We start from the raw sequence: 57,671 nt of genomic DNA, 5'->3' as shown, positions 1-57,671 counted from the left end.
TCATCTTTTGCTTTAATTTGCATTTGAACTTTTTTGCTCATTGGCGTATTAACTTCTGCACGGATGTTACGAACAGAACGAATGATATCAACTAGAAGGTGCATTTCTGCTGCCGCTTCCGTATCTTGTAAATCTTCGCGAACTGTTGGCCACGCAGCTACTGTAATAGATTCGCCTTCATGCGGTAAATGTTGCCAAATTTTCTCTGTTACGAATGGCATGAATGGGTGTAATAGACGCATTGTTTGATCTAATACGTAAGCTAAAATAGAACGAGTTGTTTTCTTAGCTGCTTCATCTTCACCGTATAGTGGAAGTTTCGCCATTTCAATGTACCAGTCACAGAAATCGTCCCAAATGAAGTTGTATAATGAACGACCAGCTTCACCGAACTCATATTTATCCATGTTACGTGTTACACTCTCGATCGTTTCGTTTAAGCGAGTTAAGATCCACTTATCTGCAACTGATTTTTCACCAGTTAAATCGATTTCTTCATACTTCATGTCATCCATGTTCATTAATACGAAACGTGATGCGTTCCAAATTTTATTAATGAAGTTCCAAGTAGATTCTACTTTTTCCATGCTGAAACGTAAATCTTGACCTGGTGCACTTCCTGTTGATAAGAAATAGCGCATTGCATCTGCACCGTACTTCTCGATAACATCCATTGGGTCAATACCGTTACCAAGAGATTTACTCATCTTACGACCTTGCTCATCACGAACTAAACCGTGAATTAATACATCTTTAAATGGACGCTCGCCTGTAAACTCTAAACCTTGGAAAATCATACGAGATACCCAGAAGAAGATGATGTCATAACCAGTTACTAGTGCATCTGTTGAATAGTAACGTTTGAAGTCTGCTGAATCTTCATTTGGCCAACCAAGTGTTGAGAATGGCCATAACGCTGAACTGAACCATGTATCAAGTACGTCGTTATCTTGATTCCAGTTTTCAATATCTGCTGGTGCTTCTGTACCTACGTATACTTCACCAGTTTCTTTATGATACCAAGCTGGGATGCGGTGTCCCCACCATAATTGACGAGAAATACACCAGTCATGAATGTTTTCCATCCAGCGTAAATATGTGTTTTCAAAACGCTCTGGTACGAACGTTACTTTTTCTTCTTCTTTTTGTTGAAGTGCTACTGCTTTTTCTGCAAGTGGAGCCATTTTTACGAACCATTGTGTTGATAAGTAAGGCTCAACTACTGCACCGCTACGCTCACTATGACCTACTGAATGCATATGAGGCTCGATTTCTACTAATACGCCAGCTTCTTGTAAGTCTTTCACTAATTCTTTACGGCATTCGAAACGATCCATACCGTTATACTTACCAGCTTTTTCGTTCATCGATCCATCTTCGTTCATTACTAAGATGCGTGGTAAGTCATGACGGTTACCCACTTCAAAGTCGTTCGGGTCATGAGCTGGTGTAATTTTTACAACGCCTGTTCCGAAGTCTTTTTCTACGTACTCATCAGCAATAATCGGAATCTCACGGCCTACGATTGGAAGTGTAACTGTTTTTCCGATTAAATGTTTGTAACGATCATCTTCTGGATGAACTGCTACCGCTGTATCACCAAGCATCGTTTCTGGACGAGTAGTAGCAAGGCGAATGTGACCTGAACCGTCTGTTAACGGATAGTTCATATGGTAGAATGCACCTTGAACTTCTTTATGAATTACTTCAATATCAGAAAGAGCTGTGCGTGTTGCTGGATCCCAGTTGATAATATATTCACCGCGGTAAATTAAGCCTTTTTCGTATAATTGAACGAATACTTTATTAACCGCATCAGATAAACCTTCGTCTAATGTGAAACGTTCGCGAGAATAGTCTAGTCCTAAACCAACTTTCCCCCATTGTTGACGAATGTGAGAAGCGTACTCTTCTTTCCACTCCCAAGCTTTTTCAAGGAATTTCTCACGGCCAAGATCGTAACGTGAAATACCTTCTTCACGAAGTTTTCCTTCTACTTTCGCTTGTGTTGCGATACCAGCATGGTCCATTCCTGGAAGCCATAACACATCGTATCCTTGCATACGCTTCGTACGAGTTAAAATATCTTGAAGAGTTGTATCCCAAGCATGACCTAAGTGTAACTTACCAGTTACGTTCGGAGGTGGAATTACAATTGTATACGGTTGTTTCTTCTCGTCTCCTGTTGCTTCAAAATACTTGCCTTCAAGCCACCATTGATAAAGGCCTTCTTCAACGGACATATGATCATATTTAGTTGGTAAATTCTTTTCCGTGTTTGACATTATTTTCCCTCCTTAAAATAAAAAATGTCCCTCATCCAAAAAGGACGAGGGACATCGCGGTACCACCTTTATTTACAAACAAATTCATAATTTGCTTATACTCTTAATTTGATAACGGACAAATCCGTCTTTTCCTAATGAGAACTATTCCGTTCAGAAAAGATGCTCCAGGGCTACCTTCTAACATAACTATCTAGAGAATCTCCCAGCTAATGATTCTCCTCTCTGAAGACGTTTCATGTTATACTCTTCCCCTTCAAGGCATTTATATGATTGTTAATTATTATATACAATAGTGTAAAAAACGAAACCTTATTCGTCAAGATAAATTTAAAACTATGGCTTTTCGGGTGAATACAAAAAAGATAAGTAGCATTCTCTACTTATCTTCTTTATCCCGCTATTTGCGGGCAGTAAGACCCCCACCTCAAAATTCAACTGAAGCAAAGAAGTTAGATGGGAGCCACCCACTGATTAAAGTTTCACTTTACCCGTTCCCTTGCTGGGCAGCTTGTAATTGTGACAGGAAATATTCTATATTGCTAACGAGCCAATGCGATTGTTGCAAACTCTTTACTTCGCGCAGTTCATTTTCCTCGCTGCGATTATCTTTTCTTTTCCTATAAGACCCGATTTGTCGAATAAATTGTGATGGATACGTCATATAAGCAAACATGAGAAGTTGCTCTTCTTTCGTAAATGGAAAATTTTTTTGATACATTTGATACCATTCAAACCGATCACTTCTTGCGATTGGATATGTGTTTAAAGACCGCGAATAAAAACCTACTATATCTTGCACAGGCGTTGCAAACTTCGATTTTTCCAAACTAATAAAATAGCCATTCCGCTCATAGTCAAATAAAAAATGATTAAGCGACACGTTACCGTGCACAAAAGTAATACGTGTTTTCTCTTTTTCTTTCATCGCATCGTTCCACTCATTTAATTGCTTCGTTGCAAATTCACGCGCTCTCATTACATGATGATAGTACGTACAATATTGTAATTCAAACGGAGACATATACCATTTCGATTCAGATTCTACGAGAAACTCTTCTAACATCTCACCATCATTTTCCCAGCGATCGGATATAGTTGTATAATGTTTTTCTAAATCTTCTTCCGTATATGTTTCTTCCTTCACAGTTTTTTGATGCAACGTTCCGAGTGTCTGAAACATTTTATGGTATTGATCATTGTCTTCGCCGTTTCCTTCTGCACGTTCTAACCAAGGCATTAAATAATAATTATACGTCCCGTCACTTAAAATATAATTTCCATCCGTCGCATGGTATATAGGTACATAATTTGAAAAACCTTTCTCCTTCAAATATTGAATATGATGCAGAAAATTATTCCGCTCTAACTTTCTGCCTTCTATTTTCTTGAGTGCATATGGACCTTGATTCGTATAAATTTTCATTACACTTCCGTGCTCTTCCATATGCTGCGTATCCAATCTATATTGCCTCACGATAGGTTCATAGTGATTTCGTAATTCAATATCCATACGAATAACCCTTTCTATTCAAAACATAGCCTCTAAGAAAAGAAGCGAGTGAAAACACTCACTTCCTTATTTCGCCTTTACCCTTGAAACGGGAATATAAATAATTTGCCCCGTATTTAAAAATATATCTTCTGTTTGATTGACACGGTACACATTTTGTACAGACGTTTCATAACGTTCTGCAATAGATTCAATTGTATCCCCTTCTTGCACGAAATACATTCTTAACTTTGTAAATTCTTCTTCCGGTTCTTTCGTAAATAGTTTTGTTAAATAAAGCGCATTTTCATCTCGCTGTGAGTACTCTTCTTCTTGTTCTTCCTGCTTTTTCGCTTTTTCTTTCTTGAAATCTTTTCGCCCAAACAATTCAAATTGCGGCGTTGTTTCTTGCTCCGCTTCACGCTCCACAAATTCATGTTCTTCTATTTTCTCTTCTTCTAATTCCTGTTCTTTTCTTTCCTCTAACTGGAACGGTTCAAATGCGTAATCTTCCCACTCATCTGATTCCTTATATGTTGGTTCTTCTACATGCGGCGCCGGTCTATTTTCATCCTCTTGCGCTGAATCTTCTTCTAACTCCGCATACACCGTCTCTTCCTCTTCAGCTTCATCCTCGCTTCTCTCTTCATCACATAAACCGGTAATAGATATATCCGCTAATAATTGTAAGCAACCATTTTCCTTTAATTCATAATCAAATTCCTCAATTGATACATATAGTTCTTCAATTACTTTCACTCGATTTCTCGGAATTGATATTTCAAGCGGAAAGGAATGAACAAGTTCATTAACCCCATCTTCCCTTGTTTCTACATAATCAATTGACTTTGCTGGCGATAGTTCTCTTAATGAATACGCCGAATCATCTTTTCGTGCAACATACTCTCCCGTTAAATCTAATTGCCCTCTCACAATTACTTCATGATCAAGCTCTTCTATCTCAACGTCTGGATCTAACGAAATTGACAAAAGTTCATCGACTTCCTGTCCCTTTTGGAACCAAACAGATTCTTTTAATGAAAATCGTAACGAATGATCTGCAGCCACTTCTTTTCCCCCTCCCAAACTATATGTCATTACAGATTTATGTAGGGAAAGCTTACTTTATGAATAAAAAAAATCGCTCCCCTTATGGAGAGCGATTTTTCTCTAATACATTATTTTAATTTTGACATTGCAATTTCAGCTGCTGCAATCGTCGCCTCAATATCTGCGTCACTATGTGCTGTCGATAAGAATAAACCTTCGAATTGAGATGGCGGTAAGAATACACCTTGTTCTACCATTTCACGATAGTAAGCCGCAAAGAATTCTAAGTTTGAAGATTTTGCTGCATCGTAATTAATAACGGGCTCATCTGTAAAGAAAATACCAATCATAGAACCTGCACGGTTAATATGATGCGGAATGCCATGTTTTTCAGCTGCTTTACGTAATCCAGCTTCTAACATTTCAGCTTTACGCTCAAATTCTACATATGATTCTGGCGTTAACTGTACTAACGTTTCATAACCTGCTGCCATTGCAAGTGGGTTACCTGATAAAGTACCAGCTTGGTAAATCGGTCCGCTTGGCGCAACTTGGCGCATAATTTCTGCTTTACCACCGTACGCTCCTACTGGTAAGCCACCACCGATTACTTTACCTAAACAAGTTAAATCAGGTGTTACACCGTAGTAACCTTGTCCACAGTTATAAGCAACACGGAACCCTGTCATTACTTCATCAAAAATAAGCAGTGCACCGTTTTGTTCTGTTACTTCACGAAGCCCCTCTAAAAATCCTGGTTGCGGAGGAACTACACCCATATTCCCTGCCACTGGTTCTACAATTACACAAGCAATATCATCACCGAATTGTTCAAAAGCGTATTTCACACTTTCTAAATCATTATAAGCTACTGTAATCGTATTTTTCGCTACACCTTCTGGTACACCAGGGCTATCTGGTAAACCTAAAGTCGCCACACCAGAACCAGCTTTAATTAATAACGAATCACCATGACCGTGGTAACAACCGATAAATTTCAAGATTTTATTACGACCTGTATAACCACGAGCTAGACGTAGTGCACTCATTGTCGCTTCCGTTCCAGAGTTAACCATACGCACAATCTCAATTGATGGTACGCGCTCAATAACAAGTTTCGCTAATTTATTTTCAATTTCTGTTGGTGCACCGAAGCTTGTACCTCTTTCAGCAACTGATTTTAACGCTTCTACCACACGATCATTTGCATGACCATGAATTAAAGGCCCCCATGATAATACGTAGTCGATGTATTCATTCCCATCAATATCATATACTTTAGAGCCTTTTCCACGCTCCATAAACAACGGATTCATCCCAACAGATTTAAAAGCACGAACCGGGCTATTTACGCCACCAGGCATTAAGTCTTGTGCCTCTTCAAACGCCGCAATCGACTTATCAAACTTTTTCATTATTTAGCGCCTCCTTCTTGTAACCATTTTGCTGCATCTTTCGCATGATACGTAATAATTAAGTCTGCTCCTGCACGTTTCATACTAATTAATTTTTCAAGAACAACTTCTTTTTCATTAATCCAGCCATTTTGCGCTGCCGCTTTAATCATCGAATATTCACCACTTACGTTGTAAGCAACGATTGGTAAATTGAAGTTATTTTTCACATCACGAATGATATCTAAGTAAGAAAGAGCTGGCTTTACAATTAAGAAATCAGCACCTTCCATTACATCTGATTCTGCTTCACGGAATGCTTCCATACGGTTCGCTGGGTCCATTTGATATGTTTTACGGTCACCAAATTGCGGTGCACCGTGCGCAGCATCACGGAATGGCCCATAAAATGCTGATGAATATTTCACAGCGTACGACATAACTGGCACGTGTCCAAAACCATTTTCATCTAATGCATGGCGAATTGCTGTTACGAAGCCGTCCATCATGTTTGATGGCGCAATAATGTCCGCTCCTGCTTTCGCTTGACTTACAGCTGTTTTCGCAAGAACTGCAAGAGACTCGTCATTTAAAATAATACCATCTTCAATTACACCGCAATGACCATGGCTTGTAAATTGACATAAACATGTATCCGCAACTACTACTAGCTCAGGGAAATCACCTTTAATTTGTTGAATAGCACGTTGTACAATTCCATGATCACAATATGCTGATGATCCAACTTCATCCTTTTCAGCAGGTAAACCAAATACAATAACAGAACGAATACCTAAATCAACAACTTCTTGCATTTCAGCTTGCAATAAATCTAAAGACATTTGATATACGCCTGGCATAGAAGGAACTTCATTACGAACATTTTCACCTTCTAATACAAAAATAGGGTAAATAAAATCTTCCGTATGTAAAAACGTTTCACGTACAAGCGCACGCATGCCCCCGCTTTGTCTTAAACGACGATGACGATTAAATTGTAAAGAGTTCATAGATTTCTGTCCCCATTCTTTCATTTTATAGATTCACAAACACATTGTAGCAATGCTTCTACAGTGTACTCTTTCGGCACAATAACAGACGGAAAATAACGAATTGCCTCTTTTTCCGTAATAGGTCCTATACAAGCAATTGTACATTTTTTTGTCCATTCTCTCCAGTTTGTACCCTCAAGTAAACGAACAAAACTAGTAACAGTTGAAGGGCTCGTAAATGTAATAATGTCTACTTCTCCTAACTTCAACGCTGCTATAAGCTCTTGCTTTTTTTCTATATTCACTTTCGTACCGTATACGATTAACTCATCTAGAGAAACACCAATTTCCCGAAGTTTAACTGGTATTACATCTCTTGCTAAATTTCCTTTTGGAAATAAAATACGTTCATTTCCACTTAATTCTTTTAGAAACTCTTCTGCAAATGCTTCTGCAACAAATGAAGTTGGAACAAAATGAACTTGATAGCCCCTTTTTTCTAACTCTAATTTTGTTTTCACACCTACCGCAGCGATTTTAATGGTTAGTGGTAGTTTCTTTTTCAAACTATCTAGAAAAAAAGCTACACCATTTCTGCTCGTAAAAATAACCCAGTCATACGAATGTAGCTGCCCTTCAATATGTTGAATTTGCCTATGAGACATACCTTCCATACGCAAAAGCGGAATTTCCAATGGAATTCCGCTCTTTTCTTTCACTGCTACACTCATTTGTTTCGCTTGATGCTGGGCACGTGTAATCAATACCGTTTTTCCAGCGAGAGCGTTCATATTTATTGTTGCTCCTTATTTGCAGCAAGAATGAGTTCTTTGGCGCCTTGTTTAATTAAACGGTCCGCGGCCTCTAACCCTACTTCTTCAGGATTAGTACCCACTACTGTTTCTTTTAATAAAACAGAACCATCCATAGAGCCGACAAGAGCTGTTAATTCGATTGCATCGTTTTCTGTAAGGGTTGCATATCCAGCGATTGGAACTTGGCATCCACCTTCAAGTTTATGAAGAAATACTCGCTCCGCTGCCACTGTTCTTTCTGTTATCGCATCATTAATATGCGCTAACAACTGCAATAAATCCTTATCATCCTCACGACATTCAATCGCTAATGCACCTTGTCCTACAGCAGGTACACATAGCGTTTCATCTAGATGTTCTGTAATAACTTCATCATCCCAGCCCATTCTTTGTAATCCAGCTGTCGCTAAAATAATCGCATCGTAATCCTCTTCTTTTAATTTACGTAAACGTGTATCGATATTTCCGCGAATCCACTTCACTTGTAAATCTGGTCTCGCAGCGAGTAGCTGTGCACTACGTCTTAAACTACTCGTACCTAAAATAGCACCTTCCGCTAACTCTTTAAACGATGCTCCATTTTTTGAGATAAAAGCATCACGAGGGTCAACACGCTTTGGTGTACAGCCAATCATTAACCCTTCTGGAAGTACGGCTGGCATATCTTTCATACTATGTACAGCCATATCGATTTCTTTCGTAAGTAACGCATGCTCAATTTCTTTAACGAACAAACCTTTTCCGCCTACTTTTGAAAGAGTAACATCTAAAATCACATCACCTTTAGTGACAATTTCTTTCACTTCAAATTCATATGGTAAGCCAAGTGCTTTTAACTGATCAATAAACCAGTTTGTTTGCGTTAATGCTAGCTTACTCTTTCGTGAACCTACAATAATTTTGCGCATAATTCTCTCTCCTCATTATAAATACCAAAAGTGGAAATTAGATAAACTACTTAATAGAAAAATGTTAACTAACATTACGAGAAAGGCCCCTACATTCCACAGTACTATTTTCTTCCCTTGCAACACATCAGCCGCTCTTAAATACAAGCCCGCACAATATACAAATAGAACGACAAACGAACCAATTACTTTCGTATCATACCAATGAAAATTATCCAATTTTGTATATCCCCATATGCACCCTAATAAAATTGCTAGTAAGAAAAATGGAACAGAAAATAAATTTAATCCGTAAGACGTAGATTCAAGCTTCGGTAAATTCCCTAACCTTCTTAATCTCGCATTCCACTTTTTCTTTTTTAATAGGCGATATTGCAGTAAATACATAATAGAAAAAATAAACGATACCGTAAACGTTGCATAAGAAATAATCGCCATTCCAACATGCACGTATACAAGTTCTGAAACTAATTGCTCTGCAAGTACTGGCGACATCTTTCCGAGCGGTGTAAAAATAGAAAAAGCGCTTACGCCAAATGCAACAACATTTGTAAAGAAGACTAAAAAGTCAACGCGCATAAATCGATTTATGACTAACGACATCGTAATCAATAACCAAACATAAAAATAAATCCCTGATAATAAAGTTAAAATGGGATTCGTTTCTGAATCTGTCGCCCTAAGCAACATAAAAATAGACTGCAATACCCACACAATCGAAAGTAACCAAAAAGCAAATCGGTTCGCCTTTCGGTTACTTTGGAAATAATCTATAAAATATAAACTAATGCTACAAGCATATAAAATAATTGCAATATGATAAATAATACTGTTATTTAAAAAACTCATCCGATCATCCTTCCAAATTATAAAGATGGAACGGATGGTGTCCACACTCTTTTATGTTCTACTTCTTCCGCACGACTCTCTACTTCTTCCGTTTCTAAATCGAAAATCTTCGCAAATAACGCTAGTTTTTCGCTCGCTCCCTCTTCAGCAGCTATTTCTTTTGCTACTAAAATTGGGTCTTTTAATAATTGATTAATAATACTTTTCGTATGCTTACTAATAACTTTTTTCTCACGATCACTAAGGTTTGGTATTTTTCGCTCTAGGCTTACCATCGTTTCACTTTGGATTGCAAGTGCCTTATCACGAAGAGCTGATATTAATGGAACAACACCAAGTGTACTTAACCACGTTTTAAATAGAACAATTTCCTCTTCAATCATAAATTGAATTTTCTCTGCTTCTTTCAAACGCTCAGCACGGTTTGCCTCCACTACTCCTTGCAGATCATCAATGTCATACAAGAAAGAACCTTCTAGCTCATCAATCGCTGGATCAATATCACGTGGCACTGCAATGTCAACCATAAACAAAGGACGACCAGAGCGCATTTTCTCCACCTTTGTCATCATCTCTTTCGTAATGACATACTCAGATGCACCAGTTGAACTAATTAAAATATCTGCTTCTAATAATGCACATTGTAATTCGCTTAATGATTTTGCATGTCCCATATATTTCTCAGCCATTACTTCTGCTTTCGAAAGCGTCCTATTCATAACTGTTACTTTACGAGCACCACTTCCATATAAGTTTTGTAGTGCAAGTTCGCCCATTTTACCAGCACCAAGAATAAGCACGTGACAATCCGTTAACTCGCCAAATATTTTCTTTCCAAGCTCAACAGCAGCATAACTAACAGACATCGCACTTTCACCAATTGTTGTTTCTGAGTGGGCACGTTTTGCTAATGTAATGACTTGCTTAAACAATTCATTAAAAATTGTGCCTGTTGCTTTAACTTGTTGTGCTTCTAAAAAGCTATCTTTTATTTGGCCTAAAATCTGTGTTTCTCCAACTACCATAGAATCTAAACCGCACGTTACGCGGAATAAATGGTCTATTGCACCATCTTGTTCAAAAATAGTTAAATATGGTGCGACTTCTTCTATTTCAAGCTGAAACCAATCAGCTAAAAATTTCTTAATATAATACCGTCCCGTGTGTAATTGATCGACAACAGCATAAATCTCAGTGCGATTACAAGTTGATACAATGACATTCTCTAACACGCTCTTTTGATTTTGTAATGTAGTCATCGCTCGCTCTAGCTCTGCTGCCTGAAATGTGAGTTTCTCACGAAATTCTACAGGGGCTGTTCGATAATTTACACTAACAACAAGAATATGCACGCAGCATGTCCCCCTTCACCCGTTTTATCACTTTATCTACTATCATAATACAACTTTCCTCTTATGAATCTGACAATCGTGTGAACAACCGATTATTTTTTAATTATTCTCCGTATGTAATAAAGGAGATTCAGCAAACTAATAAAAAAAATCCTACTTTATAATGATTATAAATTAATAACTCTATTTGTACGTTACCAAAAAAAGTCCTCATAATCAAGTGATGGAAACTATTCCATATAAATTATAACATCATCTTTCCTATCTTCTTTCATCATGAAGGAAAATATGTATGATTGTTCCAAAATGTAGCAAACACTTTCTCAATACAATGTATTTGACATTTTATTTCTTTTTCGTTATATTGATTTTACAAAATTAAGTTGTGCACAACTTAATCAGAAGGGAGTTATGTATGACAGAGGACTCTTTGCATCTAGATAACCAACTTTGTTTTTCTATTTATGCCTGTTCTAGAGAGGTTACTCGTTTTTATCGACCTTATTTAGAAGAGATGGGTATTACGTATCCCCAGTACATTACTTTACTCGTACTATGGGAGCAAGATGGACTAACAGTAAAAGAAATTGGAGAACGTCTATTTTTAGATTCCGGTACGTTAACACCTATGTTAAAACGAATGGAATCATTAACACTTGTAAAACGTGTTCGTTCCAAAGAAGACGAGCGAAAAGTTTGTATTGAATTAACAGAACAAGGTAAAAATTTAAAGGAAAAGGCTTGTTCATTACCGACAACAATGGCTACAAACTTAGGAATTACAGAGCAAGAATATCGCTCTTTATTAATTCAACTAAATAAACTAATTGAAACAATGAAAACAATTAATGATGGAAAAGGGGAATAAATATGGATAAATTATATACTGCTTCAGTAACAGCAACAGGTGGAAGAAATGGGAAAGTAGTTTCAGATGATGGCATATTAAATCTTGATGTGAAAATGCCGAAAGCACTAGGTGGTGCAGGTGGAGAAGCAACAAATCCAGAACAACTATTTGCAGCTGGTTATGCAGCTTGTTTCGATAGTGCATTACAACTTGTCATTCGTACAAAACGTATGAAAGTAGAAAGTACAGAAGTAACCGCTCACGTTTCTATCGGAAAAGATACAGATGGTGGTTTTGGCCTATCTGCCGTGCTTGATGTACATGTCGCTGGCGTTTCACATAGCGAAGCACAAGAACTTGTAGAAGCGGCTCACGGTGTATGTCCTTACTCTAAAGCAACACGAGGTAATATTGAAGTTACATTAAACGTACGTTAACAGCTTATATAAAGAAAAAAACGCGCGACATTCGTCACGCGTTTTTTGTTTTTGTCATTTTATGAATTGCCTTCCACGCTTCTTCTTTTCCAAGTCCTGTTTCAGAAGAGAATAGAACGATTTCATCGCCAATTTCAACAGCAAGCGTTTCTTTTACAACTTTTAAATGCTTTTGCCATTTCCCTTTCGGGATTTTATCAGCTTTCGTCGCAATAATAATTGTTGGGATTTCATAATGCTTTAAGAAATCATACATCATCACGTCATCACTTGTTGGTTGGTGACGTAAATCAACTACTAATACAGCTGCGTCTAATTGCTTACGCGTTGTAAAGTACGTTTCAATCATTTTCCCCCATGCCGCGCGCTCCGACTTAGACACTTTCGCATATCCATAACCTGGAACGTCAACAAAATGCATCATCTCATTGATTAAGAAAAAGTTCAGCGTTTGCGTTTTTCCTGGTTTAGAAGAAATACGCACTAACTTTTTACGATTTAAAATTTTATTAATAAAGGAAGACTTCCCGACATTTGAACGACCTGCTAATGCAATTTCTGGTAAATCACTGTCTGGATATTGTTCTGGTTTAACAGCACTAATTACAATATCTGCTTTTGTTACTTTCATTGTTTCACTCCTACTAATGCGTGCTCCAATACTTCATCTAAATGAGATGCAAGCACAAACGTAAGGTTTTCTTTTACGCTCTCTGGAATATCATCTAAATCTTTCTCGTTTTCTGCTGGCAAAATAATTTTTGTTAAGCCTGCGCGGTGAGCACTTAATGTTTTTTCTTTTAAGCCACCAATTGGTAATACACGACCACGAAGTGTAATTTCACCTGTCATACCTACTTCTTTACTTACAGGAATACCTGTTAGTGCAGAAATAAGTGCCGTTGCCATCGTAATACCTGCTGACGGTCCATCTTTCGGAACTGCTCCTTCTGGAACATGAATATGAATATCATTTTTCTCATGGAAATTCGGATCAATCTGAAGCTCTTCTGCACGAGAACGTATATAACTAAACGCAGCTTGTGCTGATTCTTTCATAACATCCCCAAGTTTCCCTGTTAAAATTAGTTTCCCTTTTCCTGGCGCTACAGAAACTTCAATTGCAAGTGTATCGCCGCCTGCTGCTGTGTAAGCTAGACCTGTTGCCATACCAACTTGGTCTGTTTTTTCAGCTTGCCCATAACGGAATATGTGTTTACCAAGTAAATCAACAATCTTTTTCTCTGTCACAACGATACGTTTACGTTCTGCTGTAACGATAATTTTCGCTACTTTACGGCAAACTTTTGCAATTTGGCGTTCTAGCGTACGAACACCAGCCTCACGTGTATAATAACGAATAATTTCAAGAAGTGCTTCATCGCGCACTTGTAAATTACCTTTTCGTAAGCCATGCTCTTTTAATTGTTTCGGCAGTAAATGCTCGCGAGCAATGTGTACTTTTTCAAGTTCTGTATAGCCAGCAATCGAAATGATTTCCATACGGTCAAGTAATGGACCTGGAATACTTGAAAGTGTATTAGCAGTTGCTACAAACATAACTTTCGATAGATCATATGGTTCTTCAATGTAATGATCACTGAAGTTATGGTTTTGTTCTGGATCTAATACTTCAAGTAATGCTGCTGATGGATCTCCACGGAAATCGTTAGACATTTTATCAATCTCATCTAATAAGAAGACTGGATTAACTGTTTTCGCCTTTTTCATACCTTGAATAATGCGTCCTGGCATTGCTCCAACATATGTACGGCGGTGACCACGAACTTCAGATTCATCACGCACACCACCAAGAGATACACGGACAAAGTTACGATTCAATGATGTTGCAATTGAACGTGCTAACGAAGTTTTTCCGACCCCAGGAGGGCCTACTAAACAAAGGATAGGTCCTTTTAATGAATTCGTTAACTTCTGTACAGCTAAATATTCAAGTACACGCTCTTTCACTTTTTCAAGACCGTAATGATCGTTATTTAAAATCTCTTCCGAATGAGCAAGATCAATTATATCTTCTGTTGCCTCTGTCCACGGAAGCGCTAATAACCAATCGATATAATTGCGAATAACACCACTCTCCGCAGAACTTGCTGGTAACTTTTCATAACGATCTAATTCTTTCAGCGCAGCCTTCATTGTTTCTTCAGGCATTCCTGACTGTTCAATTTTTTCACGAAGTTCTTCTACTTCTCCGCCCTTACCTTCTTTGTCGCCAAGTTCAGTTTGAATCGCCTTCATTTGCTCACGTAAGAAATATTCTTTTTGCGTGCGCTCCATTGAACGTTTCACTTGTTGCCCAATTTTCTTTTCTAGGCTAAGTAACTCTTGTTCATCTTGAATAATTGAAATAAGTGTATGTAATCGTTCTTTTACAGATACAATCTCTAGAATCTCTTGTTTCTGCTTCGTTTTAATCGGCAAGTGAGAAGCAATTAAATCAGCTAATCTCCCTGGTTCCTCTACATCAGCTACCGTTGCAAATGTTTCATTTGAAACTTTTTTCGAAACTTTAATATATTGTTCGAAATGCTCCAGTAACGTACGCATAAGAGCTTTCTCTTCTAAATCATCTTCTACTTCTTCAGTTACCGTTTTAATAGACACTTGTACTACATTTTCTTCTTCGATAAACTCTATTACTTCTGCTCTATGTAAACCTTCCACAAGGACACGAAGCGTACCGTTCGGCAATTTTAGCATTTGCTTTACTTTCGCCACTGTACCTACACTATATATGTCATCTTCTTTCGGATCATCGATATTCATTTCTTTTTGCATTGCTAAAAAGATGATATTTTCATCCATTGCCGCCTGCTCTAGTGCTTGTATCGATTTATCACGTCCTACATCAAGATGCAAAACCATCGTTGGATATACGAGAACGCCTCTTAATGGTAGGAGGGGCACGATTCTTTTGTTCGTATTCATACTAGACATAGCACCTCCATAATAAATTAAACTCCTGTTCAACTATTTTATATTACAATACACCTAGATGCAATTGCTGAGATTCCTCGCAATTGTAAATAGCTTGTTTTTCTATCTCACGAAAAGAAAAAAGACTCCGATTAAGCATACAAACTTAAACGAAGTCTGGCAAATTTTATTATTGTTTATTTTTACATAGATTGTGCATCTGTTTCGTCTACGTTAGTATGTACATCTAGCTCTCTATGCATATTTTCTTGCATAAACGTTAACTCAAATACTTCTTTTAACTTACGGACAGGAATAATTTCAATTCCCTTTATCGTATACAAAAATGGTTGCATATTTTCAGCAGGAATAATGACTTTCTTAGCTCCCGCTTTTTTCGCAGCTTTTATTTTTGCGTACACGCCACCAATAGGCTTTACTTCTCCGTGTATACTTATTTCACCTGTCATCGCTACTTCATTATTTACATATGTGCGATGCACCGCAGAATATACACCTGTTGCCATAGCGATTCCTGCAGAAGGTCCATCAATTGGGATACCACCTGGAAAATTAATATGTATATCGTATCCTTCTGGCAACACATCTAAAGAACGAAGTACTGTTAATACATTATCAACAGAGCCTTTTGCCATACTTTTACGGCGAATCGATTTCGTTTGACTACCAATACTTTCTTCTTCTACAATTCCGGTAACATTTACCGATCCTTTATCTTTCGCCGGAATTGCTGTTACTTCAATTTCTAATAACGCACCTGTATTTGGTCCGTATACAGCAAGACCATTTACAAGACCAATCCTTGGAATCGGATAAATGTGCTTTTCGTATTTTGGTGTAAGCTGACTTGAGTGAACAACCCACTCTATATCTTCATCTTTAATGAAAGAACGTTCTTCATTTATCGCCATACCAGCAGAGATTTGCACAAGATTAATCGCTTCTCGTCCATTTCTTGCATACATCCCAATCATTTCAATACCATTTTCACCTATTTGCATTTCTACTTTTTCCGCGGCATTTTTCGCTACTTTTTGAATTTCTTCCGTATCTAATTCACGGAAAAATACTTCTAAGCAACGTGACCGAATAGCAGGAGGAATTTCCTCTGGCGAACGTGTCGTTGCTCCAACTAAGCGAAAATCTGCCGGTAAGCCTTTTTGAAAAATATCATGTATATATGTTGGGATCATCGTATTTTCTTCACTATAGTACGCACTTTCTAAAAATACTTTTCTATCTTCTAACACCTTTAACATTTTGTTCATTTGAATCGGATGGAGTTCACCAATCTCATCAATAAACAAAATACCACCATGCGCATCTGTTACAGCACCTTTTTTCGGTTGCGGAATACCTGCTTGCCCCATCGCCCCAGCACCTTGATAAATCGGATCATGCACCGAACCAATTAAAGGGTCTGCGATACCACGTTCATCAAACCGAGCTGTCGTCGCATCAAGTTCAATAAATGTTGCATTCGTACGAAATGGAGATTTAGGATTTCGTTTCGCTTCTTCTAATACAAGACGTGCTGCCGCTGTTTTCCCAACACCTGGCGGGCCATATATGATTACATGTTGCGGATTCGGACCACAAAGAGCCGCTTTTAACGACTTAATCCCGTCCTCTTGCCCTACAATATCTAAAAAGGATGTAGGACGCACCTTTTCTGCTAGCGGCTCTGTTAAAGAAATCTCACGCATTTTACGAAGCTGTTCTAATTCTTTTTTCGATTCTCGATCAATTGAAACTTTTTGTGTTCGTTGATTTCGAAGTAAATGCCAGAAATACAATCCGACAATTACACCAAAAACAAGTTGAACAACTAAAAATATATTTGTCCAGCTCATTATTTATTTCCTCCCGCAATATTTTATCTCTTAGTATTTCCGCGGAGGAACATAGCTAAACATAAAGAAAAACAGCAATTATAAAAATTGCTGTTTCCCTTTCGCATTATGCAGATGTTTTTGTATCAAGTACAGTACCGTCTTGTAACACCAATTTTGGCGGCTCATTATCAGCTACTGTTTCTTTTGTAAGAATACACTTCTCGATATCTTTACGAGATGGAAGTTCGAACATTACATCAAGCATTAAGCCTTCAATAATAGAACGAAGTCCACGAGCACCCGTTTTACGTTCAATTGCTTTTTTTGCAATTTCGATTAGTGCACCTTCTTCAAACTCTAACTCAACATCGTCAAGCTCCAATAGTTTTTGGAATTGCTTAACAAGTGCATTTTTCGGTTTCGTTAAAATATCAACAAGAGCATCTTCATCAAGTGGCTCTAGGTTCGCAATAACTGGAAGACGACCGATAAACTCTGGAATTAAACCAAATCTTAAAAGATCTTCTGGTAATACGTGAGATAAAACATGCTTCTCATTTACATCAGCATTTTTCTTCTCAGAACCAAATCCAATTACTTTTTCACCAAGACGACGTTTAATAATCGGCTCAATGCCATCAAACGCTCCACCACAAATGAATAAGATGTTCGTTGTATCAATTTGAATAAACTCTTGGTGCGGATGCTTACGACCACCTTGAGGTGGAACGCTTGCTACAGTACCCTCTAAAATTTTCAGAAGTGCCTGCTGCACACCTTCACCAGATACATCACGTGTAATTGATGGATTTTCGGACTTACGTGCCACTTTATCAATCTCATCAATATAAATGATTCCTTTTTCCGCTTTCTCTACATCATAATCAGCTGCTTGAATTAATTTTAGTAAGATATTTTCTACATCTTCCCCAACATATCCAGCTTCTGTTAAAGATGTTGCGTCCGCGATTGCAAATGGAACATTTAAAATACGCGCTAACGTTTGTGCCAGTAATGTTTTACCACTACCTGTTGGCCCGATAAGTGCGATATTACTCTTCGCTAATTCTACATCATCAATTTTGCTGTTAGAATTAATGCGTTTGTAATGGTTATATACCGCTACCGCTAGTGCTTTTTTCGCGCTATCTTGCCCGATGACATACTCATCTAAGATTTCACGAATTTCTACCGGTTTCGGTACATCTTTGAATTCTACTTCTTCGTCCTTCGCAAGCTCCTCTTGTACAATTTCAGTACAAAGTTCGATACACTCGTCACAAATGTAAACACCTGGACCTGCCACTAACTTTCGAACTTGCGTTTGTGTTTTACCACAGAAAGAACATTTTAATTGCCCTTTTTCATCATTAAATTTAAACATATTTTCACACCCCTTACAAAGTGCTAACCTCTTGCCTTCGTATGTACACGATAAATGTATCGTATGTAAATACATATTATGTCACTACGTGGCGAGAAATACAAATAATATGACTAGTTATGTACAAATAAAAAAATTTAAAACTTTTGAAATATGTATATTCGACTTGTAAAGGAACTTTTCCTTCTCCATCGAAAAGTTTTATAAATATATTTCTATATTTATAAAACAAGGCACGATTAAAATCGTGCCTTGTTATTTTATTATGCAGCGTTTTCTACTAAGAAGTCTACAGCTTTACGTACTTTAAGATCTTCAGCTAAAGCGTCTACGCTTCCAAGAGCTTGCTTGATAGCGTCTACTGGCATACCATACATTTCAGCCATTTTTTCAACTTCTGCAGTTACTTCTTCTTCAGTAACTTCGATGTTTTCAGCTTCAATGATAGCTTCAAGAACAAGATTGATTCTTACACGTTTTTGTGCATCTTCTTTCATTTGCTCTTTTAATTTGTCAGCGTCAGTACCTGTGAATTGGTAGTAAAGCTCAAGGTTCATACCTTGTTGGCTTAAACGTTGCTCGAATTCACGAACCATACGATCTAACTCAGTGTTGATCATAGCTTCTGGAATTTCGATTTCAGCGTTAGCAGCAGCTAATTCTACTACTTCGTCACGTACTTTGTGCTCAGCTTCGTGCTTTTTGCCTTCTTCTAAGTTTGTGCGAAGTTTTGCTTTTAATTCATCAAGAGTTGCAACTTCTTCGTCAGCTTCTTTAGCGAACTCGTCGTTTAACTCAGGAAGTTCTTTTGTTTTGATTTCGTGAATTGTTACTTTGAATGTTGCTGGTTTGCCAGCTAATTCAGCAGCATGGTACTCTTCTGGGAATGATACTTCAACGTCTTTAGACTCACCAGATTTAAGACCGATTACTTGCTCTTCGAAACCTGGGATGAATGTACCAGAACCGATTGCTAGAGAGTAGTTTTCGCCTTTTCCGCCTTCAAATGCTTCGCCATCAACGAAACCTTCGAAGTCGATTACAGCTGTATCACCGTTTCCAACAGTTCCTTCTTCTTTAACAACTAGTTCAGCTTGACGCTCTTGTAAAGATTTTAATTCGTTCTCTACATCTTCGTCAGTTACAGTTGTTTCAACTTTTTCTACTGCTAAACCTTTGTACTCACCTAATTTAACTTCAGGTTTCACTGTAACTTTTGCAGTGAAGATAAGGTTAGTATTTTTTTCGAACTTCTCGATGTCGATTTCAGGATGATCAACTGGGAAGATACCAGCTTCTTCAATCGCTTCACCGTATGCTTTTGGTAAAATGATATCTAAAGCATCTTGGTATAAAGATTCAATACCAAAGCGTTGTTCGAATAATGGACGAGGCATTTTTCCTTTACGGAAACCTGGTACGTTAATTGTTTTTACTACTTTTTTGAACGCAGCGTCGATAGAGTTGTTTACTTCTTTAGCATCAACTTCGATTGTTAAAACGCCAACGTTACCTTCTAATTTTTCCCATTTTGTAGACATTTATTCTTTCCCTCCAACTATAATAATGTATGCACATACCTCTATAGATTAAGATCTTCATTATCTCTTTTTTGAAATAACAAATACACAAATAATCCTCTAGCAAAAGCTTTCAGATATAATGTTCCAATCTACTAATTGCCCAGAAGACAACTACGGTATATTTTGTTCGAGAATAATATGAAACATATTAAGTAAGAGAATTACACTTCTCTTCTCTTACAAACAGGCAGATTTCTGCCTTTTGCAACCCTTACATTATAACATAGAATATGCTCGTTTCAAGAACTGAACGATTCTTTTTCATAATTATACGGGCAAATATCCTTCTCTTTCAACACGTAATAACCATTGATAGGCAATATGAAACTCTTCCAATTCGATATTATATGCTGCCATAAGCTCTTCTTCATCTATAGCCAATCCGAAACGCTTTCTTCCAATTCTCTCTAAAACAGCTGACCAAATCTCTTCTTTATCCATTAATAGAGCGAATGGGAAAATGCTAATTTGCAACTCTTTCCAATATGTAACCATTGCTTCAAATATATCGGGATAATTTTGCTCTAATCGGCTTGATAATTTATGTATAATGTTATTGGATTGCTCCTCATTATGACCTGTAAATGCTGGAATCACCTTAATCGTATTTCCAAACTTTTCTACCTCTATTTCTTCTTCTACCTGACTTTCTATCATTTTATACAAAATAGAAGTTTTCAAATAGGGGTGCTGCTCTTCGTCTATTAAAAATTTCTTTAAAACAGGTAATGCAAGATCTAAGTCTTTTAACGAAAGTCGCTGAATCGCTCTTAGCTTCTGTCCAAAGTTTTCTCCAAAAATTTCATTAGTAAACTCTTCCAATTCAAAATTTGAATCCACTAGCGATGCGTCTCCCTCATTTAGCATACCTTCTGCAAATAAAGCAAGCTGCGCTAATTTTTCCTTTTGATCAGGCATTATATCTTTCGTTTGTAAAACCTTTTCAACAGTTTCAATAACACCTTCATAATCATTTGTTTGAACTAAAATAGTTACGTACGTTTCAAGAATATCACCAAATAAGACAACTCCTGTTTTAAGCAACTGTTCACATTTGTCTTTCGCTTCTTCCATACGTTTTAATTCGAGTAAACAAATAACTGAAGCTAATTCCGTTTGTTCCGTTTCCGCATTATACTGACGTAATATTTCAAAGCAACGCAATGCATCTTCGAATTCCCGCTCTTTCAGCGCTAAAAAACCTTCATCAATATAGCGCTCTGATAGTTGCGGAAACAATACGACCGTATTTTCTTTTTTATCCATACGTCCGCCTCTTTTTCTTGATTTTAATTATGTTCAAAGTAAATATATCAAATGCGTAATGAGAACACAACATCCCTAAACTATTTGTTTGAAATATGGAAATATTTAATTTTTACATTCCAATACGAATAAATTTCTACTAAAAATTAAAATTGTACAAATAAAAATCCCCAGCAACAAGCGCAGAGGATTCATCATTAATGGAAAGCTTTTATAATTGTGGGGTATATTACAAGGGTAATAATTTGGAGAACAATAATTGCCATAACAATCATGCTAAAATAGAAGATTGGTTTACTTCGCTTCATTAAAAACATAATAATAAGCATCGTACAAGCAAACAAACTTAAGAAGAACAAACTTGTTGTCGAACTAAGTATACCACTTGGGACAAAGAACAATAACACTACACTACAAGTACCTATAATTCCAAATAACCATTCCATTCATTCACTCATTCCCTTTCCCTCTCATAGCTGTTTTCTCTAAGCGATCAAATGTTTCACAACATCAACTACATACGTTAATTTCTCATACGCTACAAATCCAAAAGCAACCGTTAAGCCCGTTACAACTAATCCTTTCATCATTTCTTCCTCCTCGTTTTATCGTTGTTATCTTCATTATAAAAGATTAGCAGTTTCTTACCATCGAACTACCTTACAGTTACCTTACAGAATTGTAAGATTTCAAAAAGAGATTTAAAAACACCTCATATCGCTTGAGGTGCTTTCACGGAATTCCTCTATAATCACTTGTAAAATTAACTTTTTTCTCTTAGTTATTTTTCGGCGAATCGATTCTTAAACTAATAGATTTACTAAATAATTTAGGATCAAAATAATTATTCATTACTTTTCTTAACTTACCTTCAGATATTTTCGTATTACAAGAAAACAAAGGATGAAAATCATGTTAATATATTTTTGTACAATTAAGAATTTAATTTACAAGGGGGATTATATATGTTTAAAAAAATGGCGGCAGATGTATTAGGACTAAGCGATGTAGGTTCTGTCATTACACCTAAAGACTATGATAAGGTCGATGCTGATGATTATGTGATGCATGAAGATGGGGAGAAAATTTATTTTCTAATTAAATCGAAATCAGATGAATATTGCTTTACAAACAAAGGGTTAATTCACTTAGACGGTACAAGCGCAACAAGCAAAAAACGTACACTGCGCCGCTATAGCTATAGTAAATATCAAATTAAAAACGTAGCACTTGAAACTGCAGGAACGATTGATTTAGATGTAGAAATTAAGTTTCAAATGGGCGATGAGCATTACTCAATTGATGTTCATAAAAAACATATTGAAGAATTAAAAGATTTATATAAAGCTTTACTTAAAATCGAAGAAATTTCATACGACAACGACATTACATTACAATATGCACATAAAAGTTTAGATATGGCATCTAATGCTTTTAGCCGTATTTCAAATGCACAAGTAAACTTAGCAGAACAATTTAAAGAGATGAACGAGATCGCCTTTAACTGGCTTGTTGATACGAAGAAACAATATAATGTGAAAGATTATGGTTTTGTATTTGAGAAGTTTATTAATAACTAAACAAAAAACCTTGTTATCAACAAGATAACAAGGTTTTCTTACCGTCCCAGGAGAGATTCGAACTCCCGCTCCGCCCATTTCCGTACTATTTTATATATTTTGATCGCAGTCTTAATATATCTTCTCCTTCGCGAATGCCTGCTGATCCCTTCCTCACATTTTTTACAACAGTCCAATTCGGGTTAGTTTCATCACCGATGTTCTGTACTGTAAAGTTGCCGTCACCATATTTCCGTTGACCTTCTGCCAATTTCTCCGTTAAATTATTCTCGTTTGATCTCGCCATCTTTGCGCCATCTCCCTTTTTATACAACCTTCTTAAACTGTCCAATCAATCACACGTCCAGTCAATTGGAGATCCTCGCTTTCCACTTCGGTTAATTGTAACACACCGTCGGAGATAAGTTCCGATAACTGCTGTTCAATCGTACTAGAATGGTAAAAACTTTTATAACATTGTAAGTGAACAATTAGGAGAATCTAGATGTTGATTTGAGTTCCACCATAAGCCTATTGATTCTTTAAATTAAATATGAGGAACAGGGCGCATAAAGTGAAACTTTAATCAGCCCTCACCAATCGGGCTGCCCGCTAATGCGGGATAAACAGCGCTCTTTTTATTTAAGAAAAAGAAGTACATATGCAACTGCTTAATATCGAAAGAAAGGTCGCAGATATTAAGAATGAACTACACTTATAACCCAAACATCAATTTTTAGACAAACAAAAAACCTTGTTATCAAAAGATAACAAGGTTTTGTTAGCGTCCCAGGAGAGATTCGAACTCCCGACCGTACGCTTAGAAGGCGTATGCTCTATCCGGCTGAGCTACTGGGACATGGAGCGGGTGAAGAGAATCGAACTCTCGACCAGAGCTTGGAAGGCTCTTGTTTTACCACTAAACTACACCCGCATATGTTATTTTATTTTCTCTTCGTTAGCGCCGTTGCCCTATCGACAATATTTATTATATGTATAACCACACATAAAGTCAACACCTTTTTTAAAAGAGGATAATTTTTCTTATCCTCTTTTAAAAACTGCTTGTTCAACTAGCTGTCCGTCTAGTGTTTCAAAACGAACTTCCATTTGATTTTCATCCATTTCTAATAAAGCAAATGTCTTCTCTACACGCTGACGTGGTAATAAAATACTGCCTGGATTAATAAATAAAACGCCGTCGATTAATTCCGCACCTAATACGTGAGAATGTCCGAAGCATGCAACTTGCGCTCCCACTTCTTCAGCATGGTACGCTAGCGTTTGTAATGTCATTTTCACATTATGACGATGTCCATGCGCAACTAAGAAGCGAATTCCATCTACATCAGTTACAATTTCATCTTGAAAGTTAGTATAATCACAGTTTCCTTTTACAACATGGAAACCTTGCAGTTCTTCATGAGCAGGCGTTAGCTCTGAATCACCGCAATGAATCATGATGTCTACTTCCCCTTCATATTTCTCTTTCAACTGCTGTAATTCCTTCACAGAGCTATGACTATCGCTTACGATTAAAGCTTTCATCATTCTCTCTCCCTTATTCTCCTAAAAACCATTCCGGGATTTTTTCTTCTAACTTACGAAGAGCGCGGCCACGGTGGCTAATAGCATTTTTCTCATCTGAACTTAATTCCGCCATTGCTTTTTTGTATTCTTCCACATAAAAGATCGGATCGTATCCAAAACCATTTTCTCCTCGGCGTTGTTCTAAAATAAATCCTTCACATGTCCCATTTACAATGACAGGCTTTTTATCACCTTCAGGGAAAGCAACTGCTAATGCACAATAGAAACGCGCTTTACGCTTTTCAAAGTCCACACCATTTAATTCTTGTAACACTTTATCGATATTTGCTTGATCATTTTTCGGTTCACCAGCAAAACGCGCTGAATACACTCCTGGTTTTCCATTTAAAGCATCTACAATAAGACCCGAATCATCCGCAATTACGATAGAATTCAACTGTCTACTCAAACTATCCGCTTTTAAGATCGCATTTTCTTCAAATGTTTCACCAGTTTCTTCGACTTCTTCAATATGAGGAAAATCGTGTAATGATTTCACTTCTAAATCAAATCGCTCAAATAACTCAGCAAACTCACGTACTTTCCCCATATTTTTTGTCGCTACAACAACTTGTTTCATACTTTCCACCTCTACTCTATATGAGATACGATGTTACCTAAAGCTTCTTTTTGCATATCAATCAGTTGGAAAATACCTTTTTCCGCAGCATCAAGTAGTTCATTTAACTGCGCTCTACTAAACGTCGCTTCTTCTCCAGTTCCTTGCACTTCAACAAATTGGCCTTTTCCAGTCATAATTACGTTCATATCAACGTCTGCTTTAGAATCTTCTGCATAGTTTAAATCTAAAACAACACCTTGCTCTTCAACAATTCCTACTGACGTTGCTGCTAAATAATCTTTTACTGGAATTTTAGATACTTTTTCTGCTTGTAATAATTTCTCGAAAGCTAATACCATCGCTACATATGCACCTGTAATAGACGCTGTTCTCGTTCCACCATCTGCTTGGATAACATCACAGTCAATCCAAACTGTTCTCTCGCCAAGCGCTTCTAAATCAACTACCGCACGTAATGCTCGTCCAATTAGACGTTGAATTTCCATTGTACGTCCTGTTACTTTCCCTTTGCTTGACTCCCTAATTGTACGTTGTTCTGTTGCACGCGGAATCATCGCGTATTCAGCTGTTACCCATCCTTTTCCTTCTCCACGCATAAACGGTGGTACACGCTCTTCAATTGTTGCTGAGCAAATCACCTTTGTATCCCCAACTTCAATTAATACAGATCCCTCTGGATGTTTTAAATAATTCGTATGAATATGTATATGGCGTAATTCTGTTTTCTCTCTACCATCTACTCGCATAAAAATAACCTCCTCTTAATTACTACTCGTTAGTATAGCCAAATTTAAATGTATGATATGTATACAATAAAAGAAGGAGAACCCAAAAAGCAATTCTCCTTTCTTACTTAAGTATATCAAATTATTCAAGATTAAAAACTACCTGTATTCACGTTTTCTGGACGATCTACAGGTTTTATTAACTTTCCGCCCTTTTCATCTATAAGATTTGCTTTTCCATTCACTTCAATAGAAACATTTTTCACACCTTTCTTTTCTGTTAAAGATAAAACTAACGACTTCAATACGTAATTTGAAATCATATTTTTATCTGGGTTTACAAATATATTTTCATTAAAGTTTAATGTAAGATTTCCGTCTTGTAATTTCGGATTCGTAATAAGCTTAACGCCTGGATTAAAATCATTCAGGAGCGATTGATGAATCGGACCTTTTACAAGTTCATCTATAATTGCTGCATAATCATTTTCTTTTCCTTCCGCAACGCGGCGTGTGACTGGTACGTAGTATTGCTGTTTATTATTATTTTGCGCCATGAAATATAGTGTGACTGGTTTTGTATTCGTTACATCTGCTACTTGTTCATCATCGAAGTTAATACCATTTGCACGGCTCACTCCTTCACCAAGCGGTGTACCAGCAACCGGCATCTTCGCCAATTTCTCACCATTTATTTGGAACTGCACTTGTTTTATCTCTGTAAATTGCGTCAACGTCCACGCTATAGATTCAATGATTTGACGCTCTTCTTCTTTCGCATAGTTTTTCATTTCTTTAGAGAAATCAATAACTGCCGTCCCGTCCTTTTTCAAATCTAAAGTCATCGTTGTATTCGCCGGAATGACTGCACGAAACCCATTCGGTAATAAATTCGTTACCGGTCCATCTTTCACAAGGTATTCTAACGTTTGCTTCACAGTCTCATTTGCTTTCGGAGTAGGTATAGCTAACGTTTGTGGTACAACATAACCATTTTTATCAACAAGGTATAGTTCTCTATTTACCATTTGCCCTTGCTTATCTTTTTTAGCTACTTCTTTCTTCCCACCCTCTGTATACGTAACTTGTTTTGGCGGATCAATTTGTTCAGTTGCTTTCTCCTGATTTATAAAGCCACACCCTGTTAGTAAAACAGCGCTCACAGTAGCACCAACAACCCATTTAAAAGTGGATTTAGGCATGCCATTCCCCCCTAAAATCTAAGTTTGTACTATTATGTATACGAGCCGTTTCACATTTTAGAACAAGCTGTGCCTCTTATAAAGTGAAACTTTAATCAGTGGAGGTTCTAACTGCCCAGCAAATAGCAAGATAAAACAAAAAAACTCCTGATTTCTCAGGAGCTCACTTATATGAATTCTACTATTATTCTTTTTCTAAATGAATATGCTTCACATTTTCAATCGGTTGACCGAACCATTTTGATGCAATTTCTTTAAACAAGCCTATTTTTCCTGTTGTTAAGAAGAGATGATCGCTTTGTTCTTCTCCTTCATTCAACATTTTACTATGATATAAGATTGTACTTACTTCACGTGCTGTTTCATCACCAGAACTAATTAGTTGTACTTTATCTCCCATTACTTTTTTAATAACAGGTCCTAAAATTGGATAGTGTGTACACCCTAATATAAGTGTATCAATATCGGTACTTTTCAGTGGTTGCAGCGTTTCTCTTACAACTTCATACGCCATTTCACTTTCGAAATTCCCACTCTCTACAAGTTCAACGAAAGGTGGACAAGCTAAACTTTCTACCATAACACGGTTATTAATAGACTTTAACGCCTCTTCGTATGCACCACTTTTCACAGTTCCAATCGTTCCAATAATCCCAACATGATACGTGTTTGTCACTTTTAAAGCTGTACGTGATCCTGGGTGAATAACTCCCACTACTGGAATTGGTAATTGTTTTTGCATCTCTTCTAATACAACCGCAGTTGCTGTATTACACGCAATAACTAACATTTTGATATTTAAATCTAGTAAATGCTCCGTCATTTCCCACGTAAATTGACGCACTTCTTCTCGAGAACGCGGACCATAAGGACAACGTGCTGTATCTCCTAAATATATGATACGTTCTTTCGGCAACTGACGAATTAATTCCTTCGCTACTGTTAAACCGCCAACTCCTGAATCGATAACACCGATTGCTCTATTCAACTTCATCACCCGTTTTCTCATTCATCATCTTTTATGTTTATCATTATATTTTACACACTTTAAGTTCGCTCACTTCAAATGCTTCTGTATGAAAATTTTCATTTGCCCATGTATAGACTAGGACCTTTTTTATTTTGCTCCTTTTTTTCATAATTTGCAAGATAGAAAAATAACCGACCTTCTATAAGAAAGTCGGTTTCTTCTATATAAAGTGCATATTCATTGCTCCATCTTTTTTTGAAAAGAAGACATTCCCATTAATAAGACGAAATGAACAGAAATTAAAATGACGATCAAAATAAAATTCAATCGATAACTATTTGTAGATTCCATAATTTTGCTCGCTACAGCTGGCCCGAATGCCATACCGAAAAAGTTAATTAAATTATATAAACCAAGGCCGACTCCAACTTTAGCTGGATTTAATGTTTTCGGAATAAATGTGTTTAATGATACTTGAATTGCCGAATAACTCATAAATGTTAAAATAACCGCAAATAAAATAAAGAGTAAGTTCCCGTCTGGAATAATCCCTAAAATCAAAAAGCCAATGATCATAACTACAGACGCTACATACATCATCCTCACATTCCCAAACGCAGGAATAATCTTTCCGGTAATAAAACTAGATACAATACCAAAGAGAGATGCAACAAACAATACAATTCCAATAACGAACGGAGACACTCCGTGCCCTCTTCCTAACAGTAATGGTAATAATAATAAACTAGCACATAACGCCACATTAATGATAAGTCCGACCGCTATTAAACGCAGTAATGGTTTATTTGTAAACAACTCAATATCAATAAACGGCGACTCTGCTCTCTTCATATGAGCCTTGAATAAAAATAGGAAAGCAACAGATAACACAAAAAGCCAACTATTAATATTCACTCCTAATAAAACGGTCGTAATCAATACAAATAATAAAAATGCTCCAATGAAATCAAAGTGGAACACTTCATCGGTATGTTGCACCTCTTCTGGCATAAATTTTACGAGCAAGAAAATACCAACCATTGAAATAACCATAAATAAAAATAAATACGGCCACCCTAACGTATTTGTAATTGCCCCACCAACTAAAGGTCCAATACCAACCGCTAATGCAATAGAAGAACTAATCATTGCTAACGCACCCGGTTTTTTAGCTGGAGCAACTAATTTAGCCACCGCAATCATACTAAGCGCAATAAACGCTGCTCCTCCGCTCGCCTGCACTAGCCTTGCGAAAATGATAATCTCATAAGATTGATTCACAAACCCAACAATAGAACCAGCTACAAATATGATAATAGAAATAATTAATAGCCTTTTTACACTGTAACGATCAGCCAGTTTTCCATATATCATCGAACCAATACCGACGACTAAAGAATACCCTACTACAACCCAACTTACTTTCGATTGACTAATTGATAAATCATTAGCAATATCCTCTAGCGCTACATTAAATAACACAGCGTTCATCGGTCCTAACAAAACAATAAAACATAATGTAAAAACAAACCATTTCGAATGGTTACTTATATCTTTCCCCATGTGTAACACTCTCCTGATTACAATTTTAAAACTGTCAAACTATTGATAAAAAAATGAAGTTATTTAAATGTTGTATCACCACTAAACAACTTCATTAAATGTATAAATGGTGCTAATTTATCGTGCGATAAATTGAATTCGAAACGAAACACGTATGTTGTTCGATATTCATGGAACTATCATAGTTTCAGCATTACAGTTTGTCAACGAAAAACATACAAAGTAAACTAATTTAGTCTTTTTAGTTTACTTTGTTCAAAAGTTATTATACACTAATTTCGAAGCTGATATAAGGAGGACTGGCATGATTATTCAAATTTGCATTTTTTAACTTAATAAAATGAAACGAATACAGAACTTTTATATAGAAGAGACATTATAGGAGGATTATGATGAAGAAAAAAATGTTAGTTATATTAACAAGCGTAGAAAAATATCCAAATTTAAATAGGGCTACCGGACTTTGGCTCGGTGAAGCTGTACATTTCGTAAAAAAAGTAGAAGAAGCGGGTTACGAAGTTGATTACGTCAGTCCACAAGGCGGTTATACACCAATTGATCCACATAGTTTAGCAATGGCGGAGAGCATCGATTGGGAATGGTACCAAAAGAAAGAGTTTATGAATCGCCTCGGTTCTACAATGAAACCAAGTGAAGTGAATCCAGAAGACTACGCTGTTATTTATTACGCAGGTGGTCACGGGGTTATTTGGGACTTCCCAGAAAATAAAGAACTTCAAAATATTAGCCGCAATATTTATGAAAACGGCGGTATTGTTTCTTCCGTTTGTCATGGAGCTGCTGGTTTATTTCATATTACATTAAGTAATGGGGATCGTTTAATTAGCGGTAAGAAGGTAACAGGCTTTTCAAATGAAGAAGAAAAATTAGCTGAATTAGATCAATTCGTTCCATTTTTAACAGAAGATGAACTCATTAAAAATGGAGGACTTTACGAAAAAGCTGCACAGCCTTGGGAAGCTTTTGCTCTAGAAGATAATCGTATTATCACTGGTCAAAACCCAGCTTCAGGTGGTCCAGTAGCGGAATTAGTATTAAAACAGTTGCAAAAATAATATGTACTAAAAAAAGCAGATTTCCCTCTATTAAGGGAGATCTGCTTTTTTACGAAATCATTTGCAAAATAGCAATAACTTCTTTTTCAATTTCAGAATCATCAATTGCTTCTATATACTCTGGTTTAAAAAGTTGATACTTCTTTAATTGATAAAAATCAAGTATCGCTTTCTTTAAAGTAATATCGTACTGAATACAAAAAGAATGATCTATAATACGTCGTAACATCACATCATCTTGTACCATAAATAATTGTGCATTCATTTTATTAAAATAACCTTGTTCCATACCCGCTTCAAAAAACATTTGCAAATTATGATTACGATTTTGTTGTGCAGCGACTAATTGATCTGACAAATGCGGATATGCTTCTTTCAAATCTTGCAAAAAAACATCCGAAATATATGTCACACATTTTAAAGAGTGGATAAACGTCTTTTGGAAACGTTCTGCAAAAGACATGCTTTCATCTTGATTATCCACATCACCTTCGAGTAGATAATTCATGAAATCCTCTACTACCGCCTCAATAATTTCATCTTTCGAAGAAAAACGTTTATATAAAGTAGCTTTACTAATATCCATATATTTCGCAATTTCATCTATTTTCAATTGGCTAAAACTCGTCTTTCTAATAACGGGCTTTATTTTATTAATATAAGTATTTGCACATGCGACTTTTCTCATTTAAAAGAGCCTCCCCTTTTGTCCATACAAAATAGTATAGCAAATTCACGAATGATTATAAATGAAGTTATTATACTTATTACGCCTTTTTAGTTTATTACATTTTCATATACTATACATAAAAAACTATAATCCATTATCACCAACTGGACGGTTACAAACCAATTTTGAGGGGGGGAATTTTAGGATAAAGTGAAACTTTAATCAACCCTCACCAATTGGGCTTTTACGGGCTGCTCGGCAAATAGCGGGATAAAAATACCCACTACCTTTGTTAGTAGCGGGTACTTTTTCTATAATTTATTTACAGCCCTTTTTATAGCCTTACCTATTTCCACGCTAGACTGTGGATTTTGTCCTGTAATTAAATGCCCATCTACTACCACATGCGGCGTAAAATTGGGAGCTACATAAAACAAAGCTCCTTCTTCTTTCAACTTACTTTCTAACAAAAACGGAACGCGCTTTTCTAAATGCACAGCTTTTTCTTCATCGTTTGTATAACCTGTTATACGCTTACCGGCAACAAAAAACGAGCCATCCTTATTTTTCACACCGACTAAGGAGCTTACTCCGTGACAAACAGCCGCTACAATCCGGTTATTGTTATACATATTCTCAATTAAATTTGCTACATATGGATTACCTGGAAAATCTACAATCGCCCCGTGCCCACCACCAAATAAAACCGCATCATAATCCGAAAAATGAACATTCGAAATCGGCCTCGTATTTTGCAATAAAGAAGCTACGTGCTTGAATTCGCGAGGTATACCATTCGGAATAGACACTCTATCTATAGGTACTCTCCCACCTTTTATTGACACAATATCAACATCAAACTTAGACTTTTTAAATAAATGATAAGGAGCTGCGAGCTCTTCAAGCCACAAACCAGTCGGGTGTCCATTCATATCATGAGCACTTGTTGAAACTAACAGTATCCTTTTCAACATATCCCCTCCTTATTACCTATTTATGTATGGAGTGTTCTTATCATTCATATAGCAAGTGAAGCAAACAGAAAAATAGCCGACTCTTTGTATAAAAGTCGGCTGCTTTCTTATAGTTCGAGCTCTCCCATACGAAGAAGCTCCACAACTGCTTGTGAACGTCCTTTAACCCCTAGCTTTTGCATTGCGTTTGAGATGTGGTTGCGAACTGTCTTTTCACTTATAAAAAGTTCACCTGCAATTTCCTTCGTTGTTTTATCTTGAACCAGTAATTCAAATACTTCTCTTTCTCTCTTTGTGAGTAAAGGTTTAGATTGATACGCTTTTTCCTTCAACTGGTATAACCCTCCTTGCTTAAGCCAGAGCTGTGTATGTGTAAGTTGGGTGTTTATTTAGTCAAGATATTGTATGAACGAAATGTGCAGGTGGTGAATGAAAATGGGCTTTATTTCCTATGTTATTTTAGACTTTTATACAGTGCGTACACTCTTTTTATCCACTTACTTTCCAGCGCGCCATATTTGTTCTAGCAATATACTTACAACTGTACCTACAAATAAACCATTACCGAATATATATTGCATAACAGACGGCAAGGATTGGAGTGCTCCAGACGGTAAAAACATAACGCCGCTGCCAAATAATACTGCAACGCCTAAAATCGTTACATTCCTTTCACTCATCGGCACTTGTTTTATATTATTAAATCCAATTCCAATTAACTGTACGAACGAAGCCATTAAAACAGCCGATGCGACAGCAGATGGTAAAGATGCTAAGTAACGAATAATACTTGGAAAAAGAGACATTACGACTAGTAACGCACATGCCATTAAGAACGATCGTATATACTTTTGTTTTGTTAAACGTATAAATCCTGCCGTTGCTGGTAACGGAACGACACCTACAGTTGAAAATACGGAAGAGATGATATGTGAAATCCCCCCAACCCACGTCCCATCCTTCAACTGTTTTTGTTCAATAGTCGCTTTATGAATAGTTGCTTGATTAATTGCTATAATAGCTGCCACCGTATTCGAAACTAAAATACATACCATAACGAAACTGGATACTGCCATACCTGTATTCCATTTTGGAAGTCCCCAAGCAAATATATGTGGAAGTTGCACAAAATGAGTTACTTGAGATGGGATTGTCACTTTCCCTGCAATGAGAAAAATAATCCATCCACTAATTAATCCTATTAAAACTGCATAACTTTTGACAAAGCCTTTTCCAAAATTAGATAGTATAATAACGAACAGAAATATACTAAACGCGATTATTGCTGTAAATCCGTCGATTTGAGAAATAGTAGCTGTAATTCCTAGCATTCCTTTTAAAAACACACCACTTAATTGTAAACATAATAAAAGTAAAAACGTCCCTGTCACAAGCGGCGTAAATAAAAATAAAATACGCCCTATAAAACCAGTTACTCCTAATCCTATTAAAATAACACCGGAGATTATCATTCCTAATTCTAAAATTTGCAGTGTACTATGTAATTGATCCTGTCCGGCCGTTGCATAAGCAAGTACGGTAAATACACCAACCCAAGATCCAGCCGGCCCATCCGCAATTGGCAGTCTATGCCCAAGCCATCCTTGTAAAAAAGAAGATATACCAACTACAAAAAACGTACGCTGCATTAAATAAAATATTTCTTCCGTCGTAAGATGAAATAATCCGCCAACGACAATTGGTAATGCGATTGAATTTGCTAATAAAAATATAAACCATTGCAAAGTTCCCATAATATGATTTTGGTTATGTTGATTGTCCAAAATTTTCATCCCTTCTAGCTTTCCTATAAAAAATATATTGTAAGAATAAAAAAGAAGAGTTCTAGACTTACCATTAGAACCCTCCTCAAAATATTTAAACGATTCTTCTACACAAGATTATTTAATTCCACCTCATTTAAACTTCCAATAACAATATTTCCTTTATACACGACTAAACGTTTTTCTGTTTGACGCGCTACTGCTTCAGCAGCGCATGTCGCATTTGTCAAAACAAAACTCGCTTCATCCCCTACATTCGGCCATACTCGCTTCCCTTCATTATTTAACGTTTCTTTTCCTCCTGTAATAAAGCGAAGTGCTTTTCCTAAAGACCTTTCGTCACTCCACCCAAAACGCTCTGCTAATCGATTCGCCTTTTGAAGCATATCACCTGTTCCAAACGGTGACCAATGATCTGTAATACTATCATTTCCTAATGAAACCTTAACACCTTTTTTATCTAATAACGGAATTGGGATTACTTGTTTACCAATTGGCACCGTAGAAGTAATATCAATATTTACATTTGCGAGTGTTTCTGCCACTTCTTCAGCCTCTTTCTCAGTAACACCACCAAGTCCAAGTGCATGACTAATAGTTACACGGCCTTGCCATCCTGCTTCTTCTGTTAAACTTGCCAATCTCTTCATCGTAAACGTTCCAAGATTATTCGCATCGTGCAAATGAATATCAACATCCGCATTAAATTCGACTGCGATATCCATAATTGTATGTAATGATTTTTCAATGTCATTATCCACTGTAGCTGGATCCACTCCTCCGACTAGATGCGCACCCATACGCATCGCATCTTTCACGAGTTGCACAGAATTACTGCGTAATAATCCATGTTGCGGAAACGCAACAATTCTACTAGACACTCGATTTTTATATGTTTCTAATGCCGCTAACGTCGCCTCCAAATTACCAAGCCCAATAATTGGATCAACATTACAATGCGTTCTAATATTCGTTGCACCATTTTGCAGTAGTAACTCTAGCATATTTTCCGCTCTATTTTGGGCAGTTGCTAATTGCTTTGGTAAAATTTTTTCTTCTTCATTAAAACGTGTAAAAATACTTTCTGCTGGCATACAAGCTTTCCATGGGCCACTATAATATGTTTTATCAATGTGAATGTGCATCTCTTTGAAAGATGGCAACATTAATAAGTGCTTAGCATCAAAAGTTACTATATCTTCCTCTTGAACAATCCCTTTTATAATTTTTTTAATTCGACCATCTTCAATAAGTAAACTGCATAATTCTGTTTCTGTTTGTGAAATTCTCCCCTCTTCATATGTATACCCCTATTCAAGCGTTACATTAGTCAACCAATATACCGTCATCTCTATTTCCCCACCCTTTATTAAAAGTTACCTCTTACTATAATTTTAATATCAACTGAAAATTAAGACAATTAATATGACTGTTCCCTAAAAAAATGTCATACAACCTCATAGTCTCCTCATAGATTTCCATATAGAATAGAAGTATAGAGTTTGCTATAAAAAGGAGTGTATTGGAAGATGTCAAAAAGATTATGTAAATCCGAAACTGATAAAATGCTATTTGGTATATGCGGTGGTTTAGGAGAATATTTTGATATTAGCTCTACTCTCATTCGCATACTTTGGGTCATTGCAGTTTTATGTTTTGGGACGGGGTTTTTAGTTTATTTTATTTGTTTATTACTTATGCCACGCTCTTACTAATAACATTCTTTCATATATTTGAGCATAGTGTATACAAAATCCCCTATAGATTTTTCTATAGGGGATTTTTTCATGAAGAATATTTCATCGTTAAATGTAATACCGCCACTTCTTCTTCTTCATTTTTATAAATATGCTTCTTATTCGCTTCAAATTGAATGGAATCAAACTCATTTAATTCATATACATCATTCTCCACTTGAATAGACACTTTCCCTTTCATTACCGTTACAAGCTCAATCGCACCTTCATGATGAGCTTCTGGTTCATATATACTATTTGATCGTAAACAAGCACGATGCATTTCCATCCCTGTTTCTTTCGTATAACGGAACATCGTTTCTAAATGCCATGCTTGTCCTACATCTACTGCAAATCCTTCTCCACAGCGCGCAACGGCTACAGGTTCTCCGACAACCATTAATCTGGATAAAGGAATTGATAACCCTTTCGTTATTTTCCAAATGACAGCTAGCGTCGGATTTGTTTCTCCTCTTTCGATCTTTCCTAATGTTAATTTACTAACTCCTGTTTTATGAGCTAATTCTTCTAAACTTAATTTCTGCTCATTTCGAATTTGTCTCAATAACTGTCCAACTTGTTGAATGACTTCTTTCGTTTGCATATCTTCATTTTCTTTCATATATAAAACCACCTCAAAGTATAAAATAGTTTACTTTTATTCGATTAAAGTATATCATACTATACATAATTATTTATTTTCGAAAGGAGTGCTATACTTCATGCGCGCAATTTTATTAGGTCTTTTATCATCGGCCTTTTTTTCTGCAACCTTTATTATTAATAGAGCAATGAATGTATCTGGAACAAGCTGGGCTTGGACAGCTTCCTTCCGTTTTTTATTTGCTCTCCCTATTTTATTCCTTATCGTTTTATTTCGCAAAAACTTTAGGGGATTATGGAAAGAGTTAAAAAAACATCCATTGGCGTGGATCGGATGGGGTTCTGTTGCCGGTATTGGTTTTTATTCTTTATTAAGTTTCGCAGCTGTCTTTTCTCCAGCTTGGCTCGTTGCTGGAACTTGGCAAGTTACGATTTTAGCTGGTTTACTACTATCACCACTATTTTTTGTGAAAATAGAAACAAAATCAGGTACGAAACTTGTACGTGGAAAAATTCCACTTCGTAGCTTATATGTTGCTTTATTTATTTTACTTGGTGTAATTTGTATGCAAGCAACTGCCGCAGGCCATATTACAATGACTCAGTTCATTTCAGGTTTTTTACCTGTCGTATTAGCCGCTTTCTTATATCCGTTCGGTAACCGAAAAATGATGGAGCTTGTTGGCGGACGCCTTGATACGTTCCAACGTGTATTAGGAATGGCAATTGGAAGTCTTCCTATAACAATTTTGCTTGGTGTATACGGATTTTCTACTACGGGTATTCCAACATCTAGCCAAATGCTTCAAGGATTTTTGTTAGCATTATGTTCCGGCGTTATTGCAACGATGACATTTTTCTTTGCTACTGACTTAGCAAAAGATAACCTGGCTTTACTTGGAGCTGTTGAAGCAACACAAGCTGGAACGATGGTCTTTACCGTACTTGGAGAAATTGTTTTCTTGAATGGTTCGTTTCCTGGCGGGCTTTCCCTACTTGGAATGATTATTATTATGTTAGGAATGGTTGCAAATAGTATTTTAAACCGATCTATTCCAGCCGTTAAACAGAAAAAATCAGCATAAAAAAAGAGTATGGTTCTATAGAGATGAACCATACTCTTTTTTATTGTCCCCCTATTTCGCCTTATCAGAATAGTATTTCATTGGCTGTTTATACTAAAACGTATGTTATAATACGTTTCATGCGCATTAATAGGAGGTAAATTATGTTAAAAAAAGCAATCGCTGAATTTATTGGTACATTTGTACTTGTATTATTCGGAACTGGAGTAGCTGTCACTGGCGGCGGAATCGAAGGAATTGGAACATTAGGAATCGCTATGGCTTTCGGCTTATCTATTGTAGCTATGGCATATAGCATCGGAACAATTTCTGGATGTCACATTAACCCAGCAGTATCAGTAGCTATGTTCATCAACAAACGAATGAACGCTATGGAACTTTGTTATTATGTATTAGCTCAAATTTTAGGTGGTTTATTAGGAACTGCAACGTTAGTAACAATTTTAAAATCTGCTAAAACACCTTTAGATAATTTAGGACAAAATGGTTTCGGAACTCTTGGTTTATCTGGAGCATTTTTAGTTGAGTTCATTTTAACTTTCGTATTTATTTTAGTTATCGTCGCTGTAACAGGTAAAAAAGGAAGTTCTTCTTTAGCTGGACTAGTAATTGGTTTCACATTAGTTTTAATCCACTTATTAGGAATTCCGTTAACTGGAACATCTGTTAACCCAGCTCGTAGTATCGCACCAGCTTTATTTGTTGGTGGAGAAGCACTTTCTCAACTATGGGTATTCATCGTAGCACCAATTCTTGGTGGTATCTTCGCAGCTATCGTAGGTAAATTCATTTTAAATACTGAAAAATAGAATTTTCAATATTTCTGAATAAAAAAAAGCGAGCCCTCATTATGAGGAAGCTCGCTTTTTTATTCTTTCATTTTAGACTTTAAATTTGTAACTAATTGATCTACCGTTACATTTGCAAGCACGTTTTCCATCGCTTCTTGCGCTTGCATTAAAATAATTTCTAATACTGATTGAATATTAGCTCCTACTGGACATTCAATGTTGGGATTTTCATGGAAGGAAAATAGCTGTCCTTCTTCTACAACTTCCACTGCTTTATATACATCAAGTAATGTAATTTCTTCTAAATCTCGAGCAAGTGTCGTACCACCTTTACCAGCTTGTACATCAACAAGCCCTGCTCTCTTCAACATTCCTGTAATGCGACGAATCACAACTGGATTTGTATTCACACTACCGGCAATCCATTCAGAGGTACAGCGAGAGTTTCGATCTATCGCAAGTAATGTCAGCATATGAACACCTACTGTAAAACGACTACTAATCCCCATCTGCACACCCTCCTTTTTATTCATTCTATTAAAAGACGACTCTTATTATTATATACTATTTTTAATTTATACATAAAGAAAAAGCATGATTTCAATAGGAAATCATGCTTTTCTCTCATTATTGACGCTTTATAAATTTCGCTAAATCTTTAAATTTCACTTTGTCGGAGTAATTCATTACACCATTTACGTAAATGCGGCTTGTAACAGCATTTAATATCGCAATTGTCGCCAATAAGACTGCTAATGTTATCGTAATTTCTAGCATACCTGCTTCACCAGCTACAATACGTGAGAAGGTAACCATCGGTGTAAAAAATGGAACGTAAGAACTTACAACAACGATAGTACTATTCGGATCACTTAATGATTTAATACTAATGAAGAATGCAGCCATAATTAAAATCATTACCGGGAAAGATACAGCTTGTAAATCCTCCGTCTTAGACACGACAGCTCCAGCAGCAGCATACATCATTGCATAAAGTAAATATCCCGTAATGAAATAAACAAGAAACATGCTTATAACCTTTGCATCTAATTTCGTAAAGTCAATTGGAATACCAAATAGTGAGGCACTTTCTAAATCGACCCAACCTAACAAATATGGAATAAGATAACCACACGCCAATATGACAAGTTGCAATAAAGCCGTTGAAACAACCGCTAAAATTTTCGCATACATCATCGTAAGAGGCTTCACTTTCGGAAGCATTACTTCCATTACACGTGACGCCTTTTCAGATGCAATATTCATTGCGATTGTATTTCCGAACGCTACAATAAACATATATAAAGCAAATGTAAAGAAATAGGCAATTCCGAAAGAAGATGTACGATCTTTTATCGCTTCTTGCTTTACTTGAATTTCTGTTTGTAATTGCTGTGCAATTTCTGGTGAAACATTATTTTTGGCAATCGTCACCATCGTATATTGTTGCTTTAAATATCCTGCCATAATTGCAGAAGTTGCTTGGCTTGGAAATCCATTATACATATATGTAATCGATGGAGCCCCACCCTTTTCTGTCACATGGAATAGACCATCTAAATCGCCTTCTTCTACTTGCTTATGCAGTTTATCAAAATCATCCTTTGAACCAAGTGTTATTTTTGCTGATGGCAATAGCTTATTTAGCTCATCTTTTTGTACTTTATATGTGGAACTCTCTACTACAACTGCAATTTTATCTTTATCCTTATTTTTATCATCGCCTGAAGTAAAATGATTAAATGCAAAAATCCCAAACACAACTAAAAATAAAATCGCACTCGTAATTAATGATTTTTTAGATAAAAACGCTTCCCTAAAATAAAATGAAAATACGTGAGAAAATTTACGCATCGTTATTTCGCCCTCTCTACAAAGATTTCATTTAACGTCGGCTCTAACATTTTGAATTGTCGTAAGCTAACACCTTGCTCTTGCAACTGTTGCAAAATCTTGAGAGCTTCCGCATCGTCTTGTACTTTCACATAAAGAAGGCCTTGTTGTTTTTCATACGATACATGTATAGCTTCTAATCCTTTTTCATTCTCTACTGTATCTTCAATCGTTAAATTACGGAAACCGTATTCTTTCTTAATATCACTTAGCTGTCCTTTTACGACTGCTTCACCTTTTTTCAAAATACATACATGTTGGCAAAAAGCCTCTACTTGTTCCATACGATGACTTGATAAAATAATCGTCTTTCCGATCTGTACTTGTTCTTCAATAATACTAGCTAACATCCCGGCATTAACTGGATCAAGGCCGCTGAATGGTTCATCCAAAATGAGAAGTTCCGGATTATGAAGAAGAGCAGCAATTAATTGGATTTTTTGCTGATTCCCTTTTGAAAGCTCTCCAGCCGTTTTAAATTTATATTCTGGTATCGCTAAACGCTCTAACCAATGATCAATAGCTTGATCTACTTCTTTCTTCGACATTCCTTCTAATCTACCAAAATATCGTAACTGATCTATTACTCTACTTTTTGTATATAAACCTCTTTCTTCTGGTAAATACCCAATTGTTACGCCACTACCCCCAAATGTTTTTCCATCCCACGTAATCGAACCTTCATTAGGCGTTAATAATCCGAGAAGCATTTTGATTGTTGTTGTTTTCCCTGCACCATTTCGTCCAAGTAATCCTAGTACTTCACCTTTTGGTAACGAAATTTGTAAACCGTTAACTGCTTTTGATTCCCCAAATTGTTTCGTTAAGTTTTGAATTTGTAAACTCAAAGTATAAAGCCTCCCCTTTAGTATCATTCGTATTCTCTTTCAAAGACTATGTTTATTCAAGACAAAATATAGCACTACACTTCATCCCCTTATATGTAAACACCGTCATTAATCCATCATTTGTTCTATTTAGTTAAAATTGTAAATAACAAAACTCTTTTTGTCAATTATAATTGTCATTACGACAATAAAACTTGTCAAAATAACTATTATTATTTTGCTCATCTTTCTAATATAGGACATACTACTATATATACAAAAGACAATATGCAAATGTTCATATAAAAATATTATATTTTAATATATAATATAAAATGATTTTCTAACATCAAGGAGGATACATATGAAGATGAAGAGGGGCATTACCACTTTATTATCTGTAGCGGTTCTATCTACATCACTTGTAGCATGTTCAGGAACACCAGAGAAAACAGTGGCGAAAGAAGAGAAAGTAAAATTAACAGAACAGCAATTAATGGCTGATTTATGGTATCAAACAGCTGGCGAAACGAAAGCACTTTACTACCAAGGGTACAATATCGGTCAATTAAAGCTTGATGCAGTCCTTGCAAAAGGGACAGAGAAAAAACCTGCTATCGTACTTGATTTAGACGAAACTGTTTTAGATAACAGTCCTCATCAAGCAATGAGCGTAAAAACAGGCAAAGGCTATCCTTACAAATGGGATGATTGGATTAATAAAGCTGAGGCTGAAGCCCTTCCAGGCGCAATTGATTTCTTAAAATATACAGAGTCTAAAGGTGTAGATATTTACTACATCTCAAATCGTAAAACGAATCAACTAGATGCAACAATTAAAAATCTTGAGCGTGTAGGTGCTCCTCAAGCAACGAAAGAACATATATTACTACAAGATCCGAAAGAAAAAGGAAAAGAAAAACGTCGTGAACTCGTTTCTCAAACTCATGATATTGTCTTATTCTTCGGTGATAACTTATCTGATTTCACAGGTTTTGATGGAAAATCTGTAAAAGATCGTAACCAAACAGTAGAAGATTCAAAAGCACAATTTGGTGAGAAATTCATTATTTTCCCGAATCCAATGTATGGCGATTGGGAAGGCGCTTTATATGATTATGATTTCAAAAAATCAGATACGGAAAAAGATAAAATCCGTCGCGACAATTTAAAATCATTTGATGCAAAATAAAGAGGATGGCATTCGCCATCCTCTTTATTTTGCTTTCTCTGTTAAAGGTAAGATAAACACTTCCACACGTCTATTCTTTGCCTTTCCTTCTTGTGTATCGTTCGGAGCAATTGAACGGTATTCTCCGTAACCAATCGCACTAAATTTTTCTGGTTGTAATTCTTTATTTTGTAGTAATACTTGCATAAAATTAACTGCCCGCTGCGTACTTAATTCCCAATTCGACGCAAACTGTGCATTGGCAATTGGGACATTATCCGTATGACCGGATACTGTAATTTCACGAGGTGACGCTGAAACAAGTAAGCTAGACATCTCTTTTGCAATCCCTAAAGATTCTAATTTCACATCTGCTTTCCCCGAATCAAACAGTATATTTTCTAATATTGTCACCATTAATCCCTTTTCAGTTAATTTAGTTTGAAAAGAAGAGGATAATTGTTTTTCATTAATATATTGATCAATCTTTTTTTGTAATGCTTTCAATTCATCCATCTCTTTTTTTTCTTTAGCTCTAGCTTCTTCTTGTTTCTTTGCTTGTTCTGCCTCAAGGCTACTTGCTGATAATTCTTTTTCCTCATTTGGCTTTTGATCACTTAAAAATTCTTTGTTACCTGTTCCCCCAGCTAATTCACTTCGAAAAGCAACTGCCATCTGTTTAAACTTCGCAGCATCTATACTACTCATTGCGAATAAAACGATAAACAATGCAAATAACAACGTTAACATATCAGAATATGGAATTAACCACGTTTCATCGATATGCTCATCATGTTTTTTCTTTTTGCCTCTTCTATTTTTCTTACTCCGCATTTTTTTCTGCTCCTTTTTCTAGCTTTTTACGCTCAGTTGCAGAAAGTGCACCTAAAATGCGGTTCTTCATAATAAACGGATATGTACCTTCTTGTAACATTAATAAACAATCAATGATTAAACGTTTTTTCTCAATTTCAGCTGAAGATTTTTGCTTTAACTTATTTGCAAATGGATGCCATAATACATAACCTGAAAAAATACCAAAAATCGTTGCAATAAACGCACCCGAAATAGCATGACCTAACTTTTCAATATCAGTTAAGTTACCAAGCGCAGCTACAAGACCGATAACAGCACCTAAAACTCCTAATGTCGGTGCATACGTACCAGCTTGTGAAAAAATAGCAGCTCCTTTTGCATGTCTTTCTTCAATTGCCTCTAATTCAGATTCCAAAATCTGCTCTAAATCTTCTGCGGATACGCCATCAATCACAAATTTCATACCGCGCAAAAGAAATTCATCTTGAATTTTGTCTAATTGTTGCTCTAAAGACAAAATACCGTATTTTCTACTTTCAGATGTCCAATGAACAAATAATTCTAGCAACTGTTCATAACTTAAATCCTTTTTATTTGAACCAAAAAGAACTTTAAATAGTTTTGGAACCCTTTTTAGTTGATTCATCGGAAATGCAATACATACTGCAGCAAATGTACCGATAAAAATAATTAATGCTGCGGCAGGATTTAATAAGGCTGTTACGTCAGCGCCCTTGACGACCATCCCTACTACCACTGCTAAAAACCCTAAAACAAGTCCAATAATTGTTGCAAAATCCATTCCCATTCACTCCTAGTCTATACAAGAAGTTCTTTATTCTCGATAATCGCTACATCTTCTTATGTATATATATTACATAAAAAATGCAATTCATGAAAGATAAGAAATGAATTATATAAAAAAATACTACAAATTTACACATTTTCTGACATTTTCTTTGCATTTCTATTACTTTATGACTCTTATATTCCTTTTCCAACAAACTAGATTTATAATAAAAAACGATACACATTTTATTAAGAAGGGACTGTGATTACAAGGCATTATGAAAAAGATAATAATTATTTCTGCCACTACTATTGTAATCGGTATCACATCTTTCACTTACTTTGGTTCTAAATCACCACTACATAATGAAGCGAAAGCTGTCGAAAGTCAAAAACATACTAACCACCCAAAAGAAGAAATCCCTGATTTTCCAAAAGCTGATCATAATGCAAAGAAAATAGACAATGACTTTTCAGTTGTAACAAATCCAAAATCGAATCTTGTCTTAATTAATAAACATCGAAAACTGCCAGATGGATACACTCCTGAAGACTTAACAAGACCAAACGTACCATTTACTAGTCCAAAAGATAAAGAAAAAACATTACTACGCAAAGATGCTGCAGAGGCACTTGAAAACATGTTCAAAGCTGCGAAAAAAGAAGGGCTTGATCTTACAGCTGTATCTGGTTATCGTTCATACAAACGCCAAAAATCGTTGCATGATACATACGTTAGACGTCAAGGAAAAGCTGAGGCTAATTCAGTAAGCGCAATTCCTGGTACAAGTGAACACCAAACAGGTTTAGCAATGGATATTAGTTCAAAAACAGCTAAATTTCAATTAGAGCCTATCTTTGGAGAGACAGCAGAAGGAAAATGGGTCGCGGAACACGCTCATGAATTCGGCTTTGTCATCCGTTACTTAGAAGATAAAACAGATACAACAGAATATGCATATGAACCATGGCACTTACGCTACGTTGGTAATCCATACGCTACATACCTATATAAACATCACTTAACATTAGAAGAAGCGATGGAAGACAAAAAATAAGAGAGCAAATTGCTCTCTTATTTTTCTTTCACTCTATCATTGTAGTAATTTCTTCTTCCATTCTTCAGGCCATGGTTCGCCTCTTCCTGTTTTTTTCGACGCTTGAACCATCATTCCACGACCTACTAAACAAACCTCTCCTTCTGCATTCTTCACCATATAATGTAGATCTAAAGAAGAGTTCCCAACCGATCCTGCCTTTACATACACCTTCAACTGTTCATCAAAATATATTTGCTTAATAAAATTACATTGTAAATCCGCAACAACGATCATCGTTTCTGATGATGCATGTGTCCACTCTTGCATAAATCCAAGTTCTTTAAACAACGCGATACGAGCTTCTTCAAAATAAGTAAAAGCAACGACATTATTTACATGTCCAAACATATCTACTTCACCAAAACGAACCTTTACAGGATTGTAAAATGAAAATCCACTTTCCCATTTCTCGAAGTCTTCAATATAAGAAATTCTCTTCAACGCTATCTCCCCTTCCTATCAAAAAAACAGAATAAACCGAAAAATATAATTATAAATATTGCCTCTTCAAGATGAAGAGGCAATATTTATTAATAGTTATTATCGCTACCAAAGAAATCTTTGAACGATTGAATTGTTGTATCACGGTTTAATGCCGCAATTGAAGTTGTTAAAGGAATACCCTTCGGACATGATTGCACACAGTTTTGAGAGTTACCACAGTTTGCTAGTCCTCCATCTCCCATAATTGCACGTAAGCGATCTGCTTTATGCATTTCACCCGTTGGATGTGAGTTGAATAAGCGAGCTTGTGATAACGGCGCTGGTCCAATAAAGTCAGACTTACTGTTTACGTTTGGACACGATTCTAAGCAAACACCACATGTCATACATTTTGAAAGCTCATAAGCCCATTGACGCTTTTTCTCAGGCATTCTTGGTCCTGGACCTAAGTCATACGTACCATCAATTGGAATCCAAGCTTTAACGCGTTTTAGAGCATTAAACATGCGACTGCGGTCAACTTGTAAATCACGTACAACTGGGAATGTCTTCATCGGCTTTAAGCGAATTGGCTGTTCTAATTGATCAATAAGAGCCGTACATGATTGACGTGGCTTTCCGTTAATAACCATCGAACATGCACCGCATACTTCCTCTAAGCAGTTCATATCCCATGCAATCGGAGTTGTTTGGTTTCCTTTTGAATCAACAGGATTACGACGAATTTCCATAAGCGCCGAAATAATATTCATATTAGGACGATATGGAATTTCAAACTCTTGGTCAAACTCTTGTGCATCTGGTCCATCTTGTCTCGTAATGATGAGGCGGATTGTTTTCTCAGACATGTTGTTTATCCCCCTTCTCTTCACCCTTAGCAGCTACATCATGTTTTGAAGAATAATCACGTTTACGTGGTTTAATTAATGAAACATCAACGTCTTCGTAATGGAATGCTGGTGCATTTCCTTCTCCTTCAAATTTTGCCATAGTAGTTTTTAAGAAGTTTGCATCATCACGATTTGGGAATTCAGGTTTGTAATGCGCACCGCGGCTCTCATTACGGTTATATGCGCCAATTGTAATAACACGTGCTAACTCAAACATATTTGCAAGTTGACGTGTAAATGAAGCACCTTGGTTACTCCATCTCGCTGTATCGTTAATGTTAATACGTTTGTAACGATCCATTAACTCTTCAATTTTCGCATCTGTTTCTAATAACTTTTTATTTTCACGAACTACTGTAACGTTATCTGTCATCCATTCTCCAAGCTCTTTATGAAGAACATATGCATTTTCATTACCATCCATCGTTAAAATATTGTTAAATTTCTCTGTTTCGATTAATTCATTTTGCTCATATACAGTAGATGAAACAGCATCTGATGATTTAGAAAGACCTTTCATATATTCAATTGCGTTTGGTCCTGCTACCATACCACCGTAAATTGCTGATAATAGTGAGTTTGCACCAAGGCGGTTACCACCGTGCATAGAATAATCACACTCACCTGCTGCAAATAAACCTGGAATACTCGTCATTTGCTTATAGTCAACCCATAGTCCACCCATTGAATAGTGAACAGCTGGGAAGATTTTCATTGGTAGTTTACGAGGATCATCCCCTGTAAATTTCTCATAGATTTCAATGATTCCACCAAGTTTAATATCTAATTCTTTCGGATCTTTATGAGAAAGATCTAAGTACACCATGTTTTCACCGTTAATACCTAGTTTTTGCTCTACGCAAACATCAAAGATTTCACGCGTTGCGATATCACGAGGTACAAGGTTTCCGTAAGCCGGATATTTTTCTTCTAAGAAGTACCATGGTTTACCATCTTTATATGTCCAAACACGTCCACCTTCACCACGTGCAGATTCACTCATAAGACGTAATTTATCGTCTCCAGGAATTGCCGTTGGGTGAATTTGAATGAACTCACCATTTGCATAATATGCACCTTGTTGATATACAGCAGAAGCTGCTGTACCTGTATTAATAATGGAGTTTGTTGATTTTCCGAAAATGATACCAGGGCCCCCTGTTGCCATAATCACGGCATCAGCTCCGAAACTTTTAATCTCCATAGTTTGTAAATCTTGTGCAACGATTCCTCGGCACACACCTTCATCATCAACAACAGCTCGTAAGAAATCCCAACCTTCATATTTCGTTACAAGTCCTGCTACTTCGTGACGACGTACTTGCTCATCTAATGCGTAAAGTAATTGCTGTCCAGTTGTTGCACCAGCAAATGCTGTACGGTGATGTTGTGTTCCACCAAATCGACGGAAATCAAGAAGTCCTTCTTCCGTACGGTTGAACATAACACCCATACGGTCCATTAAATGAATGATACCAGGTGCTGCTTCACACATTGCTTTAACTGGTGGTTGGTTCGCTAAGAAGTCTCCACCATAAATTGTATCGTCAAAGTGGATCCATGGAGAATCCCCTTCACCTTTCGTATTTACGGCACCGTTAATTCCGCCCTGAGCACATACAGAATGTGAACGTTTTACTGGTACTAAAGAAAACAGTTCAACATTTACTCCTGCTTCTGCCGCTTTAATCGTTGCCATTAAGCCAGCCAAGCCACCGCCGACTACTATAAGTTTCCCTTTCATGCTCTCCCACTCCTTACTGATTTGCTAGCTGTGGATCGATGAACGCTAATAATGCACTCACACCTACATAAGATAGACCTAAGAAAATAGCTAATGTTACATAAGTAGAGATTCTTTGTGAACGTGGAGATACTGTAATTCCCCAGCTGATGCAGAATGTCCATAGTCCATTTGCAAAGTGGAAAATTGTTGAAACAACACCAACTAAGTAGAATGCAAACATAGCTGGATTGTTTAAAATATCTGCCATCATATCATAGTTTACCTCTTTACCTAACATTGCTTGAATACGAGTTTCCCAGACGTGCCAAGAAATGAAAATCAGCGTAACGATACCTGAAATTCTTTGGAAAACGAACATCCAGTTACGGAAATAACCGTAAGAAACCGCATTGTTCTTAGCTGTAAATGCAATATATAAGCCATATATAGCATGGTACAGTATCGGTAAAAAGATGATGAAAATTTCTAGCGCATACCGGAATGGAAGGAGCTCCATAAAGCCTGCAGCTTTGTTAAAAGCCTCTGCTCCTCTTGTTGCAAAGTTGTTTACAATTAGATGTTGCGTCAAAAAGACACCAACCGGGATGACCCCCATTAATGAGTGCCACTTACGAAACGTATACTCGCGGCCTTTCATGTCCCCATTACCCCCTTGAATGTTTGACTGCTGTTTTCAGATTAATTTATAACAATAATGTTTTTTCACTATTGGCATAAGAAAAACTGAAAAAATTATTCGAAATATTTCAGCATAATTTGATAACAAGTTCATTTTACCCCTATTTTTGTCGAAGCGTCAAGAAAACGTATACATAATTTGCATATAATTTGCCAATTCTTTTTTTCTTCTTAGATATTCAGATTTCCCTAAAGAAAAATCTGTTTTTATAAATGAAAAATGTTATATAATAATCCCTATAGAAAGAGGGGAATATTGTGAGTAAAAATACAATCGATATAACATCTTTAGAAGATGTTTCATTGAACGCCTTCGCTTATGAATTGCTACGTGAAGAATTACTACCTGATTTAATCGGCAACGATTTAGATGGTATTTTATACTGGTCTGGTAGAAACCTTGCAAGAAAATATCCGCTAGAAACAATTGAAGAAGTCATTCAGTTCTTTGAAAAAGCTGGCTGGGGCACTTTAAGCATTATTGAACATAAGCGTCGTGAAATGCAGTTCCAACTTAAAGGCACACTCATTGCAGAACGTCAAAAACAAAAACGACATTCTTCTTATCAACTAGAAGCTGGATTCATCGCTGAACAAATTCAAAAGCAACGGAACGTCGTTGCAGAGTCATACGAAGAAAAGAAAAAACGTTCTGACTCTATTACATTTCTTGTAAAATGGGATATAAAAGATCTCATTGAAGTGTAAGCATTACCTACAGTCAACTAGACATATCAGTTTAGTTGACTTTTTTGTATTTTCATTCAGATTCGTTTATTTTAAATCTTCAGAAATTATACCAAAAAACAGAAGACGTTGTAAACTACAACGTCTTCTTATCTGTTAAATACGTATAAATCGTCTCCGCGACATTTTTCGGCATACCCGCTTCGACAAATTCCTCTATAGAAGCTTCTTTCATCTTCTTTAATGAACCAAAATGTTTTAACAATACCTTTTTCCGTTTATCACCTATTCCTGGAATGTCATCCAATGCTGATTGAATGACAGATTTCCCATGTAATTGACGATGGAATGTAATCGCAAATCGATGCACCTCATCTTGAATACGCTGCAATAAATAAAATTCTTGGCTATTTCTCTCAAGCATCACAGGTTCCGGTGGGTCCCCAATAATTAAATGGGAGGTTTTATGTTTATCATCTTTCACAAGACCTGCCATCGGAATATATAATCCGAGCTCATTCTCTAGAATATCACTTGCAGCCGCTAGATGGCCTTTTCCTCCATCAATAATAATCAAATCAGGTAAGGGTGAATTTTCTTTAAGTGCCCTTGTATAACGGCGCCTCACAACTTCTCTCATAGACTCATAATCGTCTGGTCCTTGAACCGTTTTAATTTTATATTTTCGATACTCTTTCTTCGCCGGTTTCCCATCGATAAAAGCAATCATTGCAGAAACAGGATTTGTTCCTTGAATATTTGAGTTATCAAACGCTTCAATACGATACGGCGTTTCAATCCCAAGCTGCTTCCCTAAATGATCTACTGCTTTAATCGTTCGTTCTTCATCACGTTCAATTAAGTAAAACTTCTCTTCAAGAGCAATTTTTGCGTTTTTATTTGCTAATTCTACAAGATCTTTTTTCTTACCACGTTTCGGCTGTGTTGCTTCTACTTCTAAAAAGCGCTCTACTAATTCCGAGTCTATACTTCCCGGAACGACAATTTCCTTCGGCTTAAAATGACTACTGTTTTCATAAAATTGGCCGATAAACGTTAAAAAGCCCTCTTCTGGTTCATCGTAAATTGGAAACATAGAAACATCACGTTCAATTAGCTTTCCTTTTCGAACGAAGAAAACTTGAACACACATCCATCCTTTATCCACTGCATATCCAAACACATCACGATCCACTAAGTCACTCATAATCATCTTTTGTTTTTCCATAATCGCATCAATATGAGCAATTTGATCACGCAACTCTTTTGCACGTTCAAACTCTAGTTTCTCTGAGGCCTCATACATTTTTATTTCTAATTCTGAACGAACTTCTTTATGTCCACCATTTAAAAACTTAATAATTTCATCTACAATTTCTTTATTTTGTTCTTCCGTCACTTCTTTCACACACGGCGCTAAACATTGACCCATATGATAATACAAACAAACTTTATCTGGCATATTCGTACATTTCCGAAGCGGATACATACGATCTAGCAGTTTTTTCGTTTCATGAGCAGATTGTGCATTTGGATAAGGACCAAAATACTTTCCTTTATCCTTTTTTACATTTCGAGTAATGAGTAAGCGTGGTTGCTTCTCCGCCGTAATTTTAATAAAAGGATATGTTTTATCATCTTTTAATTGAATATTATATTTCGGATCATATTTTTTAATTAAATTTAACTCTAAAATAAGTGCTTCTAAATTCGAAGAGGTTACAATATATTCAAAATCAACAATTTCTCCTACAAGCCGCAGTGTTTTCCCATCATGTGAACCAGTAAAGTACGAGCGCACACGATTTTTAAGCACTTTTGCCTTTCCAACATATATAACCGTTCCTTGCTTATCTTTCATCAAATAACAACCAGGTTGATCTGGTAAAATAGCCAACTTCTCTTTCAAATGTTCGTGCACTCGTCTCCCTCCATTTCTACATACTTAGCATTTTTATTTTCCCTTGAAAACATACTATGCCCAAACACCCAACATACGTTCTTTTATTGTAACGGAAAGACTGTAAAAAAGAAAATAAAAAAAGCTACCAACTGGTAGCTTTTTTATTTTAGAAATGTTTAGAAACTAATTCTACTAACGCTTCTTTCGGTTTGTAACCTAACGTTTGATCAACTACTTTACCGTCTTTTAATACGAAAAGAGCTGGAATGCTCATTACTTCGAATTGACGAGCAGTTTCTTGGTTCTCATCAACATCTACTTTTACTACTTTTACTTTTTCGCCTAGTTCTGCATCGATTTCCTCTAATACAGGAGCGATCATTTTACAAGGTCCACACCAAGGTGCCCAGAAATCTAATAATACAACACCTTCGCTAGTTTCAGCTGCGAAGCTTTGGTCATTTGCGTTTACAATTGCCATTTTATTTCCTCCTTCAAGTATATTCTACCAAGAGTATATCATTAACTTATATACGTGGCGAATAATATGTATCGTTATGTATTGTAACAAAAAAATGTTCCTTTATACTATATAAAAATACGGATTAAATACTAAAAAGATGAGAGACAGGGGATCTCTCACCTTTTTCTATATATAGGGGTACTTCACTTGGAACTCAAGGGTACTTAAATCATGAATGTACTTTTAACTTTTTAAACTCTTCTGTTAAAAGAGGTACAACTTCGAACAAGTCACCAACAATACCGTAGTCAGCTACTTTGAAGATACTTGCTTCTGGATCTTTATTAATCGCAACGATTATTTTTGAATTAGACATACCTGCTAAATGCTGAATCGCACCAGAAATACCACATGCAATGTATAAGTCTGGCGTAACAACTTTACCAGTTTGACCAATTTGTAATGAGTACTCACAGTATTCAGCGTCACAAGCACCACGAGATGCCCCAACAGCGCCGCCTAGTACGTCAGCTAACTCTTTTAATGGTTTAAATCCTTCTTCACTCTTCACACCGCGTCCGCCAGCGATAATAACTTTCGCTTCTGAAAGATCCACACCTTCTGCTGTTTTACGGACAACATCTTGAATAATTGTACGTAAATCTTTCACATCAACTGTAATAGAAGATACGTCACCGCTGCGAGACTCATCTTTTTCCAGAGTTGCAATGTTATTTGGACGCACTGTCGCAAATAACATGCCGTCTGTTACAATCTTCTTCTCGAATGCTTTACCAGAGTAAATTGGACGAGTGAAGATAACATTTCCACCTTCAACCTCTAAAGCAGTTACGTCAGAAACTAAACCAGCTTCAAGCTTCGCTGCTAATTTTGGTGATAAATCTTTACCAAGTGCCGTATGTCCAAAGACAATACCTTCTGGATTTTCTTCAGCATGTACAGCTAAAAACGCTTGTGCATAACCATCAGATGTATATGATTTTAATTTATCATTTTCAACTGTCACAACGCGATCTGCACCGTAATGAATCAATTCATTTGCAAAAGAGGCAACGCTGTCTCCAATTAGAAGACCTACTACTTCACCGCCTTCTGCAATTGTTTTTGCTGCTGCTACCGCTTCAAACGAAACGTTACGTAGCGATCCATCACGAACTTCACCCATTACTAATACTTTACGAGCCATAGATTTTCCCTCCTGCATATATAATTTCGTATTTTATTAGATTACTTTCGCTTCTGTATGGAGCAACGATACAAGTTCTTTTACTTGATCTTGCAGCTCGCCTTGTAACACTTTTCCTGCATCTTTCTTAGGAGGCAAATAGATTTCAATTGTTTTTGTCTTTGCTTCCACATCATCTTCTTCTAAATCTAAATCATCTAATTCTACTTCTTCTAGTGGCTTTTTCTTCGCTTTCATAATACCTGGTAGCGATGGATAACGTGGTTCATTTAAACCTTGCTGTGCTGTTACTAAAACTGGTAATGAAGTTGCAATCACTTCTGTATCACCTTCAACATCACGCTCAATCTTCACATTTGTACCGTCAATTTCAAGTTTTGTAATTGTCGTTACATATGGAATATTTAACGCTTCAGCTACGCGTGGCCCTACTTGTCCAGATGCACCATCAATTGCAACGTTTCCGCCTAAAATTAAATCTGCATCTTTATCTTTTAAATATTCAGCAAGCACTTTTGCTGTCGTGAACTGGTCACCATTTTCTACATCATCTTCAATATTAATTAATACCGCTTTATCACAGCCCATTGCTAATGCAGTACGAAGTTCTTTCTCACTATCTTCGCCACCGACTGTTACAACTGTAACTTCTCCACCTTGTGCGTCTCTTACTTGAATTGCTTCTTCAATTGCATATTCATCGTAAGGGTTGATGATGAATTCCGCTTCGCCATCGTAAATTGCACCGTTTTTAATTACGATTTTTTCTTCTGTATCAAATGTTCGTTTCATGAGTACGTAGATGTTCATTCCATTTACCCCCTTGTTTTTCAGAAAGATTCTATCAATTTTAATTTTCTGTTAATTTATATTAAAAAAATAATTGAACTACCTGCCACTAAACGAAGGTTTACGCTTTTCTAAAAATGCAGCTACACCTTCTCTTCCATCTTCACTCGTAAATACTTCACCAAAAATTTGTGATTCACGTTGTACACCTTCATAGTAATGAGAAGATTTTGTCGTTTGCAATAACTCTAGTACAGCACGAGTTGTTGCTGGACTTTTTCCAGCAATTTGTTTTGCGACTTTAAGCGTATCATCTAAAAATGATTCTTCAGAGAACAATCCGTTAACAAGTCCCCACTTTAATGCTTCTGCACCAGTAATTGGTGTACTTGTTAACATCATTTCACAAGCTTTCGCTTTCCCAACATAACGTGGTAAGCGCTGTGTACCTGCAAAGCCAGGAATTAATCCAAGTGTTAATTCAGGTAAACCAAGTTTTGCACTTTCAGTTGCAAAGCGCATGTGGCAAGACATAGCAAACTCAAGGCCGCCGCCCAGTGCCGCTCCATGAATTGCCGCAATAACTGGTTTTGAACATTTTTCAACACGCTCAAACGTAACTTGTCCAAGCTGTGCTAATTCTGTTGCTTGCTTCGCTTCAGTAACAGATGTAAATTCTTTAATATCTGCTCCTGCTGAGAAGAAACGTCCTTCACCGTGAATAACAACAACACGAATGTTATCATCCTTTTCCACTTGATCAATTAATTCAGTAACGTCATGCATAACTTGTGAAGACATCGCATTCGCTGGTGCGTGATTTAACGTCGTCACCGCGATATGATCTTCAACTCTTACAGATAGGAATTTCAACATGATCCCTCCCATTATTGACGATAACCACAAGCTGCAATAAGTAGCCCGTGTACCGTTTTTGAAAGTGCGACCAGATCATACTTATGATCGCTCATTACCCAATTGGTCACAACTTCATCTACTGTTCCAAAGATCATTTGTCTTGCCACGCGAACATTTAAATCTGCTTGAAATTCACCTTGTTTTATACCAGTCTCTAAAATCTCATCCATAACTTGTAAGTAGCCTTTTAATACTTCATTTATTTTAAGGCGCAAGTCTTGATTGGACTGCCTCAGCTCTAATTGCGTAACGATAGCAAGCGGATCATTTTGCGACAACAGCAAGAAGTGCGTTTCTACCAACATGAATAACTTCGATACAGCGCTTTCAATTCCTGCTGTTTTTTGACGAATTGTTTCGACAAATTCTCCCATCTTCTCTTGGAATAAGGATATTAATATATCTTCTTTATTTTTAAAATATAAATAAATCGTGCCATCAGCTACTCCAGCTTGCTTTGCGATTTTAGAAACTTGCGCTTGGTGGTACCCATTCTCCGCAATCACAATGACTGCCGCATCAATAATTTGATTGTATTTCGGTCTATTTTTCTTCACTTTACTGTCCCCTTCAAGAAGATGACTGAATGAATAGTCATTCATATTCTTATAATACTGACTATTTAGAAAAGTGTCAATCCTATTTTTTCAAAAAGAAAGGGCCTTAGCCCGTTTGCTCATCCTCATTCTTTCTCTTCTCTTCATCTATTAGAACACGGCGTAAAATTTTCCCTACTGTCGTTTTCGGCAATTCATCTCTAAACTCATATACTTTCGGCACTTTATAAGCCGCTAAATATTTACGTGCAAACTGATTTAATTCTTCCTCAGAGCATTCCGTCCCTTCTTTTAACACAACAAATGCTTTAACTGTCTCTCCTCGGTACGGATCTGGAACTCCAATTGTCACTACTTCTTGCACTTTTTCATGCTCATATAATACTTCTTCAACTTCACGAGGATACACATTAAATCCACTCGCGACAATCATATCTTTCTTGCGATCTTTTACATAGAAGAATCCATCTTCATCCATGTAGCCAACATCACCTGTATGGAGCCAGCCATCTTGCAATACAGCCGCTGTTTCCTCTGGCTTATTCCAATATCCTTTCATAATTTGAGGGCCTTTCACTACAATTTCACCTATTTCTCCTGGCGGTAATGCCTCACCAGTTTCAAGCGACATAATGATTGCTTCTGTATCTGGCCACGGAACTCCGATGCTACCTGGCACTCGCTTTTCCCATAAAAAATTACTATGTGTAACCGGAGAGGATTCTGTTAAACCATATCCCTCTACTAGTTTACCACCTGTAACTGTTTCGAACTTTTCCTGTACTTCTACTGGCAGTGGTGCTGATCCACTAATACAAGCACGGATAGAAGAAATATCGTATTCTTTTAAAAGCGGACTATTTAAAAGAGCGATATAAATAGTTGGTGCCCCTGGAAACAATGTCACTTTATGCTTCTTAATCGCTTCAAAAACCATTTTCATATCAAACTTTGGAATAAGGACCATTTTGTATCCTTGCATAATACTTAAATTCATAACAGCTGTCATACCATAAACATGGAAAAATGGAAGAACCCCAAGGACGACTTCTTCACCTTCGTTACAGTTATATAACCAATGCACTCCCATCAAAGTGTTAGAAACAAGGTTTTTATGCGTTAACATAACTCCTTTCGGAAATCCGGTTGTTCCTCCTGTGTACTGTAAAAGAGCTAGATCATTTTCAGGATCACAAGGCACCTCAACATTCGTATTCACTTCTTTTTCTACTGAATTCCAAAGATGAATCGTTTCACTCTCTGATACTTTCACAACTAAATTCGACTGTTTTTTCTGCACAAATGGATACAATAGATTTTTAGGGAATGGTAAAAAGTCTGCAATACGAGTTACGATAATATGCTCAATTTTTGTAGCAGATTGAACATTCGTTACTCTTGGAAACACTAAATCGAGACAAAGAATTACTTTTGCTCCCGAGTCATGAAGCTGATATTCTAATTCCCTTTCTGTATACAGTGGATTGGTTTGTACTACGATACCTCCCGCAAGTAATGTACCGTAATAACCAATTACAGCTTGCGGACAATTCGGCAACATAATAGCAACTCGATCACCCTTTTCCACACCGAGCTTTTGAAGATAATTTGCAAACCTCTTCACCTTATCATGGAAGTCCGAAAACGTAATATCCTTCCCTAAAAAGTGAAGCGCTTTCTTTTCTGGGTAGCGAGAAGCCATCTGTTCTACATATCTATGAAGCGGCTGAATATCATAAGAAATCGTACTCGGAATTTCCTCTGGATAACTTTTCAACCATGGTTTTTCCACCTTCATTCCCCCTTCAAATACATAAAAAATAAATGAATGTTCATTCATGATGGTTATTTTCATTATATTATAGTCACCATAACGTTACAATCATAATATTCTGACTTTTATATAACTATGCTTTACTTCATTAACTTCTTATTATATGTAGAAACTCTCTTAATCTTAAAAGAGTAAGAGAGTTATAGTTTAACTCAATCTTATTATCGTTAACACTGCTCCTGGAGTAGTTGTTGATAATGTTGCGACAGCTAACAAACCAAATAATTGCAAGCTAATAGCATCTCCTGCTGCAAGAGTTGTAATGATTGTTGCGCTAAATGATGTAGTTGCTAACGCAGGAGCATTAATCGTCCCAGCAAGTGGTGCTCCATTAATTGTAATCCGTGAACTAACTAATAGTGAAGCCGTTATATTAATCGTATATGAAATATAATAATTCCCAGCATTTGCAACCGTAAATACTGTATTCCCACCAGAAACAGTAATTCCTGGACCAATGTTTTGATTATTTGGAAGCGGGACATTCGTTCCACCAAGAAGGACCGATATCGCTGTTCCCGACGTATTATTTGCAAATGCATATGTCGCCGTGATACTTGTACCGGTTGCTCCCGTCGCTCCCGTTGGGCCTGTTGC

54 protein-coding genes, 2 tRNA genes, 2 pseudogenes and 1 other annotated feature (1 of these 59 running past the window's edge) are annotated in these 57,671 nt (G+C 36.6%); of the genes and pseudogenes, 10 read left to right on the top strand and 48 right to left on the bottom strand.

What is annotated here, in order from left to right; all coding sequences use genetic code 11:
- The 9 genes from RT27_RS03285 to hemA form a co-directional block, all read right to left on the bottom strand.
- Positions 1–2,285 carry the 5' portion of a valine--tRNA ligase gene (locus RT27_RS03285; protein WP_043935313.1) on the bottom strand. It extends 361 nt beyond the left edge of the window, so the window shows 2,285 of its 2,646 coding nt (coding positions 1–2,285); it begins with the start codon at positions 2,283–2,285; its stop codon lies beyond the left edge, outside the window.
- A 37-nt stretch (positions 2,286–2,322) separates the two neighbouring features.
- Positions 2,323–2,554 (bottom strand) — a binding site (T-box leader).
- A gap of 218 nt (positions 2,555–2,772) precedes the next feature.
- On the bottom strand, positions 2,773–3,798 hold the full coding sequence (ysxE, locus tag RT27_RS03280; protein WP_016080172.1) for a spore coat protein YsxE: 1,026 nt from the start codon (positions 3,796–3,798) through the stop codon (positions 2,773–2,775).
- 66 nt (positions 3,799–3,864) lie between these two features.
- Entirely contained in the window at positions 3,865–4,875 is a 1,011-nt protein-coding gene (spoVID, locus tag RT27_RS03275) for a stage VI sporulation protein D (RefSeq protein ID WP_140163894.1), read from the bottom strand.
- 80 nt (positions 4,876–4,955) lie between these two features.
- Positions 4,956–6,242 carry a glutamate-1-semialdehyde 2,1-aminomutase gene (hemL, locus tag RT27_RS03270; protein ID WP_000712942.1) on the bottom strand — a complete coding sequence of 429 codons (1,287 nt, stop codon included), beginning with the start codon at positions 6,240–6,242 and terminating at the stop codon, positions 4,956–4,958.
- Positions 6,242–7,231, bottom strand: a complete 990-nt coding sequence (hemB, locus tag RT27_RS03265; protein WP_029443370.1) for a porphobilinogen synthase — start codon at positions 7,229–7,231, stop codon at positions 6,242–6,244. The genes hemL and hemB overlap by 1 nt, the downstream gene beginning before the upstream one ends.
- 20 nt (positions 7,232–7,251) lie before the next feature.
- Positions 7,252–8,004, bottom strand: a complete 753-nt coding sequence (gene hemD / locus RT27_RS03260; RefSeq protein WP_016080169.1) for a uroporphyrinogen-III synthase — start codon at positions 8,002–8,004, stop codon at positions 7,252–7,254.
- 2 nt (positions 8,005–8,006) lie between these two features.
- On the bottom strand, positions 8,007–8,936 hold the full coding sequence (hemC, locus tag RT27_RS03255; RefSeq protein ID WP_016080168.1) for a hydroxymethylbilane synthase: 930 nt from the start codon (positions 8,934–8,936) through the stop codon (positions 8,007–8,009).
- 15 nt (positions 8,937–8,951) lie between these two features.
- Positions 8,952–9,785, bottom strand: coding sequence for a cytochrome c biogenesis protein CcsA (gene ccsA, locus RT27_RS03250; protein ID WP_000009002.1), 834 nt, complete (start codon positions 9,783–9,785; stop codon positions 8,952–8,954).
- 17 nt (positions 9,786–9,802) lie between these two features.
- On the bottom strand, positions 9,803–11,137 hold the full coding sequence (hemA, locus tag RT27_RS03245; RefSeq protein ID WP_000547868.1) for a glutamyl-tRNA reductase: 1,335 nt from the start codon (positions 11,135–11,137) through the stop codon (positions 9,803–9,805).
- Positions 11,138–11,552: 415 nt separating this feature from the next.
- Between hemA and RT27_RS03240 the strand changes: the two genes are divergently transcribed.
- Together RT27_RS03240 and RT27_RS03235 are read left to right on the top strand one after the other, a co-directional pair.
- Positions 11,553–12,005, top strand: a complete 453-nt coding sequence (locus tag RT27_RS03240; protein WP_016080166.1) for a MarR family transcriptional regulator — start codon at positions 11,553–11,555, stop codon at positions 12,003–12,005.
- Positions 12,006–12,007: 2 nt separating this feature from the next.
- Positions 12,008–12,424: an organic hydroperoxide resistance protein gene (locus RT27_RS03235; protein WP_000359774.1), complete on the top strand. Its 417-nt coding sequence runs from the start codon at positions 12,008–12,010 to the stop codon at positions 12,422–12,424.
- Between the two features lie 34 nt (positions 12,425–12,458).
- Here the strand turns inward: RT27_RS03235 and ysxC are convergent, their stop codons facing one another.
- The 7 genes from ysxC to RT27_RS32755 form a co-directional block, all read right to left on the bottom strand.
- Positions 12,459–13,055 (bottom strand): ribosome biogenesis GTP-binding protein YsxC, encoded by a 597-nt coding sequence (gene ysxC, locus RT27_RS03230; protein WP_000869118.1) that lies wholly within the window; start codon positions 13,053–13,055, stop codon positions 12,459–12,461.
- The gene (gene lon, locus RT27_RS03225) at positions 13,052–15,382 is read right to left on the bottom strand and encodes an endopeptidase La (protein WP_043935312.1); all 2,331 of its coding nucleotides are present in this window, start codon (positions 15,380–15,382) and stop codon (positions 13,052–13,054) included. The genes ysxC and lon overlap by 4 nt, the downstream gene beginning before the upstream one ends.
- Before the next feature lie 182 nt (positions 15,383–15,564).
- Positions 15,565–17,235: an ATP-dependent protease LonB gene (gene lonB, locus RT27_RS03220; protein ID WP_016080164.1), complete on the bottom strand. Its 1,671-nt coding sequence runs from the start codon at positions 17,233–17,235 to the stop codon at positions 15,565–15,567.
- A gap of 106 nt (positions 17,236–17,341) precedes the next feature.
- Positions 17,342–18,601, bottom strand: a complete 1,260-nt coding sequence (clpX, locus tag RT27_RS03215; RefSeq protein WP_000472289.1) for an ATP-dependent protease ATP-binding subunit ClpX — start codon at positions 18,599–18,601, stop codon at positions 17,342–17,344.
- Positions 18,602–18,864: 263 nt separating this feature from the next.
- A complete protein-coding gene (gene tig, locus RT27_RS03210; RefSeq protein ID WP_016080163.1) occupies positions 18,865–20,142 on the bottom strand; it encodes a trigger factor in 1,278 nt (425 codons plus the stop codon).
- Between the two features lie 309 nt (positions 20,143–20,451).
- The gene (locus RT27_RS03205) at positions 20,452–21,450 is read right to left on the bottom strand and encodes a hypothetical protein (RefSeq protein ID WP_016080162.1); all 999 of its coding nucleotides are present in this window, start codon (positions 21,448–21,450) and stop codon (positions 20,452–20,454) included.
- Between the two features lie 197 nt (positions 21,451–21,647).
- Entirely contained in the window at positions 21,648–21,896 is a 249-nt protein-coding gene (locus RT27_RS32755; RefSeq protein WP_001983650.1) for a hypothetical protein, read from the bottom strand.
- A 519-nt stretch (positions 21,897–22,415) separates the two neighbouring features.
- Between RT27_RS32755 and RT27_RS03200 the strand changes: the two genes are divergently transcribed.
- Positions 22,416–23,030: a PH domain-containing protein gene (locus RT27_RS03200; protein WP_029443374.1), complete on the top strand. Its 615-nt coding sequence runs from the start codon at positions 22,416–22,418 to the stop codon at positions 23,028–23,030.
- A gap of 85 nt (positions 23,031–23,115) precedes the next feature.
- Here RT27_RS03200 and RT27_RS03195 read toward each other — a convergent pair whose 3' ends face one another.
- The 9 genes from RT27_RS03195 to RT27_RS03155 form a co-directional block, all read right to left on the bottom strand.
- Entirely contained in the window at positions 23,116–23,316 is a 201-nt protein-coding gene (locus RT27_RS03195; protein ID WP_016080160.1) for a hypothetical protein, read from the bottom strand.
- 478 nt (positions 23,317–23,794) lie between these two features.
- A tRNA-Arg gene (locus RT27_RS03190) sits at positions 23,795–23,868 on the bottom strand.
- 1 nt (position 23,869) lies between these two features.
- Positions 23,870–23,943: transfer RNA gene (locus RT27_RS03185), tRNA-Gly, on the bottom strand.
- A 110-nt stretch (positions 23,944–24,053) separates the two neighbouring features.
- Positions 24,054–24,557, bottom strand: a complete 504-nt coding sequence (locus tag RT27_RS03180) for a metallophosphoesterase (protein ID WP_029443375.1) — start codon at positions 24,555–24,557, stop codon at positions 24,054–24,056.
- 13 nt (positions 24,558–24,570) lie between these two features.
- A complete protein-coding gene (locus tag RT27_RS03175) occupies positions 24,571–25,179 on the bottom strand; it encodes an XTP/dITP diphosphatase (protein ID WP_000815949.1) in 609 nt (202 codons plus the stop codon).
- Positions 25,180–25,190: 11 nt separating this feature from the next.
- On the bottom strand, positions 25,191–25,928 hold the full coding sequence (gene rph / locus RT27_RS03170) for a ribonuclease PH (RefSeq protein WP_016080158.1): 738 nt from the start codon (positions 25,926–25,928) through the stop codon (positions 25,191–25,193).
- Between the two features lie 131 nt (positions 25,929–26,059).
- Positions 26,060–27,109, bottom strand: coding sequence for a spore germination protein GerM (gene gerM, locus RT27_RS03165; protein ID WP_001126744.1), 1,050 nt, complete (start codon positions 27,107–27,109; stop codon positions 26,060–26,062).
- A gap of 184 nt (positions 27,110–27,293) precedes the next feature.
- Entirely contained in the window at positions 27,294–28,103 is an 810-nt protein-coding gene (gene racE / locus RT27_RS03160) for a glutamate racemase (RefSeq protein ID WP_000774005.1), read from the bottom strand.
- A gap of 213 nt (positions 28,104–28,316) precedes the next feature.
- Complete coding sequence (locus RT27_RS03155) at positions 28,317–29,642, bottom strand: MFS transporter (protein ID WP_043935311.1); 1,326 nt, start codon at positions 29,640–29,642, stop codon at positions 28,317–28,319.
- Between the two features lie 392 nt (positions 29,643–30,034).
- On the opposite strand from RT27_RS03155, the gene RT27_RS03150 reads away from it, so the two are divergent.
- A complete protein-coding gene (locus RT27_RS03150; protein ID WP_043935310.1) occupies positions 30,035–30,718 on the top strand; it encodes a type 1 glutamine amidotransferase domain-containing protein in 684 nt (227 codons plus the stop codon).
- Positions 30,719–30,767: 49 nt separating this feature from the next.
- Here the strand turns inward: RT27_RS03150 and RT27_RS03145 are convergent, their stop codons facing one another.
- From RT27_RS03145 to RT27_RS03125, 5 genes and pseudogenes are all read right to left on the bottom strand, one after another.
- On the bottom strand, positions 30,768–31,406 hold the full coding sequence (locus tag RT27_RS03145) for a TetR/AcrR family transcriptional regulator (protein WP_001233034.1): 639 nt from the start codon (positions 31,404–31,406) through the stop codon (positions 30,768–30,770).
- Positions 31,407–31,699: 293 nt separating this feature from the next.
- Positions 31,700–32,362, bottom strand: coding sequence for a type 1 glutamine amidotransferase domain-containing protein (locus RT27_RS03140; RefSeq protein WP_043935309.1), 663 nt, complete (start codon positions 32,360–32,362; stop codon positions 31,700–31,702).
- Between the two features lie 107 nt (positions 32,363–32,469).
- On the bottom strand, positions 32,470–32,694 hold the full coding sequence (gerE, locus tag RT27_RS03135) for a spore germination transcription factor GerE (protein ID WP_000659484.1): 225 nt from the start codon (positions 32,692–32,694) through the stop codon (positions 32,470–32,472).
- Positions 32,695–32,859: 165 nt separating this feature from the next.
- On the bottom strand, positions 32,860–34,155 hold the full coding sequence (locus RT27_RS03130) for a purine/pyrimidine permease (RefSeq protein WP_043935308.1): 1,296 nt from the start codon (positions 34,153–34,155) through the stop codon (positions 32,860–32,862).
- A gap of 98 nt (positions 34,156–34,253) precedes the next feature.
- Positions 34,254–35,495, bottom strand: a pseudogene (locus tag RT27_RS03125) (amidohydrolase family protein).
- Between the two features lie 180 nt (positions 35,496–35,675).
- Here RT27_RS03125 and RT27_RS03120 point away from each other — a divergent pair.
- Positions 35,676–35,861: a PspC domain-containing protein gene (locus RT27_RS03120; protein ID WP_000044337.1), complete on the top strand. Its 186-nt coding sequence runs from the start codon at positions 35,676–35,678 to the stop codon at positions 35,859–35,861.
- Between the two features lie 70 nt (positions 35,862–35,931).
- On the opposite strand, the gene RT27_RS03115 is transcribed toward RT27_RS03120, so the two are convergent.
- On the bottom strand, positions 35,932–36,504 hold the full coding sequence (locus RT27_RS03115; RefSeq protein WP_016080152.1) for an XRE family transcriptional regulator: 573 nt from the start codon (positions 36,502–36,504) through the stop codon (positions 35,932–35,934).
- Positions 36,505–36,604: 100 nt separating this feature from the next.
- Here RT27_RS03115 and RT27_RS03110 point away from each other — a divergent pair, with 100 nt between their 5' ends.
- The gene (locus tag RT27_RS03110) at positions 36,605–37,570 is read left to right on the top strand and encodes a multidrug resistance efflux transporter family protein (RefSeq protein ID WP_001201639.1); all 966 of its coding nucleotides are present in this window, start codon (positions 36,605–36,607) and stop codon (positions 37,568–37,570) included.
- Positions 37,571–37,713: 143 nt separating this feature from the next.
- Positions 37,714–38,379, top strand: a complete 666-nt coding sequence (locus RT27_RS03105) for an aquaporin (RefSeq protein WP_000913213.1) — start codon at positions 37,714–37,716, stop codon at positions 38,377–38,379.
- A 59-nt stretch (positions 38,380–38,438) separates the two neighbouring features.
- Here RT27_RS03105 and RT27_RS03100 read toward each other — a convergent pair whose 3' ends face one another.
- The 3 genes from RT27_RS03100 to RT27_RS03090 form a co-directional block, all read right to left on the bottom strand.
- Positions 38,439–38,870: an Rrf2 family transcriptional regulator gene (locus RT27_RS03100; RefSeq protein WP_000512998.1), complete on the bottom strand. Its 432-nt coding sequence runs from the start codon at positions 38,868–38,870 to the stop codon at positions 38,439–38,441.
- Between the two features lie 118 nt (positions 38,871–38,988).
- Positions 38,989–40,215 carry an ABC transporter permease gene (locus tag RT27_RS03095; protein WP_016080151.1) on the bottom strand — a complete coding sequence of 409 codons (1,227 nt, stop codon included), beginning with the start codon at positions 40,213–40,215 and terminating at the stop codon, positions 38,989–38,991.
- A 2-nt stretch (positions 40,216–40,217) separates the two neighbouring features.
- Positions 40,218–41,102: an ATP-binding cassette domain-containing protein gene (locus RT27_RS03090; RefSeq protein ID WP_043935305.1), complete on the bottom strand. Its 885-nt coding sequence runs from the start codon at positions 41,100–41,102 to the stop codon at positions 40,218–40,220.
- 343 nt (positions 41,103–41,445) lie between these two features.
- On the opposite strand from RT27_RS03090, the gene RT27_RS03085 reads away from it, so the two are divergent.
- A complete protein-coding gene (locus RT27_RS03085) occupies positions 41,446–42,273 on the top strand; it encodes a 5'-nucleotidase, lipoprotein e(P4) family (protein WP_016080149.1) in 828 nt (275 codons plus the stop codon).
- A 24-nt stretch (positions 42,274–42,297) separates the two neighbouring features.
- Here the strand turns inward: RT27_RS03085 and motB are convergent, their stop codons facing one another.
- On the bottom strand, positions 42,298–43,086 hold the full coding sequence (gene motB, locus RT27_RS03080) for a flagellar motor protein MotB (RefSeq protein ID WP_016080148.1): 789 nt from the start codon (positions 43,084–43,086) through the stop codon (positions 42,298–42,300).
- The gene (gene motA / locus RT27_RS03075) at positions 43,076–43,870 is read right to left on the bottom strand and encodes a flagellar motor stator protein MotA (protein ID WP_000344862.1); all 795 of its coding nucleotides are present in this window, start codon (positions 43,868–43,870) and stop codon (positions 43,076–43,078) included. The genes motB and motA overlap by 11 nt, the downstream gene beginning before the upstream one ends.
- A 265-nt stretch (positions 43,871–44,135) precedes the next feature.
- Between motA and RT27_RS03070 the strand changes: the two genes are divergently transcribed.
- On the top strand, positions 44,136–44,915 hold the full coding sequence (locus RT27_RS03070) for a M15 family metallopeptidase (RefSeq protein ID WP_043935303.1): 780 nt from the start codon (positions 44,136–44,138) through the stop codon (positions 44,913–44,915).
- Positions 44,916–44,951: 36 nt separating this feature from the next.
- Here the strand turns inward: RT27_RS03070 and RT27_RS03065 are convergent, their stop codons facing one another.
- The 4 genes from RT27_RS03065 to sdhC all read right to left on the bottom strand — a co-directional run bounded on the left by RT27_RS03065 (position 44,952) and on the right by sdhC (position 48,675).
- Positions 44,952–45,398: a thioesterase family protein gene (locus RT27_RS03065; RefSeq protein ID WP_000822727.1), complete on the bottom strand. Its 447-nt coding sequence runs from the start codon at positions 45,396–45,398 to the stop codon at positions 44,952–44,954.
- A gap of 89 nt (positions 45,399–45,487) precedes the next feature.
- A complete protein-coding gene (gene sdhB / locus RT27_RS03060) occupies positions 45,488–46,249 on the bottom strand; it encodes a succinate dehydrogenase iron-sulfur subunit (protein WP_001291830.1) in 762 nt (253 codons plus the stop codon).
- Complete coding sequence (gene sdhA / locus RT27_RS03055; protein ID WP_000676743.1) at positions 46,242–48,035, bottom strand: succinate dehydrogenase flavoprotein subunit; 1,794 nt, start codon at positions 48,033–48,035, stop codon at positions 46,242–46,244. Before sdhA ends, sdhB begins: the two co-directional genes overlap by 8 nt.
- A gap of 13 nt (positions 48,036–48,048) precedes the next feature.
- Complete coding sequence (gene sdhC, locus RT27_RS03050) at positions 48,049–48,675, bottom strand: succinate dehydrogenase cytochrome B558 (RefSeq protein WP_000678354.1); 627 nt, start codon at positions 48,673–48,675, stop codon at positions 48,049–48,051.
- 299 nt (positions 48,676–48,974) lie between these two features.
- Between sdhC and RT27_RS03045 the strand changes: the two genes are divergently transcribed.
- Positions 48,975–49,424: a YslB family protein gene (locus RT27_RS03045; protein ID WP_000042214.1), complete on the top strand. Its 450-nt coding sequence runs from the start codon at positions 48,975–48,977 to the stop codon at positions 49,422–49,424.
- 115 nt (positions 49,425–49,539) lie between these two features.
- Here RT27_RS03045 and uvrC read toward each other — a convergent pair whose 3' ends face one another.
- The 8 genes and pseudogenes from uvrC to RT27_RS35100 form a co-directional block, all read right to left on the bottom strand.
- Positions 49,540–51,324 carry an excinuclease ABC subunit C gene (gene uvrC / locus RT27_RS03040; protein ID WP_000544296.1) on the bottom strand — a complete coding sequence of 595 codons (1,785 nt, stop codon included), beginning with the start codon at positions 51,322–51,324 and terminating at the stop codon, positions 49,540–49,542.
- 148 nt (positions 51,325–51,472) lie between these two features.
- On the bottom strand, positions 51,473–51,787 hold the full coding sequence (trxA, locus tag RT27_RS03035) for a thioredoxin (RefSeq protein ID WP_001018944.1): 315 nt from the start codon (positions 51,785–51,787) through the stop codon (positions 51,473–51,475).
- A 211-nt stretch (positions 51,788–51,998) separates the two neighbouring features.
- Positions 51,999–52,976, bottom strand: coding sequence for an electron transfer flavoprotein subunit alpha (gene etfA, locus RT27_RS03030; RefSeq protein ID WP_043935301.1), 978 nt, complete (start codon positions 52,974–52,976; stop codon positions 51,999–52,001).
- Between the two features lie 36 nt (positions 52,977–53,012).
- A complete protein-coding gene (gene etfB / locus RT27_RS03025; protein ID WP_016080146.1) occupies positions 53,013–53,786 on the bottom strand; it encodes an electron transfer flavoprotein subunit beta in 774 nt (257 codons plus the stop codon).
- 78 nt (positions 53,787–53,864) lie between these two features.
- Entirely contained in the window at positions 53,865–54,641 is a 777-nt protein-coding gene (locus tag RT27_RS03020; protein ID WP_043935299.1) for an enoyl-CoA hydratase, read from the bottom strand.
- Between the two features lie 11 nt (positions 54,642–54,652).
- A complete protein-coding gene (locus RT27_RS03015) occupies positions 54,653–55,285 on the bottom strand; it encodes a TetR/AcrR family transcriptional regulator (protein ID WP_002001012.1) in 633 nt (210 codons plus the stop codon).
- Between the two features lie 61 nt (positions 55,286–55,346).
- Entirely contained in the window at positions 55,347–57,032 is a 1,686-nt protein-coding gene (locus tag RT27_RS03010) for a long-chain-fatty-acid--CoA ligase (protein ID WP_029443384.1), read from the bottom strand.
- 189 nt (positions 57,033–57,221) lie between these two features.
- Positions 57,222–57,671 (bottom strand): annotated as a pseudogene (locus RT27_RS35100) (collagen-like protein); the annotation flags it as partial.

The organism is Bacillus sp. L_1B0_5, assembly GCF_000836715.1.
Taxonomy (GTDB): domain Bacteria; phylum Bacillota; class Bacilli; order Bacillales; family Bacillaceae_G; genus Bacillus_A; species Bacillus_A thuringiensis_S.
This window is presented reverse-complemented; position numbering and strand designations above follow the sequence as displayed.

Coding starts and splice junctions, on each gene's coding strand:
- ysxE (WP_016080172.1), bottom strand. CDS start 3,798: ATGGATATTGAATTACGAAATCACTATGAACCTATCGTGAGGCAATAT.
- spoVID (WP_140163894.1), bottom strand. CDS start 4,875: ATGACATATAGTTTGGGAGGGGGAAAAGAAGTGGCTGCAGATCATTCG.
- hemL (WP_000712942.1), bottom strand. CDS start 6,242: ATGAAAAAGTTTGATAAGTCGATTGCGGCGTTTGAAGAGGCACAAGAC.
- hemB (WP_029443370.1), bottom strand. CDS start 7,231: ATGAACTCTTTACAATTTAATCGTCATCGTCGTTTAAGACAAAGCGGG.
- hemD (WP_016080169.1), bottom strand. CDS start 8,004: ATGAACGCTCTCGCTGGAAAAACGGTATTGATTACACGTGCCCAGCAT.
- hemC (WP_016080168.1), bottom strand. CDS start 8,936: ATGCGCAAAATTATTGTAGGTTCACGAAAGAGTAAGCTAGCATTAACG.
- ccsA (WP_000009002.1), bottom strand. CDS start 9,785: ATGAGTTTTTTAAATAACAGTATTATTTATCATATTGCAATTATTTTA.
- RT27_RS03240 (WP_016080166.1), top strand. CDS start 11,553: ATGACAGAGGACTCTTTGCATCTAGATAACCAACTTTGTTTTTCTATT.
- RT27_RS03235 (WP_000359774.1), top strand. CDS start 12,008: ATGGATAAATTATATACTGCTTCAGTAACAGCAACAGGTGGAAGAAAT.
- ysxC (WP_000869118.1), bottom strand. CDS start 13,055: ATGAAAGTAACAAAAGCAGATATTGTAATTAGTGCTGTTAAACCAGAA.
- lon (WP_043935312.1), bottom strand. CDS start 15,382: ATGTCTAGTATGAATACGAACAAAAGAATCGTGCCCCTCCTACCATTA.
- lonB (WP_016080164.1), bottom strand. CDS start 17,235: ATGAGCTGGACAAATATATTTTTAGTTGTTCAACTTGTTTTTGGTGTA.
- clpX (WP_000472289.1), bottom strand. CDS start 18,601: ATGTTTAAATTTAATGATGAAAAAGGGCAATTAAAATGTTCTTTCTGT.
- tig (WP_016080163.1), bottom strand. CDS start 20,142: ATGTCTACAAAATGGGAAAAATTAGAAGGTAACGTTGGCGTTTTAACA.
- RT27_RS03205 (WP_016080162.1), bottom strand. CDS start 21,450: ATGGATAAAAAAGAAAATACGGTCGTATTGTTTCCGCAACTATCAGAG.
- RT27_RS32755 (WP_001983650.1), bottom strand. CDS start 21,896: ATGGAATGGTTATTTGGAATTATAGGTACTTGTAGTGTAGTGTTATTG.
- RT27_RS03200 (WP_029443374.1), top strand. CDS start 22,416: ATGTTTAAAAAAATGGCGGCAGATGTATTAGGACTAAGCGATGTAGGT.
- RT27_RS03195 (WP_016080160.1), bottom strand. CDS start 23,316: ATGGCGAGATCAAACGAGAATAATTTAACGGAGAAATTGGCAGAAGGT.
- RT27_RS03180 (WP_029443375.1), bottom strand. CDS start 24,557: ATGAAAGCTTTAATCGTAAGCGATAGTCATAGCTCTGTGAAGGAATTA.
- RT27_RS03175 (WP_000815949.1), bottom strand. CDS start 25,179: ATGAAACAAGTTGTTGTAGCGACAAAAAATATGGGGAAAGTACGTGAG.
- rph (WP_016080158.1), bottom strand. CDS start 25,928: ATGCGAGTAGATGGTAGAGAGAAAACAGAATTACGCCATATACATATT.
- gerM (WP_001126744.1), bottom strand. CDS start 27,109: ATGCCTAAATCCACTTTTAAATGGGTTGTTGGTGCTACTGTGAGCGCT.
- racE (WP_000774005.1), bottom strand. CDS start 28,103: ATGAAGTTGAATAGAGCAATCGGTGTTATCGATTCAGGAGTTGGCGGT.
- RT27_RS03155 (WP_043935311.1), bottom strand. CDS start 29,642: ATGGGGAAAGATATAAGTAACCATTCGAAATGGTTTGTTTTTACATTA.
- RT27_RS03150 (WP_043935310.1), top strand. CDS start 30,035: ATGAAGAAAAAAATGTTAGTTATATTAACAAGCGTAGAAAAATATCCA.
- RT27_RS03145 (WP_001233034.1), bottom strand. CDS start 31,406: ATGAGAAAAGTCGCATGTGCAAATACTTATATTAATAAAATAAAGCCC.
- RT27_RS03140 (WP_043935309.1), bottom strand. CDS start 32,362: ATGTTGAAAAGGATACTGTTAGTTTCAACAAGTGCTCATGATATGAAT.
- RT27_RS03130 (WP_043935308.1), bottom strand. CDS start 34,155: ATGAAAATTTTGGACAATCAACATAACCAAAATCATATTATGGGAACT.
- RT27_RS03120 (WP_000044337.1), top strand. CDS start 35,676: ATGTCAAAAAGATTATGTAAATCCGAAACTGATAAAATGCTATTTGGT.
- RT27_RS03115 (WP_016080152.1), bottom strand. CDS start 36,504: ATGAAAGAAAATGAAGATATGCAAACGAAAGAAGTCATTCAACAAGTT.
- RT27_RS03110 (WP_001201639.1), top strand. CDS start 36,605: ATGCGCGCAATTTTATTAGGTCTTTTATCATCGGCCTTTTTTTCTGCA.
- RT27_RS03105 (WP_000913213.1), top strand. CDS start 37,714: ATGTTAAAAAAAGCAATCGCTGAATTTATTGGTACATTTGTACTTGTA.
- RT27_RS03100 (WP_000512998.1), bottom strand. CDS start 38,870: ATGGGGATTAGTAGTCGTTTTACAGTAGGTGTTCATATGCTGACATTA.
- RT27_RS03095 (WP_016080151.1), bottom strand. CDS start 40,215: ATGCGTAAATTTTCTCACGTATTTTCATTTTATTTTAGGGAAGCGTTT.
- RT27_RS03085 (WP_016080149.1), top strand. CDS start 41,446: ATGAAGATGAAGAGGGGCATTACCACTTTATTATCTGTAGCGGTTCTA.
- motB (WP_016080148.1), bottom strand. CDS start 43,086: ATGCGGAGTAAGAAAAATAGAAGAGGCAAAAAGAAAAAACATGATGAG.
- motA (WP_000344862.1), bottom strand. CDS start 43,870: ATGGATTTTGCAACAATTATTGGACTTGTTTTAGGGTTTTTAGCAGTG.
- RT27_RS03070 (WP_043935303.1), top strand. CDS start 44,136: ATGAAAAAGATAATAATTATTTCTGCCACTACTATTGTAATCGGTATC.
- sdhB (WP_001291830.1), bottom strand. CDS start 46,249: ATGTCTGAGAAAACAATCCGCCTCATCATTACGAGACAAGATGGACCA.
- sdhA (WP_000676743.1), bottom strand. CDS start 48,035: ATGAAAGGGAAACTTATAGTAGTCGGCGGTGGCTTGGCTGGCTTAATG.
- sdhC (WP_000678354.1), bottom strand. CDS start 48,675: ATGAAAGGCCGCGAGTATACGTTTCGTAAGTGGCACTCATTAATGGGG.
- trxA (WP_001018944.1), bottom strand. CDS start 51,787: ATGGCAATTGTAAACGCAAATGACCAAAGCTTCGCAGCTGAAACTAGC.
- etfA (WP_043935301.1), bottom strand. CDS start 52,976: ATGGCTCGTAAAGTATTAGTAATGGGTGAAGTTCGTGATGGATCGCTA.
- etfB (WP_016080146.1), bottom strand. CDS start 53,786: ATGAACATCTACGTACTCATGAAACGAACATTTGATACAGAAGAAAAA.
- RT27_RS03020 (WP_043935299.1), bottom strand. CDS start 54,641: ATGTTGAAATTCCTATCTGTAAGAGTTGAAGATCATATCGCGGTGACG.
- RT27_RS03015 (WP_002001012.1), bottom strand. CDS start 55,285: ATGAATGACTATTCATTCAGTCATCTTCTTGAAGGGGACAGTAAAGTG.